This window comes from Trichocoleus sp. AS-A1, from assembly GCF_039962015.1.
Taxonomy (GTDB): domain Bacteria; phylum Cyanobacteriota; class Cyanobacteriia; order Cyanobacteriales; family FACHB-T130; genus FACHB-T130.
Map to the genome: position 1 here is coordinate 1 of NZ_JAMPKG010000018.1, position 57,671 is coordinate 57,671.

A 57,671-nucleotide genomic window follows, 5' to 3' on the forward strand; every position below is an offset into this window, starting at 1 on the left:
TACAGAAGCATTCAATTCAGTCACCATTAAAGACATGATTGGCTGGTTCACTCATTGCTGTTACTACGTTGCTCCTGATACCTCAGAGTGTATTCCTCTCATGTGAGAACCGCTATATGCAACAGGTATTGTAGGTACTCTTGCAAGAAGCTTTTCCCCTCTTCTTTGCTCAACATTTAGTCCACCGTCGAAATACGTAAGTCTTATTGCCGAGGCTTAGAAGAATCTACGTATATTCCTGATGTTGCGCCAGAGATTTTGCGTTAACGTAAGGAGTGAATTAAGGATTTCCTCTACTTACAGAGGGATTTTTCATGAATTTGGGTGCAAGTGACTCTTGCTGCAATGTTAGCGAGAGAAAGCTTACAGGATAATTACCAGTTACTGTTAAGACGATTGTTTCGTCACAGGCTATAGGGAATACTAAGTATGACGCAACGCAAGCGAGCGCTAATTACGGGCATTACGGGACAAGACGGTTCTTACTTGAGCGAATTTTTGCTTGAGCAAGGCTATGAGGTTCACGGGATCATTCGCCGGACTTCTACATTTAATACAGACCGAATCGATTATATGTATGAAGACCCTCACAAAGAGGGGGTGCGGTTGTTTCTGCACTATGGCGATTTAACCGATGGCACAACTCTACGCCGGATTTTAGAACAAGTCCAGCCGGTAGAAATTTATAATTTAGGTGCCCAATCCCACGTCCGCGTTAGTTTTGACTCGCCGGAATACACGGTTGATGCGGTCGGGATGGGGACGCTACGCCTTTTGGAAGCAATTCGAGATTACCAGCAGCGTACCGGCATTGAAGTACGGTTTTATCAGGCGGGTTCTTCTGAGATGTTTGGTAAGGTACAAGAAGTGCCTCAGAAGGAAACCACACCGTTTTATCCTCGCAGTCCTTATGCTTGTGCGAAGCTTTACGCTCACTGGCAAACGGTGAATTACCGAGAATCCTACGGGCTGTTTGCGTGTAACGGGATACTTTTTAACCATGAAAGTCCGCGGCGAGGAGAGACGTTTGTAACGCGCAAGATTACCAGAGCGATCGCTCGCATTGTTGCCGGGAAGCAGAAAAAAATCTACCTGGGCAATCTCGATTCCAAGCGGGATTGGGGCTATGCAAAAGACTATGTAAGAGCAATGTGGCTGATGCTACAGCAACAGGAAGCGGATGATTACGTTGTCGCCACGGGAGAAACTTACTCCATTCGTCAATTCCTAGATATTGCCTTTGAACACGTCAATCTAGATTGGAAAGACTACGTAGAGTTTGACGAACGCTATTTGCGCCCAGCGGAAGTGGATTTACTGATTGGCGATCCCACGAAGGCGCACGAAAAGCTGGGTTGGAAACCATCGGTTACTTTTGAAGAATTAGTTCGCTTGATGGTGGAAGCGGATATGCAAGCTTTGGGCTTGAATTGTCCGAATGGTAATGGTTCGCACTCACCTCTGGATCTTGCTACGATTCGCCAGAATGTAGGTAGTATGCACGATTAAGTCGTTTTGAGTTGTAGGGGCAAGAGCGATCCCCGCACCCTACTGAGTGATGAGTGATGAGTTTTTCATTAACTCATCACTCATCAATTTTTGGAGATATCCTGAATCCAGTGGAGGATGGCAAGAGATATGGCTACTTTAGATTTAAGCGATAAACGGATTCTCGTCACTGGCGGAGCTGGTTTTTTGGGGCGTCAGGTCGTAGATCGGTTGTGTAAAGCCGGAGCCGATCAAAACAAGATTACGATACCGCGATCGCGCGAGTACGATCTCCGCTCCTTAGAACACTGTCAACGCGCCGTTGAGCAGCAGGATGTCGTGATTCACCTCGCCGCTCACGTCGGTGGCATCGGTCTGAATCTGGTAAAACCCGCTGAATTATTCTACGACAACCTGATGATGGGCACTCAACTGATTCATGCTGCCTATCAAGCAGGAGTTCAAAAATTTGTTTGTGTAGGGACTATCTGCGCTTATCCCAAGTTCACGCCAGTACCATTCAAAGAAGATGACCTCTGGAATGGCTATCCGGAAGAAACTAATGCCCCCTATGGCGTTGCGAAGAAAGCTTTACTGGTACAACTCCAATCGTACCGGCAGCAGTACGGCTTTAACGGTATTTACCTGTTGCCAGTGAACTTGTATGGGCCGGAAGATAACTTCGATCCCAAGAGTTCCCACGTGATCCCCGCCTTAATTCGCAAAGTCCACGAAGCTCAAGCTAGAGGCGATAAGCAGCTACCTGTATGGGGCGACGGGAGTCCCACTCGCGAGTTTCTCTACTCTACAGATGCTGCTTTGGGTATCGTCATGGGTACCCAGGACTACAATGGCGCAGAACCCGTCAATTTGGGAACGGGTTATGAAATTTCTATTAAGGATTTGGTAGAACTGATTTGCGAACTGATGGGCTATCAGGGCGAAATTATCTGGGAAACCGATAAGCCGAACGGTCAACCGCGCCGCTGTTTAGATACAGAACGGGCGAAGCAAGAGTTTGGCTTCACTGCCCAAGTAGACTTCAAGCAAGGGCTGAAGAACACAATCGATTGGTATCGGCAACACGCTGAGTAAGCGTGAAAAACTCGCCAGTGTAAAGAACCCGTTTTGCCGAACAAAACGGGTTTCTGCGTTGCCAGGAGCGAAAGTAGCGGTCGCGATCGCAAAATAAGTCCGCAGGATATCGAGTCACGGAATGGACGATAGCCCCCCTCGCCACAAACCTTAAGTTATAAGACTTGTGAACAAAGTCGATCATCAACTGGATAAACAGCAATTGAGGCGATCGCTTCTCAAAACACGGCAATTGATGTCTATGGAGGAATGGAGAGAAAAGAGCGATCGCATCTGTACCCACCTGGAATCTTCCCACCTATTTACCCAATCCAAAACTGTTTTAGCTTATTTCAGTTTTCGCCAAGAACCTGACCTTAGCCCTCTCATTAGCGCTCGTCGCCAATGGGGATTTCCTCGGTGTGTTGGCGATCGTCTTATTTGGCATCTCTGGAAACCTGGAGACTCCCTACAAAAAGGTGCCTATGGTATTCTTGAACCGCACCCAGATAGCCCTGTTTTACACTCAACAGAGGTAGATTTAATTCTTGTGCCATCTGTAGCTTGTGATGTGCGGGGATATCGTTTAGGTTATGGGGGTGGTTATTACGATCGCTTGCTCAATTCATCTGAATGGGCAACCAAATTAACTATCGGCATTGTCTTTGACTTTGCTTTTTCCCTAGAGTTGCCAATTGATAGCTGGGATAAATCTTTGCAGGGCATCTGTACAGAAACGGGGTTGAGGATGATGCGATGAAATCTCAATTTCTCAATTTTTATTTTTTAATTTCCGCGCAGAGGACAATGTCATCTGCGCTCCAACCACCTACTTAAAACAAGCATTTGGTTAGACCAATACACTTACTATAATATGACTTAATTAGATTAAAAGCAAGATTTTTTCTAAAAACAAACATCATAAATTATTAATAATAATAGAAATAATTATTTATTTTTTATTGACTGATTCCAATTAAAGAAAACAGCTATTGTCGCCCAATGATAAATTCCAAAACTCAAAAAACAAACGTGATATATCGCCTTTTTACAACTCAAAACTCAAAAGTTAAAACTTTTTGGATGTATGGGTTCCTGGGAGCGATCGCGCTAGTGATGCTTTTTCCTCTACTTTGGCTCATCAGTACTTCCTTAAAATCTCCCACTGAAAATATCTTTCAGTTCCCACCCCAGATAGTGCCACAAGAGCCGACATTCCAGAACTTCATCACCGTTTGGCAAACCAATCCCTTTGGTCAGTATTTGTTCAACAGTACCCTGGTGGCAGTGCTGACAGTGGGCTTAAATCTGCTATTCTGCTCGCTTGCCGCTTACCCCTTGGCACGGCTGGATTTTCGGGGACGAGACATGGTTTTTGCGGCTGTTGTCTCCACGATTATGATTCCGTTCCAAATTGTGATGATTCCCCTGTACATCTTGACCGTACAGCTAGGTTTGAGAAATACCTATTTGGGTGTTATTTTGCCAAGCATCGCCTCTGCCTTCGGGATTTTCCTACTGCGGCAAGCATTTCAGGGCGTTCCCAAAGAACTGGAAGAAGCTGCTCGGATGGATGGCTGCTCGGAGCTAGGCTTGTGGTGGCACGTTATGCTTCCGGCAATTCGCCCAGCACTGGTGACGCTGGCAATCTTTGTGTTTATCGGTTCTTGGAGTGACTTCCTGTGGCCCTTAATTGTCCTTGACCGACCCGAATATTACACCCTCCCCCTAGGCGTCGCCACCCTTGCCGGGGCATTGTCCCTGGATTGGCGACTGGTTGCAGCGGGTTCTGTCATTTCAATTACGCCAGTGTTGCTTGTCTTCCTCTTTTTGCAGCGATATATTGTGCCGACAGATGCAGGTAGCGGCGTCAAAGGTTAATGGCGCTTCAGATTAAGGCGATCGCGCAAAGATTTATCAAAGCACCCTATCCAACCAGAAATTTCCCTTAGAAACAGAGCGGTGCCACTGTTAGCTTTATTTTCAGTTCCAAGAGTCCTGAATTCGACCCGAAAGCGATCGCGCACGAGAGATTTAAGTGGATTCACCTCGATTTAAGTCATGCAATCAGGTGATGGAAACTCACCCAATCGGGTGAACTTTGTGGGAACAACCTGGCTGTTTGCGAAATTTCAATGACTCAGATGGATGTTTCAGAAGTACCTAATTTAAATTCTTGCAGCGATTTCCTTCAGGAGCAGTCACTCTCTATGATTCACCACATTTCTCTCCCCGCTGAAAATCCCCTTCACGTCGCCAATGTCTTTGCAGAGATATGGAATGGGAAGGTTGCCCCATTCCCACCAAATCCAGGCAGTTATATCGTTATTGCTGGCGATGAGTACGGGACGATGATTGAGATTTATCCGGTTGGTACCGAAATGATACCTGGTGAAGGTTACGAGCAGGCAGCATTCATTCAAAACGTTTTGTACTCACCGTTTACAGCTACCCATGCTGCCATATCTGTACCGACGAGCCAAGAACAGATTGAGAAAATTGCCACCCGTGAAGGCTGGCGCGTGCTGCGCTGTAGCCGGGACTCGTTTTTTGATGTAATCGAGTTGTGGATTGAGAACAAGCTATTGATTGAACTGCTACCCCCAGAGATTGCCCCTCAATACGTAGCATTTATGCAGCCACAAAACTTAGAGAAGTTGTTCTTTGCCACTGCTACAGCAGCGTGAAGCCTGGATTAGACAGGCTGGGCGTTTCCTACTCTGCCTAATTAGACAAAGTTGATTCGCTCGTTAATCTTTCAAATTCCGATCGGAAGAACAACTGAAGACGTAGAGGTATAGAAATTAGTTTTCTTCCGGATATAGCTACGTTGTCTATGTAAAACAAAGATTAGTTAGATGCACCCTGATGTTTACCCCTGGAGACAAGCCAGGGGTTTTTCTTTTTAAGGGGTTATTTTGACCGATTGATATTTTCCGGAGTGGGGATGCAATTCCTTGAGGCTAGCTAGAACAGATTTCTGATAACGTTTGGGGGAGTTTGATTGAGCGTGCGTCAATGGTTTTTGTCTAACTGGCGTCGTGTTTTTCTGCTCCTGTTGTTGGGAAGTGCCGCGATCGCTCCAGCGACGATTTACTATGTGAGTGCAGTTACCAGAAGCGATCGCTATACCGATCCTGCCCAAGTTCCGGCTGAGCGTGTCGCCATTGTTCTTGGTGCAGGCGTATTGCCCGACGGTAGCCCCACACCGATGCTAGCCGATCGGGTGGAAGCGGCTGTGCAACTTTATCAGATGGGTCGCGTTAAAAAACTCTTAATGACGGGCGATAATAGCCGCACCGACTACGATGAAGTGAGCGTGATGCAGCGCTACGCAAGCGATCGCGGTGTACCGGCTGCTGATATTGCTCTGGATTATGCTGGTTTCAGCACTTATGAAAGTTGCTATCGCGCACGAGAGATTTTTGGGGTGACACAGGCGGTTGTCATCACGCAGCAGTTCCACTTGTCACGCGCCGTGTATACTTGCCGTCAATTAGGTGTGAATGCGAGCGGCTTGGGTACACCCGATTGGGGACGGTATGGAGATGGGGTGATGAAATCTTATACAACGCGGGAAGCACTCGCGACGGTGAAAGCCGTTTTAGAGGTTAATCTTATCCGTCCTCAACCAACTTTTTTGGGGCAATTTGAGGGAATAAAGTAGGGACAGGCAAATATCTGTAAAGATAGTAGACTTCTTGCACGGAGTTTTTTATAAAACCGCAGAGGCAAGAAGTCTATTTGTTTTACGATTTGATTGCTGCAATGCGATCGCTTTGCAAGCTGGAGAATAAGCTTTCCCAGTCGGGATTTTGGCTATCTTCTGCCTCTTTTACCTCAAAGGTAAGATTACACGCTTTCGGTTCTTCTAGCGATCGCACGCACAATTCGGCAATATCTTCCCGGCTGACTTTGCCCCGAATATTGTCACCTTGCTCGAAAATTAACGCCTTGCCTCCCGGTTCTTCAGTCAACGCACAAGGTCTAATAATTGTGTAAGGAATTCCACTTTCACGGATACTTTCTTCACCGCGCAATTTCCAAGTAAGAATTCCTCCTAGTTGGTCGTTCATTCTCACTGCTGGCGGTTCTTCCTCTAAATTGATTCCAGGACGGCCGGGACGAGTTACACCTGCCGAACTGACCATGATAAATTGAGGCATCGCGCCGCCATAAGCTTTGATAGATTCCACCTGCAAAGCAAAGCCTCCCGGTGAAAATTTTGGATTTAGTTCTCCATCGTATTCAAACTTGCTCAGCATCAACTGGAACGAGCAAATTTTGCTAGGGTTAATTGCTTCGCCATCTTGCAAAGTTTTGGCGCGAAACACAGGAGTTAAGTCAGCGAAGGGAACGCGAACATCGATCCAGGTATTTGCTACGGTATCAAAAGAATAAGAATAAGCAACGCCATCCCATCTGGATTCGGTGCGGATAAAAAATTTGTAGCGTTTTCCATCGCCTCTGACACGCAATTCCACACCCTCGTATCCTGCCAAATCAATTGGAGTGTCGAAGTTGCGGGTGCGGACGGAAGCAAAACCACCAGAGTTGTCGGTTGACACGTTGCCAGCAAACAGGGCTGTGCCTTCCACCAGTTGTATCCCACTCTGGCTTACGCCACCCATAACGACATCATCCACCGCACCCCAAGTATTTTTGATGTCATCTGAAAGGTTGCTAAAATCAAATACTACTTTTTCAGCTCCCCCCTTCGTCTGAGGGCTAAAGTAGTTGGCAGCAACTTGCACTAAGTTCTGGATGCCTTGATAGTCCACGATTTCCGGGCTGTCAACGACTTCGGGCATATAAAACTTGATACCCTGATAATACTTCGCCCGATCTGGTGTATCGCCCTCGACTGGTTGCACCCGAACCCCAGTGCAACAAATTACAGCACTAACGTTCGACATCATTTCCGGAGTCAATGTTTCTGGGATGGTGATGTCTCCCTCAAAGAGTTCTACGTTGTCGCCAAGCATTTCCCGCGCTTTCTGAGTATTTCTGACGAGGGCACGCACTGGATAACCCCGTTCAACCAGTCGCCGCACGACTCGTTTACCGACACCACCCGTCGCCCCAGCAACCAGTATCACTCCCACGCGCTTTCCTCCAGTAGGTTTGTCTTGATTATCCTTGGTGCGACCTTGCAGTAACCGCTGAAGGCAGTTGAAGAAAGGAATCACCTCGAAATAGGTCAGCGTTTGCAAAAATCTGCCGAAATCCCATTTAGATCGGTTATTTTGATTCGTCATTTTCTTGTAAGATTCCACGTTCTTAGCTGACTTTTCCCCTTATCTTTGTTTAATAGCCAACTGACTTGAAAACAACTCTCTAATGGAGCAAGATCGTTCATCTGTCAATGCTGAGACTAACTTACTCATCCTCGATCTTGATGGCACCGTGCGATCGCCACTTTCAGATCACAAGTTTATCCAGCGTCCCGGCGATCAGCAGATTATTAAAGGCGCTGAGGGAGCGATCGCTTACTTCGCCGCGTCTGGCTGGAAAATTGTCGGCGTAACCAATCAAGGGGGTGTCGCCAGTGGTAAAAAATCTCTGCAAAGTTGCATTAAAGAGCAGCAATACACTTTGGGATTATTACCAGAGATAGAAGAAATTTATTTCTGTCCTGACTTTGAAGGAAAAAAGTGTTTTTGCGTAACCCCCAGCGATATGGTTAACTACAGCCAGCACTCTGAATCTGGAAAGTTTCGCAAACCGAATCCAGGAATGTTGAATTTGGCAATACAAAAGCACTTGCCAGAGAAGGTTTTAATGGTAGGCGACCGCTCGGATGACAGAAATGCTGCAAAAGCCGCAGGTATCAAATTTCAGCAAGCAGAAAGCTGGAGACAAACTTATGGCGATACTGACGTTTGAACAAATGGGGATGAGGATGCGATCGCCGACTCACTCTTTCCAATCCCGATCCGTTGGGTGAGGTAACAATTACTGTGCCAGCATCAGCGATTGATGCTTACGCAACTGTAATTGCCATAGATTTTGCTCCAGCAAATGCAGATTCATCGGTTACTATTTCCTTTAGTCCAAAATTGGCTGTCTTTTAACGCAAAGAGCGCAAAGGTAAGCGCAAAAGTACGCAAAATTAAAGATGTAAGCTTAAGGTTTGTTAGCGCCTATGCTTCAGTTTCAACCGCCTGGTTTTGAGCAAAAAGTCATAGAAACCTCCCTCGGTTCGATGGTTTACTATACCGCAGTAGAGGACTCGTGGTTAGGGCAACGACAAGCTGAATTGCCACCGTTAATCTTCCTGCATGGCTTTGGTGGCGGAGCTTCTGCCTACGAGTGGTCGAAGGTGTACCCGGCTTTTGCAACGACTCACCGCATATTCGCACCAGATTTAATTGGTTGGGGAGAGTCAGCTCATCCAGTCCGAGATTATCAAATTGCAGACTATTTGAAGACGCTGACGGAGTTTATTGAGAAAATTGTGATTTCTGGAGGAGAGCAAAGCTTTACCCCGGTAAAAGTTGTGGCATCTTTGCTGACGGCGGGTTTCACAATCCGTCTGGCAACTGAACGTCCGGAGTTATTCCAAACGCTATTTTTAGTCTGTCCATCTGGTTTTGCCGATTTTGGGCAAGATGCTGGGCGCAGATTACCGCTTCAAGTAATTGGGACGCCGCTGTTAGATAAGCTAATTTATACGCTTGGGGCGACAAACGAAGTGGCGGTGCAGAGTTTTCTAGAACGCTTCCTATTTACTAAGCAAGAACGATTGTCTAAAGAGATAGTAGAGGCTTATTTGGCGTCAGCGCAGCAGCCAAATGGGGAATACGCAGCGCTGGCATTTTTGCGGGGCGATCTTTATTTTGACCTCGCCCTGTATATCCAGCAATTGACGGTGCCGACTTTTATCTTGTGGGGTGAGGAGGCACAATTTATCAGTGTGAATCTAGGGAAACGTTTGGCTGCACTCAATCCAAAAGCAATTCGCCGGTTTCAGCCAATTGTAGGAACGGGAGTGCTACCTCATTTAGAGCAACCAGAAGTCGTAATTGGACTGCTTCAAGGTTATTTCTCAGCAGCGAATTGCTAATTGTGTTTTTCTCAGCCTGCGAAGTAGAGCGCAGCTACGCGAATCCTCTTCTATTAAACGGATGCTTTACATCCTTTGTCTGAGCTAACCGTAAATTTGGGATAAGCAATGCGTTGGTGATTATATTGTTGCCAGACTTGGACGAAAACTTCCGCAATGCGGGATAGTTCTTCTCGCGTTAACCCAGACTCAGCTAACTGGCTGTCTTGCCAACGGGCGCGGAGAATTTTGTTAATCATGGAGAGGGCTTGTTCTGGAGTCGCATCTTTAAGCGATCGCAATGCTGCCTCACAGGAATCTGCCAACATCATTATCCCCGTTTCTCGCGACTGAGGAATCGGCCCATCATAGCGGAAATCTTCCTCCCGCACAATTTTCGTCGGGTCTTTCTCGGCTATCTGCTGCGCTTGGTGATAAAAATAGGCAATCAACATTGTTCCCTGGTGTTCCGGGATAAACCCCTGAATTGCCTTGGGCAAACGGCATCGCCGCGCCATTACCATGCCCTCAGTCACGTGTTTTTTGATAATCTCAGCACTCTTCCAGGGGTCATTAATTTCATCATGCTTGTTGGGACCGCCCATCTGATTTTCAATAAATCCTAATGGATCGTGCATTTTCCCAATATCGTGGTATAAAGTACCAGCCCGAACAAGTTCTACATTGCAGCCCAGTTCCCGCGCTGCGGCTTCTGCCAGGGTGGAAACGAACAGCGTATGTTGAAAAGTTCCCGGAGCTTGAGCGGCTAAACGTTTCAATAAGGGACGGTTGGGGTTCGCGAGTTCCGCCAGACGAATCGGTGTCACCAAGTCAAAGACGTGTTCTAGATAGGGACTCAGACCCAGCGCCACAATACTCCACGCTAAACCGGAAAAACCGCATAAGGCAGCTTCTTGGAGTACGGTGTACCAAATTGAACCTGTTGCGGCACCGAGAATCAAATTCACAATCAGGTAGACAGTGCCTTGAGTTAATCCGACGCCAAAGCCAAGGAAAGCGAGTTCTTCGCGCGATCGCATTTTCCCTGCCAGTAAGCTCATCATAATTCCACCCGCCGCACCCGCCAGCAAATAATCCCAAGTAATTGGCAGGCTAACCGATAACACTCCACCCAGCAGTCCTACAACGGTGACACCCAACGCAGAACCGTAAAAACTGCCCACTAATAAACCCACCGCTGGCAAATTCGTATAGCGAACGCCCAAACTCACTAACACTGGCGTACTCAAAGTCAGCAGCAATATCAGCAAGTGATCTCGTTGCCGGATTTGGGGATTAAATCGCCGTTCCACCCGCCAGAACGTACACACGCCACCCGTGACCAGAATTCCAAAACCAATCAATCCAGACCAGCTAAGGCTCCGGCGGCTTAATTGAAAATACTCTAACAGCACAAAATCTGCCTGGGAGATGGTTTCACCGGCGCGGACAATCACCTCATCCTGCCGAACTGCGATCGTTTGCAGTGCCACCGCTTTTGCTGCCTGTTCTGCCAGTTGTTTCGTTTGTTCTGGATCTTCTATTAAGTTAGGGCGCAGTCCCCAGAGCAACATTTGGGTTGCCACCGGCTCAGCTTCCGGGGGAACGAGCAAATTCATTTGCACTCTCAACGCTTGCTGTAAGATACTGTCAGGCAAGCCTGGGGGAATCCCTTGGGTGAGCATCCGTTCGGCAACCTGGGGGATGCCGGTTTTTGTTTGCTGCCAAGCTTCATTTGACAAGTCAAGCAGGGAGGCATCGTAGCGCCTTTCTGGATTGCCATCTGAGAAGGCGGCGACAGCTTTGGCGTATTGCGCGCGGGCTTGGTTAATCGTGCTTATTAGGGCTAAAAAATCTTGAGGACTTGCGGCCTGATGGTAAGCTTGGAGTTCGGCGACAGCAGGTGTTGCGGAAATATTCGATTGACCGTTGGCATCTGGCAATAACCCTGACTGGGGTTGATTCACTTTCATGTCAGTGTCCACCGCTGCCAATATAGAGCGCCACTCCCACTCCGCGCACTTGCGGAGGTCAATCTGAGTGGCAGCAGACAGTATGGCAGTCGGAACCATTGGAAAAGAACCGGCTAGTTGTCGGAGGTCGTCGGCGGTACGAAGCGATCGCTCCAAATCATCGTAAACTTGTTCGGTTACGTCTTGCTGGATCGTCAAGACGGGCACGGCACCTGTGCGGGCTGCCTTCCGTTTTTCTTCTGTGGTGAAAGTATCTACGACATTAGCGTCAAAGGTTGCCCGAATCGTCTGCGGTGCTATCTTGCCGACGGCGAGCTTTGGCGCATTGTAGTAGCGCTGCCCCATTGTTCCGGTGAGGGACACCACTGCCAGCAGCCAAACAATCCGAGGACGGTTTCTGCGGTTTTGGAGAGTAGCGCCAAGACCTAATCCTAGACCTTGCCCTGGTATAGCGGCAGGCGAATCAAAAAGTCGGGATGGTAAAAGACTGCGAAGGGGCTGGTACGTCCGCCGCCATTGATCAAGCTGGTGCGTCAATGACTGAAGCGTCTTCATGTTTATAGTATGGCTGTCGTTTTAGGCGACAGGAGTGATGGTAGCGAAAAGTAGATTGGCATTCATAAAAGGCACCTTACAGCAATCTTTACCCTTAATGGCACCCCTTTGTTGGCTTCATCCTACCTTACAAAACACTGCCTAAATTGCCTATCCCCCTTGGGGGATTTATCCGATTAAATTTAATTTTCTTTGACCAGCTTAGCTTGCATGGAGTAGCGATCGCTGGTATTAAAAAAAATTAACGCCGTTGAATTACATGGGGCGCTGCTACAGCGCTGATTTGCTGGACTGGCTTTGCTGTTGAGGCATCATAAACACCAGACCAAACAGCAAGGAGATTGTCTGCTAGTTGAAACAACTGAGCATCTGAGGTGATTCCCCACTTAGGTTGATTCCAAGCTAGCCGCCATCTCGCAGGAATGCCCACTGTACCGTTATATGCTCCTGACAAAGCACCCGCGATCGCGCAGGTAATCGGGGGTTGGTAGCCGCTACGGGCAGCACGGGCGACACTCAGGCGAAAATCTTCTAGAGTACTGAGGAAGCAGTAAAAACCCAGAGCGATGGGGGTACTCTGAGGCTGGGCATTCCGACATAGTTGAGCGATCGCTATTTCTAAGCTCGCATTTTCTGCTAATAAAATTTGGACTTGCTCTAATTGTTGCACCAGAGGCGTCTGGGAATCAGCTAGGAAGGCAAGGGTTTTGGGAATCAAAGTGGCCCGATTGAGTTTTTCTCGAAGGCATTGAGCGATCGCGTATCCCACTGCTAACGCCCCATCTCTTAACTCCGGCTCATCTTGCCAGATGCTGACAACTTGTTCTAAATTTTGCCGCAGTTTGGCTTTATATTCATGGGAGAACAGCACAATCGGCAGTGTGGCAATAATCGCTCCTGGCGTAGGCGCGTTAGCACTGTTCGCCTCTATCTCCACAAATTTTTCCGTGAGGTGACGCCAATCTGCGAAATCGAATTTACCCCGCTCAATTAAGCTTTCTGCACCCCAAACCGCCATTTTGCCCCAGCTAGTAGGCTGCTGAGACTGTTTTTTGCTCAAAGGGGTGAAATCCCCGAATGCAGCGCCCAACAAGGTGCCGCGAAACCGACTTAACAGAGAGTAGCGCATGATTTCTATCGTAGAGGCGATCGCGACTTAGACAGCGTTCTCTCAACATCTGCCGTGCTATAGTCTACCGTCTCCCCAGTAGAATCGCATCTTCACTGAAAATTTTCTCTTGTAATGACTTCTCCTGTTTGGATATTTTTCAAAAAAGGAATGCCTATCCAAACTTCTATCGAGAAATTATAAGATGAATTGTAGTCATCAACGATATAACATCCATTAAAACTGCGAGTTTTCTTCAGGGAAATATTCCAACTCGGCGGAGAAATACTCCAATATTTAGCTTTTTCACTAGATTCGTTTTGTAAATTTGTTTTACTAATTTTATAAGGAACTTCAATAATATCGATTAAATCATAAGCATATTCATACTTGTCCAAAATACTTAGAATATCTTCCCAACTTTGAACTTTTATTTTTTTGTCAAAAATTCGTGAATTCAGCCAAGAATTACCAATTTCAACCAGTTGTTTCGCGATTAATTCTACCCGATGCTTGTCTTGCTTGAGAAACTCTAAATCTTCGGGAAGTAATACCCTGTTGGGTAGAATAGTCCAAACTTCAAAGGAAGTCTCTGTCTCTGTATCAAATGAGAAAGTAGATTTTTTTATACCTGGTATGTCTTCAAAAACTTGCACAGCACTAATGGGTGCTAGGGAGTCTAAGTATTTAGATTTAGTAGAACCTATTTCAACTTCTGGTAAATCTTTTGGGTAATTCTCAGCTAAATGATAATCTGGAGCCTTACATAGCTCTTCTGGAAGATAGGATTTTGTTGAAGTGTGCACTGCGCTTCTCCATTAAAATAATTTTTGTTTCAACAGAGTAGCAGAGCGAGTAAGACTATTCAGTGTTGCAGTTTACTAAAAATAAAGAGTTTTAATTATCAAGTATTTTCATCCGCCTAAAGATAGATAAAAAAATGAATAACGAACACCAAGCGATCGCTCATCAAATTTTATAGACGGAAAACAAGTCAAGTATGGGGAAGAGAAATGCAACAACTGAAACTTAGAGTAAGATTCCCTATCTATAGTAAGAATTCAGATGCCAAATGCGCGAATTATGCTAAATTTGGTCGTCCTTCGGAATGGATATGAAAATTCTTTTTCATCGTTGCACTGGGCAGCAAGGCTCACAGCGACTCCAGATTTTGATTGTCATTACCAGCATTTTCTTCATTACCATTCCATCTGGGCTTGCCCAGGAGGCTACCTCGCCAAAATCCACACCCGTAAGGATTTCAACTGAAGAACAATATTTTGCTGATGTTGTTGTCAGAGGACGCCCAGTTTTTCAAGTAGGTAGTTTATCGGGAATCAGCGCTCAAGAGCGATCGCAAATTATCAATCGGCGGATTGCCAGTATACTGCTGCAATCAGAGGCTTTGGGGCAAGTCACCGTTAAACCGGACAATCCACGGAAGATAGCCACCTTACAACTCAATAACCGAGTCTTAATGTCAGTAACTCAACAGGACGCCCGCGACTTTGGGGTGTCTGTAGAGGTGCTTGGCGAGAAATGGGCGAATCAATTAAATCAAGCTTTCAAAAAACCGCCCCTAGCCATTGATGTTGGACAGCGACTTTATCTTACCGTGCGCGATCTGGTACGGGACGCCATCAGCAGCTTGCCCTTAATTTTAGGGGCATTGGTAGTTGTTGGCATCACCTGGGTAGGTGCTAGAGGCGTGCGTTACATTGCTTTAAAATGGGCGCAGAAAGAGACAGAAGGCGATCGCAGCACTGAAATTCTGATGGGGCGAGTGGGATACGGTGGAGTCTGGGTTATTGGCTCTGTCATCGCTCTAGGCGTCTTGGGGCTTGACATTGGGGCCTTGCTGGGGGCATTGGGACTTACCAGCGTCGCGATTGGTTTCGCCCTCAAAGAGGTTTTCAGTAACTATATTTCCGGGATGATTTTACTTGCCGCCCGACCTTTTCGGTTAGGCGATCAAGTGACGATCAAGGAATTTGAGGGAACCGTTACCCAAATTCAACTGCGGGCAACTACTCTAAATACCTATGATGGGCGGAAGGTGTATATCCCGAATCAAGAAGTTTTCCTTGCCAGCATTATTAATAACACAGCTTTCAAGCACCGCCGCAGTTCGGTTACGGTTGGCATTGCCTATGGTGCCAATATCTCTACTGCTAAACAAGTGATTACTGATGCCGTTCTTAAAGTCAAAGGCGTGCAGCCAAAACCAGTGCCAGAAGTCCTTGTCCGGGAACTGGATTCTGGAAAGGTGAATTTGGAAATCCGCTTTTGGGTGAATTCTCGGCGTTTGGAGTTTTTAGAAACAACTTCTAAAGCAAATGAGGCAATTAAAGAAGCCTTGCACAAAGCGGAGATTGAAATACCCACTGAAATTTATACATTGTTAGTACGCAAATCGCAGACTGAGGCTGATGTCTATCCCAGCGACTGGGATTCCCAGAAGCGGCTTCCGAACGGCAAGTAAGCTGTTCTAGGCTCCCAGTCTGTTAGCTCCGAATTGTTAGCTCCGAATAAAGCACGATCGCTTTTTTACGGCACCTGTGGCACCGATGGGGGTGCAGAACTGACACCGCTTCCCTTGCCTCGGTTGTATTTCAAATAAAACCCTGCCACTACTAACAAGATAATTGCGAGGGTGCCAATACCGAGGGGACTGGGAAGCCAGAATACCGCCTCAACATGGTTCACTTCACCGGGTTTGAGCGTCCAAACTAACAGATGTCCTTTCTCTGAGATAACTGGGTTGAGTGCATTCTCCGCCTTCTCAACACTCCGTGCCCCCCAAGGAGTTCTCAAGCTAAAGTCTAGATCGAACAGCGAACCGGGACTAACGATAACGTTACCGTTAGTAGAAAGAACGCCGAGCGATCGCAAATCCAAATCGTAGCTTAAGTGATTCCGTATCCAGAACAGGAAATTCCCCTGTCTCAGACTCAGGTGGGAATTAATCTTTGGTAAATCTGTATCTGTCGCCGCCTGAGAACCTTTCTTTGCAGGGGGATTAAAAAACTGGTTAAACTTCTCCTCCAGTTCCGCACCGCTAGCAAACGGAATTGTCACCACAACTTCCTGGTTTGAGATGCGCTTCGTTTTCCCTTGCAATTGTCGCGCCCGACGCTGAAGGCTATCTAACCATTCCTGTGCCTGCTCGCTGCTCAATGCCGTCAGTTGTTCGCCCAACTTGATATGCTGGACAATCTCGCCACGGTTCGGATTCTCGAACCTCACCCCAGCATCATACTGAACGCAGCCCGACAGCAACACGACCGCTAACAGCATCGCCCAAAGAACCCGCATTTTCGGCAATACTTTACCGAAAGCACCCCTTGCACTCCGACTCAACACAGCTAACTTCACGCCTTTCTCTCCTCCTTACTTCTCTGGTTGCCTTTTCTAGTGCCGGAAGTCGTTCGTTACCCTTGCCTCGCCGCCACACCCAACTGCTGGAATAACAAACTCGGCAAGAAGCTACCCCCGCCTACCCATTCCGGCTTATCGCCCAAATCCACCAGATTTTTAAACGCCTCAAAAATACTACCAGCCACCATCGTATTCTTGACTCGACCGACAATCTGACCTTTTTCTACCTTGTAGCCTAAATCCAGATTGACAGAAAACTCTCCCGCCATTTGATTCGACTGTCCAGCACCGAGAACCTGATCCACAATCACCCCCTCATCCATGCTGGCAATTAAATCCGCTGTCGATGTCCTCCCAGGCGCAAAGCAGAGATTTACCAACTCCGGGTTAGGACGAGACAAACCACCCCGAAAGCCGTTTCCTGTAGACTCACAACCAGCCCTGGCTGCCCAGCGCCGATCCCAGTAGAATTCTTTGACTGTGCCATTGTCGATAAACACTTTGCGACGGGTAGGCGTCCCTTCATCGTCAAAAGCACAGGCAGATGACCCGATGCTGGGGTCTTCAAATAAATTTAAGCGTTCGTCAAATAGGGTTTCGCCCAGTTTCCCGACGAGAGGAGAGGCTTTTTGGACGATACTTTGACCGGAGAGAACTGTCTTAAATAAGCGTCCGATGGCACTAGCGGCGGCTCTAGGATTAAAGAGAACGGGGAAAGATCCGCTCTTGATGGTCGCTGGCTGCTCTGCTAGAGCGTATTTTCGTAACAAATCTTCCAGGAGACGGTTAAAATCTGGGACGCCTTCACGGGCAATATCAGAGCTATAAACCTGAAGAAAATCTTCACCCCGTACCAAATTCCCCGAAAGGCTGGCACTGACAACCTGGCTGGTGCGCGAGGCGTAGACATCCTCACTGGTTGCAATCTTTACGTTATTTGCCCGGACGTGAAATCCCACATCTACCAGAATATCGGGGTTATAGTCGTGGATTTGGGAAATTAAGCGATCGCCCACTTCCACTAATTCCTGGGTTGCTGGTGGCGTATATTTTTTTTCCGGTTCCGTCACCTGTACATCCGCAGCAAATTCAAACTCAGCCTTATCGCCAATTTCTGAAGTTTGTACGGCAGCATCCACCAAATCTTCCAGCCGCGTCAAGTCAGTGGAACTGGCAAAACCCAGCCTCCCTTCGTGTAGCACCCGCAGCGCTACTCCTTGTAGCGCTTTGGTTTGCAGGGATTTTAAGCGATTGTTTTCAAACTCAACTGGTGTGTCTTGGCTTGATAGATAGTAAACCTCAGCGGAGTCGGTTCGTCCCTTCGCCAATTTCAGAATCTGCTCCAGCGTCGCATCAGTCACCATCTCAGGTTCTCCCGCTTCACCCATACCATCTTAAAGCTACCAGCGGGACTCGTCGCACTACTGCCCTAAATACCGCTGTAAAGACAGACAGGAAGTTTACCGACTGCTGCTAATTGTTCTACGACTTTTAATTGGAGAAAAATCTCCTCAACAACTCAAACAGAAGCTGGATTTGCGATTAGATGAATTTTCCCAACCTAGGAAAGCCCATCCAGTCACGCCATATTGGGCATAAAAAAAGGTTTGCGGGAAGCCAAACAAGAACTCAATCACAGATAAAATTAGCGTTCAAAAATTAAACCAAGCCAATCCACCGAGTGTCAAACCAATGGCAACCAAGGCAACCCAAATAAACAAATTGTCCTTGGTATTTACTTGGCTGAGATCGATGGGTTCCGGTTCTGGACGCTTTTGAGGAGTTTTCGTAGCACCCTGAAGATTGCTCCCCCGGCGAAATTCCGGTTCGCTGTCAGCGAGAGTTGTGAGATCGGGAATCTCTGTCAACCATTCTGGACGCCTGCTGAGTTGCGGGGCTTCCATAATGTAGAGTAAGCGACGGCTTTGCTTGCTAGTTTGTGGATCGGGATGATGTCGCAGCTGTTTGCAGAGGGCGATCGCTTCTGTTGTTTGTCCTGCTGCTTCGTAAGCCGTCACCAGCCAAATCAAGATTTCTCCTCCCAATCGGGAGTTTCGAGTCACCAAGCTACTTGCCTTCTCTAAATGCTGCACTGACTGGCGGTAATTTCCTCGCTCAAATGCTGCTGTGCCAGTCTGGTACTCGGTTCTAATAATTTCCTGGGTTTCTGAATTCACTGTGCCAATCGAATTTAAAGAGAACTTTTTTGTGCTTTGTACGTCATCACCGATAGCCTCTTTAAATTTTAGCGAAGCAGATTATCCTGTAATCAAGACGGCTAAAATCAATTGCCTTTGCCAGGGTTTTCGAGAGCATCCAAAGACAAAAATTGCAAGCTGCCAGCTCGGAAGATTTATCGTCTGTAAGGGGTGGTTTCTGTTTCGTTGTTTCAACATCACCCGTTCAGGTGAATCAACGAGGGGAATTTTCCTCGCCTTGCCAGGGTTTATCTTAAGAAGTCATTTAAACTTTCATACTTAGCACCATCCAAAAGATTAGGATGTAAAACCATGCTCAAAACCCTACCTCTGCCGTTGCATTGTTTTCATCGGTTTTGCCTTGCTACCGGCTTAGCACCCTTGACGCTGGGCATTACGGTACTAACAGGGGCGATTTCCCCAGCCAAGGCACAATTAATCATTCAGCAAGGCGTGCCTACTTATGGATTTCCCCAGCATGGAGTTCCCCAGCCGTCGTCGGGTAGCTTTGTTTATGGCAGTCCGATTCCCAGTCCGATTCCGATAAACCCAACGACGGGGATGAGCGATCGCGGATCGAGTAATTACTATCGAGTCAATCCAAACCCTTATCCGAGTTATCCCGACTACTACCAGGGTTATCCCAACTCTTATCCGAGTTATCCCAACTACTACCAGGGTTATCCCAACTCCTATCCGAGTTATCCCAGCTACCCGGTGGGATCGCACAGGAGAGTCAACAACTCAACACTGATCAACCCCACCTTAATCAATCCCCAGATTCGGGATTCTATCCTGATTAATCCAGTGATTGTGAATCCGCGAGGCAATCGCAGACGCTTCAACCAACCCAGGCAGATTATTATTCGTTAATCGCGCACGCCTAAGTCATAAACCCTAAGTCATAAACTCAGAGGCGATAATCATCGAGCCGATACCGGCGTCGGTGAAAATTTCTAATAGCAGTGCGTGGGGAATACGACCGTCAATAATATGAGTAGCCCGAACGCCTTGAGCAAGCGATCGCACGCAACATTTCACCTTGGGAATCATCCCACCGCCCACGATACCCTTCTCAATTAGACGCCTCGCTTCGGCGATATCCACTTTGGCAATCAGAGTGGAGGGATCTTTATAATCCTGCAAGATCCCTGCTGTATCTGTGAGCAAAATCAACTTTTCTGCCCCCAAAGCTGCCGCAAGTTCCCCAGCTACGGTATCCGCATTGATGTTATAGGCTTGTCCACTGTCATCGGTTGCCACGCTAGACACTACAGGGATATATCCGCTACTGACCAGTGACTGCAAAAGCTTGATATCAATACTGTTCACTTCTCCCACAAAACCAATGCCCTCTACCCCTTCTGGTCGGGCTTTGATCAAGTTGCCGTCTGTGCCGCAAAGTCCAACAGCGGAACCGCCAGCACGGTTAATTAAGGAGACAATTTCTTTATTGACCCGACCCACTAAAACCATTTCCACCACCTCCATTGTGGCGGCATCGGTCACGCGCAGGCCATTTTTAAATTGGGGTTCGATTCCCAGTTTGCCCAGCCAAGAGTTTATTTCTGGACCACCGCCATGTACCACGACGGGACGCAAGCCTACACAGGATAAGAATACAATGTCGCGCATTACCTTATCTTTGAGCGAAGCGTCTTTCATCGCCGCGCCGCCGTATTTAACGACAACGGTGCGACCGGCAAATTGCTGGATGTAGGGTAGTGCTTCGCTTAGCACTCGAACGCGAGTCGCTTCAGCTTTCTTGAGGTATTCGCTATCGTTAAGCATTGCTTAGCAGGATGATGCCAGTAATCGTTTTCTAGAAGTTTAGTGCATACTGGCGTCTGCGGCACGATTAGAGGCGGCTGTTTCCAGTTTTACTGACCGTTATTGTCTGGCTTTGGCTTAAGAACTGCGGGAATTGCTTCAATTACTTGCGTCGCAATTTGTTCGGGAGTTTGCCCCTCGCCAACGGTGATGTGCAGGTCGGCTTGGGCGTACAGCGGTTTTCGTTGCTCAAACCGCTTTGGGAATTCGGTCGCGATGTCAGCGTTTTTTAACAGAGGTCGGGTGGTATCGTTTTGCAAACGGGCGACTAAAAGTTCCACAGGGACATCCAGCCATACGACGAGACCGTGTTGGAGATAGCTCCAATTTTCTCGCTTCAGGATAATACCGCCGCCAGTAGCGATCGCTAACTTCGTATAAGCCGACAATTCGGACAGCACTTGGCTTTCCAGCTTCCGAAAGCTTTCTTCGCCGTCACTGGCAAAAATCTCATTAATCGATTTTTTCGCAACTTGCTCAATTACAGCGTCGGTATCGAAAAAGCGATAATCCAGATGCTGTGCCAATAAGCGTCCTACGCTTGTCTTCCCAGCACCCATCATGCCAATCAGATAGACATTGATGCCCTTGAGCCGGTCGCGTAGGTTCTGATTGCTATTTTCCATATTTACAATTGCCAGAGCGATCGCTGTCCTAGTGTAACCATCAACGGAAGAAATTAACTCTTTTACCTACATATCAAATTTCCCGGTAGCTATCTTTATCCAAGTCTTCCAGCGACGATTGCCACTTTTCTACCAATCCTCCACGCACGCTGCTTCTCACCCAAGGATGCAGATCGTAGCGGGGATTGCCTAGCTCATCTTGTACGTCTTCAATCAAATACCATCGTCTCAGATCCGCCAGTGCCGCATCCAACTCTGAATCCAACAATTCCCCAACTTGAGACAACTCGGCTCTGCTAACCGTTACATCTACCCCGCCCATATAACGCAGTACACTTTTTGCTGCCACATTGATTCGCTGCCACGCTGCCTCCAGACAGAAGCGGTAGAAGGTCTCAACTTGTCGGCTGGCAAGCTTTAATTCCGACAAGATTGGCTCAAGTGCTTGATCGTGGAATACTCGCCCAGCCAGGAAATGCAGTGCTAAGGGTGCGCCACAAGACAATTGATGCATTTGATAAAGCTGTTCGTTGCTTGCCTGCTTGATTACCGAAATGTTGTTGTATTTTGCCTCATCCTCCAACAATTTAGACGACCATCTTTCTTCGAGTCCTGGGATTTCAATTAATCTTACATAGGGAGGTTTAGTTCGGTGTCGGCTGGTAATCAGTGCCCGACTGGGGTTGAGCATTTTGATAAGGTTCGCCAGAATATCTTCAACTTGTGCGGTCTCCGCATTATCCAAGACGACAAGCAATTTCTCTGCTCTCAAACGCTGGTGAACTCGCTCAGGGGGACAATCCAGTTGATACGCGATTTCATTTAAAAATTTCTTCCACGTCAGCGCCTCAAACTGCTTTTCCTGGCTGATGTAACCATCCACCCACTCGCTTTGCCTCGCTGTCACCCACACCACATCCGCGAACAGATTTCTGTCGAGTGCTTCTTTCGCAATTTGGCTGGCAGCTTCAGATTTGCCATACCCTGGACTGCCGCTGAGGGAAAAAATAGAGAGTTCTGTGGGATCGTCCAAGCGGTTCAATACTTCTTGAATGAAGCTTTCTCGCCCCCACACCATCCGACATCGCGGATTAGGGATAAACAAGCCCCACTGGCGTTTTTTGCCCCGAGCTAGTGGCGCTTCGGTTGGGGCGTTGACGGTTTGATTTTCCTCCCAGCATCTTATACCAGGAGTGGTAGATAAGGAGTCTTGAGAACCGACCTCTTCCCCGATTGGACAGGATAGCAAGCTCTGAGAATTGTCGGGAGCATTCTGAGAAAACTCGCTCCATTCATCATAGGAACAGTTCAATAACAGATGACATAAGCCATTGGCAATCCGATACTCGCAGGTTTGGCGGCTCTCCGAGTTCAAAATTGCTTGTAAAGCTTGGCGGGAGGGTTCAAGTGTATTGAGTTGTTTCCGCCACGCACTCAAAAATTCTTGCATTAAGGCACGCTTGCCTTCAGGCTTGTACTTTCTGTTGAATTCTTCGTGTAGCTTTTTCTTTAAGCTTGCGGACAAAAAAACGTTACTGTTATCTCTTCTGAGGTCAAATCCACCAGCCATATAGATACCGATAGACCTTTTTGCGTATTTCTGACAAAATTTGGAGCTTTGTGTCAACAAAATCCTGCAAACTATTAACTTGAGCAACCAACTTGGCTTTGAATTACTTTGAAATTACCCTATAATTGCTTTGTTTCAATTTCAGTAATGTTACGGTTGCCTAATAAGGTTAAATTGTGAAGCACGGTAATCTCACTTAGGATCATCAAAGTTGGGTGTTCTACCATGAAAAATAACCTCAGCAATATCCGCGAAGTCGTCCAACACGCTTTGAGTACAGGCTACTTAACTGTTGCAGCCGAAGAACAGCTGCGGAGACTTTTAACAACTAAGTATGGATTAGAAGACTTCAACGCTTTTATGCAGTTGCAGCAAGCTGCAATGCTGGGTCAAGTGAGGCAAGAGTCCCGCGAACTCGCCCTTTCTCAGCGACTTTCCTGTGGGAGATGCTAGCGGCTAAGCCAAGCATTGGCGAAAAATCCTCCTTTCCAGCCCTTTGTTAACCCGGTAATGTTAACCCGGTAAGGTTAGACGACGGTTGGTTTCGTATCTCCCAGATGGAGCGTTAATTAGCCCCAAGCTTAATAAAAGAGCCACATCTTTAGTCGTCATTTCTTCACAAATCTGCTCAACTAATTTGTCAGCGAGATACGCCCTGACAACAGGTGGCAAGGTGAAATTATTCGAGGTTTTTTCAATCAGCGATCGCCGTCGCAAAGATTCCATTGCTTCTAGCTGCTGCCGTTTCGATACTCCCGGCACCACCTCGTCTCGCAAGGAACGTATAGGAATTAACTTGTGACGAATTGCCAGCCAGTACATTACTTTTTTTTCTAAGTCCGAGAGGCGATTGAACTGCCGATCTAATAGATCTCGGATATCCCCAAAGACAACCAACCCTTCTGCTAAAAAGTCGGTGATATTCCCGTCAAAGACATCTTGAATCGTCGTTGCTACAATTTTCAGGACTAGCGGATTTCCCGCATAGCGGTTGATCAGGACTCTACATTCTTCGGTTGAGCCAACTAAACCTTTGAGTTGCAGTAACTCTTGTCCATCGGATGCTGACAACCCCCTTAGTTCTAAGGAACGAATGGGTAAGTTTTCCCCTTCTAAGGATGCAATTTCTTTCGGTTTCTCCCGACTGGTGAGAACCAGACAGCTAGGATGGCGTTCTTCTCCCAGGCGTCGGAACAGTTCCCCATATCCCTCATATTCGGGACGATAGTATCCAGCGTGTTGGATAGGAGATAAAACTTCCTCAGCTCGATCGAGGACGATCAGACAGCGGTGCGATCGCAGATAAGCCATCAGTAGGGAAATTCCCTCGTCTGCGGTTGCGTCACCGATGATTTCCTGTCCTTGAGATAGAAATTGAACCAAGTTTGCCACCAAATCTTGAACTGATGGAGCATGACGTAGCGATCGCCAAATGACAAACTCAAAATCTTGCTGAATCTGTTCTGCTAGCTTTACAGCAAGAGCAGTTTTCCCGATTCCCCCTATCCCCAACAATGCCACTAAGCGGCAGCTGTCGTGGACAATCCACTGCTCTAAGGTTGCCAGTTCTTCCTCGCAACCGTAGTAAGCTGCTACATCAATCACTTCTTCCCAATCCTGGGAAGCGATCGCCGTCCCGATGGCAGATGTCTCAGCTTGACCGTGTTCGGATACGTTAGCGGAATCTATTTTATATCCAGCTTTTGAGAGCAAGTTGGTGACGCGGCTCCAGTTCTTGATTTTTATAACGTCACCCGTCTGGCGAATCAGGAGTTCTTGAATGTATTTGTACAGCCCATTCGATAAGTAAACTCTAACGGCACTGCTAGTGCGACTTTTGTAGACAGTGTCTGCTATTTCTGCTGGACTATAACCACACAACAATCCTCTTAAGAATTTCTTCTCAACTGGCGTCAAACTCCTTCCTTTGGCAGATGCTAAATCTAGATAAAGCTTCTCCAAATGCCAATTATTTGCTGCTTCTGTAAACTCGTCGTCCTGCCGCTCAACAGTTGATACCATTCTCTCGCGTTGCTAACCTCAATAAAGGCTGTCAACGCCTGATTCTAACGGATTAATTATGAAATCCTAACGAAGTTACGATGAAGTTCTAACGAATTTAATAACGATTGTTAGATGAAGTTTCTTTAATATTTTGGCTATCCTTAAATTTTAGGGAGACTTTATCTAACTTTCATCTAAAGTTCATTAAAATTTCACAGTCTTTGAGAGGGAGAAAAGAGGTGAAGCGATGGTTTTCCTAGGTTTTAACGGCATTACCTTACCCTGCGGCTCAATTATATTGCCCTGCCTCAGAAAAGGCATCCGTAAATTAACTGAAGTGAATTCCCTATTTCAAAACCTAATGGTTTCTCCTGGTATTGATTGAGTTGGTGAAAAATTATGATGCTCATCCGCGAACTTGTCGAACAAGCACTGACTATTGGATATTTAACCGTTGAAGCTGAAGATCAACTGCGACAGTTATTAAGAAAAAAGTATGACAATGAGGATTTTAATGCCTTCATGACCTTGCAGAAAGCCGCAATGACAGGTCTTGTCAAGCAGCAATCGCGCGAACTGATGCGGTTATAAGTAGTAGTTTAGAGTTAATTCTTGGGGTTAATGACTTGAGCATTCAGGAGTCAAAATAATAAAGCGTGTGAATGCTTCCCCGGAGAGGGGTTGAGGGAAACCCTCGCAAAAAAAAGTCACCCTCTAGGCTTATCGGTTCTTCCAATCAGTGTCAAACTCGTCGTCCTCGTCTTCAAATCCCCAGTCGTCCTCATCCGGATTGGTTTTCCGTACAGGTTCAGGTTCCTGATAGGGCGGGGTAATTACCCGGTAACTGGCATCATAAACGGCTTCAGTTTTTCCCACCCCAGAATTGCGCGGTTCCCGGTAACTGTAAGAATAGACGGAACCCGATCGAGAGGCGCTTTTCGGTTCTTGCTGACGCTCGTAAGTTGTACGTTCTTCTACAGATTCTTTTGCAAACGGTTGTCGGCTTGGAGTGCGATCGCGCGGTTCCTCTGATTCATCCCCCCAATCATCATCCTCCGCAACCTCCTCTTCCCAGTCATCTCCATCCGCATCGGTATTCGTTGGCTCTGGCGGAGGGGGAGGGGTGTAACTGGTTTGTTGAGTGGTAGAGGTTTGTTGAGTGGTATAGGTAGATTGGGCAGTTTCACGCCGCGACTGGTTGGAACGAGGGGGTTCTGTGGCTTCTAGTTTGCGGATGCGTGCTTGTAAGGGACGCCGTTGCAGATAGCTCAACAATTGCAGGAAACTGCCAGCCAGGGCACCCGTTGCGATCGCTGCCAAAATCCAAACCCCTACAGGTAGCGCTTGCGTTTTAGCACCCAAAAATACCAGCGCTAGCACCGGCGACAAATTTTGTAAAGCAAGTAGTGCTACGGACCCTAGCACCAACATCAGCAGTAAAATCCGAATCGCAGGCATAATCTATTAAAAATTAAAAATTAAAGCTTAAAAATGCAGAATTTCTTCTTGTATTTTCAATTTTACATTTTTAATTTTTCATTTTCCTTCCCATCGGTTAATCGGGATACAGTCAATATCTAGCTGATCTAAGGCACGCGCCACCACAAAGTCTACTAAGTCTTCAATTGTTTGGGGATTGTGATACCAAGCAGGAATTGCTGGGACAATTCGGGCACCTGCTTCTGCCAAAGCCGTCAGGTTACGCAGGTGAATCAAGCTAAAGGGCGTTTCGCGGGGCACAAGAACCAGTTTCCGCCCTTCCTTGAGTTGGACATCTGCTGCTCGCTCCAAAAGGTCGGAACTTAAGCCAGCTGCCAGTTTCGCCACCGTACTCATACTACACGGCATAATCACCATCCCTAGGGTGCGGAAGGAACCACTGGCAATATTGGCTCCCACATCGCCCCAAGGATGGCAGTAAAGTTTACCCTGCGTTTCGACTCCAGCTTGCTGTCGCCAAAATATTTCCTGTGCCACTGCTTCTACAGGCATCCGGATATTTTGCTCTGCCTGCCAAACCATATAAGTAGATTTGGAGGCAACCAGTTCAACGCTGTACTCAGCTTGGAGCAGAAATTTTAAGGCACGCACGGCATAAATTAAGCCAGAGGCACCCGTGATGCCGAGGATAAGGGGTTTGGTCATTGGTAATGGGTAATAAGGAATTAGCTAAACAGTTAATGGCTCATGGTTGTTGAACACACCATGAGCCATTAACGATTAGCTATTCATCGAATTCAGGATCGACAGAAGAATCTGCTTCTATATCCTCATTGCTGGCTTCGCTACCGCCGCCGACAATGACCAAGTCAATTTGCTGACGATAGTAATCAACGCTCTTAACTTGGACTTCCACGCGATCGCCTAGACGATAAGAAACGCGGCTTTTCCGTCCAACCAGGCAAGCATGACGCGAGCGAAACTCGTACCAGTCATCTTTAAGAGAGCTGACGTGTACCAGTCCTTCCACTAGCAAGTCTTCAATTTCCACAAAGAACCCGTAAGACTGGACGCCGGTAATTAAGCCCTGGAAGACCTCTCCCGTGCGCTCCTTCATTAGCTCGGCTTTTTTGAGTCCTTCCAGATCCGCTTGTGCATCTGAAGTCAGCTTTTCACGCTCGTTGAGATGCACAACGATACCCTGTAGCTGGCTTTCTAAATCTTCTTGCACGTCTGGTGGCAAGACATTCCAGTTGATATTGCCCTGGGCGGAACTATGACGCAGATTCACGCTTTCTTTGGCGCGAGTGGTTCGGCGATCGCGTCCTTTCTCAAAGACGGCAAGCAATACCCGTGACATCAGTAAATCTGCGTAGCGTCGCAGCGGTGAGAGACAGTGGGTGTAGGGGCTTTCGTCCTCGCCTATTCCTAAAGCCAAACCAAAGTGAGAGCCGGGAGCTGTACTGTAACCACAGGGTCTCAGGGTGGACTGCAACAGATACATCAAGACTCGCTCTGACTGGGATTGAGCGAACATTTGAGTAAAACGTTGATAATCCCGTGATGTCACCGCTTCTTCCTGCTCTAGGCGCAGTTCCATGCCCAGATTACTCGCCAACTTCATCAATTCCTGCACATCCTCCGGGTCTGGAGAAGGCTGAATGCGATACGTTGCAGGCAGAAAGAGTGCTTGCAAATGGGTTGCGATCGCTTGATTTGCCAGGAGCATCAACTCTACGACTAGAGAACGCACTCCTCCCGAAAATACAATCGCTCCTAGGATGCCTTCATCGTTGTAGGGCAATTGAGTACCGGGCAGATTCAGTTCAAATCCTCCCCTCCCTAGGCGCTGTGCTTTCACTGCCGGACTCAGCTCGTAAAACAACTGACTGAGCATTTCAAACACTGGCGCTTCGGCATCTTGATGACGCTCTAAAATTGCTGTCGCTTCGTCATAACTCAGTTGGCGATCTACTTGAATCACCGTGGGTTGAATCTCATATTCCACCATTTGTCCGGTGGCGGAATCGAGAGTTAACAGTACCGAAATCGCTAAGCGAGCTTCGCCGGGTACCAAGGAGCAGCGACTGGCAACAGCATCCGGTAGCATTGGCAGCACCATGTCTCCCAGATAGACGGTGTTTCCCCGCTTGCGAGCTTCCCGATCCAGCGCTTCTTGTGGCTCGATGTAGTGGGCAACATCCGTGATGTGGACGCCCAACTGCCACAGTCCAGCCTCTGTTTTGTTAAGAGTCAGAGCGTTTTCTGTGACGTGCTGAGCCGTTTCGTTCTCACTTCTCGCTCCTGAAGGTTCAGGAATAAAGGCAAGAGTTAACAAATTCCGCAAATCCAGCCGGTGCTTGAAATCTTTTTGACTCGGCTGTTTGGGCAATTCCTCTGCGGCTCTCAGCACCTCAGCCGGAAAGTTGCGAGGTAAGTCGTGCTTGCAACAGACGATATCAGTGTCTGCGGCGGCTTCTGCATTGCTGCCGAGAATGCGAGCGACTTTGCCAATCGGCGGCTGCGATGCCAGGGGATAGCGTAAAACTTCGACGTGAACCAGGTAATCGACGGCTTCCGCCAAGTTTTGACCGTTCGGATGCAGATTCAGTTCAAATAGCAGCCGATCGTCTAGAGGGACGGCTCTAAAGCCGGTTTCGACTTGCTTGACTCGTGCCAAGACCGAGGGATTGGCCCGTTCTAGAATCAGCCGCACTTCCCCTTCTGGAGAGCGTTTGCGGTTTCCTTCTTTGGTGACTTTGACGAGAACGCGATCGCCATTCCAAGCGGTACTCAGATGGCTCTCTCGGACGTAAATATCCTCCGCTCCTTCTACCTCCTGAATGGCAAAGCAAAATCCTTTACTCGAACAGCGCAGTTTGGCTTCGACGACATCTTCTTCTTGGACGCGCCGATACTTACCGCGATCTTTGACCAAAATGCCAATTTTTTCTAAGGCATCCAAGGCAATTTGTAGTTTAGTTAAGCTCTCTTCATCCTGGCAACGCAGTTTTTTTTCCAGAACCTTAGGAGCGACTAATTTGTCATCTGTGAAATTAGAAAGTAGTGTAGCGATTGAAAATTCCATGCAGCTATGAGTTTGCCTCCACCATAAAAACAATTCTGTTTGTCTACATTTGTCAGCTGATAGAGACGAGCTAACCTTATCTCTACAACAGTTACTTCTTTCTTCTTGCCGACTACTGACTGTTGACCGCTGACGATTGAAAGCGATTTTTCTCCTTGTTATCCTGACGCCATGCTTGGAAAGCATGGGTATTTTTACCCTGATGTGGCAGCGCCAAATTCGCCGCGTTTTTAACAGATGTCTCGCTGCTACTTGGGTGGCCCGGTTCTCACCCTACAGTAAGCGAAACATTGTCATCGTCATCGAACGCGATGCTCTAGCCTTCTTAGCGCTACACGAGGAGATGCATATCGCGATATACGCTATGCGAGGAGTCGCAGATAATCGCGGCATACACTACGCGAGCGGAAGATTTTGGACTATCGATTTTAGACTTTGTAAACAAACAAAATTTTGTCTTTTTACAGATTTTGGACAACAGACAGCTGCGTTTGGTAGTCTCTAGTCCAGGGTTGGTCGTCTTTAATCTACAGTCCACAGTTGAGCGTCAAGGGAACATCGTCAGGCAACCATCCCTCCTTCAGCCCGCCTTTGCGAATATCAAGCAGATGTCCCGAACAAGAACTCCGGATGCAACCAGCGACTGGCAGCAACCAGTGCTTTCTCTATTCAGGTGCTTGACGACAAAAGCGACGACAAGCACTTTGTCTGACTGCCTTTTCTCAAGCCAACCACTGTGAAACGGACTCGGTCACTTGCGAGCGTAGCGGGCAGTAGGGAATGGTTTTATACCATACCGATGAACAGTCTCTAATTATTTTAGTTTCTTGCGGTACCTTCTCTAAAATCGTTTTTCAGGGGGCGTACTATACTTAACGTTGATGGGAGCCAAAAAACCCGACTAGGTTTGGGTGGCGTGGAGTATTATGTTTTCTCAATTCCGAGTTCGTTATCCCTTAGGCAGCCTGACCACTGAGTTACTGACCATTCATGAAGGAAAGTACGTGGTCAAAGCCGCTGTTCAAGTCGAAGGTGTAATCCTAGCGACAGGTTTGGCAGCAGCCGGTGAGATTGAGCTGGCAGAAGACAAGGCAACAGCCAGAGCGTTGAACTGTTTGGGAATTCCTGATGGAAGTTCTAGCCACAACACTCCAGTTACGCAGTCTGATGCTCAGATTACGCAAACTGTAGCGGTTGAGGTGCCAGTGGGGGTGATCGCAAACCCCAGACGCGAAACGGTCATTCCGTCAGAAAGCCCCTCGCAGCCAAGCCCAAATCGGCTGTATTCCGATCCAGTCAGCTTCAATGATATGGCTGGAATGTCCTTCTCAGATCGGGGACAAAAAGAAGCTGCTTCACCACCTCCCGTCGTGCTATCGAATCAGGATGTCCCGTTTGCAGAAGAGTATTCCCCTGCCCATACTGAGCTTTATGGGGATGATGCTGCGATCGAGACACCCGAAGAAATATCGGGAGGCTTGTTTAGCAACCAGCATAATCAGTCAATGCCTGCATCGCCTGGTTATCACGCTAGCGAAGAGATCATTCAGCCAAGTCCGATGGATATGACTATCGGTAGCACAAGTTCTGCTGCTGAGGAGATGGACTTATCCGAAGCGATGGCTAGAACGACCGTAGAAATTAAGCGTTTGCGCTGGACTGCTGAGCAAGGAAAAGATTATCTGAAGCGAACCTACGGTAAGCGAGGTCGTTCGGAGCTGAATCAGGAACAATTGCTGGATTTCCTGCGCTATCTTGAATCTCTCCCAACACCGGAAAAGTAACTGAGCAACATTGGCAATAAAAAATGGAGCTTCCCCCATTTTTTATTGCCGGGATGTGTAATTTTCTGTATTTCTCCCTCAATCGATCGGGAGCTAAGGATCGTGGATTGATTAACCTCCTATTTTTGCGTAGTAGGGGCATGGCATTGCCATGTCCCTACAAAACGTGAACGAGCGTAAGTTATTTAATCTATGTTCCTGAGGGGATCTCACAGCATTTGCTTGACTCGATCCTCCCAAGCCCCGCTCGATGGAGGGGCTAACCAGAAATTGCACGTCCGTTAACTTTTAATTCTCTATACCGCTGCAACGGCTGTGCGGGTAGCAGAGGGACTGCGTTTAATCACCTGATCGATCAAACCGTAGTCCTTGGCTTCCTCTGCGGACATAAAGAAATCGCGTTCGGTATCTTCCTCAATCCGCTCGATGGGCTGACCTGTGTGTTTAGCCAGATATTCGTTCAGCTGTCTTTTGTGGTACAGGATTTCCTTGGCTTGAATCTCAATATCGGTGGCTTGACCTTGAGCGCCGCCGAGAGGCTGGTGGATCATGATCCGGGAATGAGGCAGACTCATCCGCTTGCCTTTAGCACCCGCGCTGAGGAGGAAAGCGCCCATACTAGCGGCTAATCCGAGGCAGATGGTGCAAACATCCGGGCGGATTTGATTCATCGTGTCAAAAATGCCCATACCTGCGGTGACGGAACCACCGGGAGAGTTGATATACAGGTAAACGTCTTTCTCTGGATCTTCAGCGTCTAGAAACAGCAGCTGAGCCACGATTAAGTTGGCAAGGTCGGAATCAACCTGTTGTCCCAGGAAGATGATGCGTTCCCGGAGGAGCCGGGAGTAGATATCAAAGGCACGTTCGCCACGACCTGATTGTTCGATAACGGTAGGAATCATGGAGTCTGCTTTTTCGGGTGATTTTTCTTAATTTTAGCGATTGTAGGAGAAAGTACCGGGTGCTGGAAATACTACCGATACAACCCTAGCGAGAAGGTGCGCTTGCAGCAGGTGGATTGGGCTTGTCGGCTGGAATGTAGAACATCAGGGAAAACCCGTCGGTAGCACTGAAAGGGTAGGCGTGTTTTGTCGTTGTGTCCTCTGGGGTTCGGTTTTTCAACAGCGATCGCATCTTGCTGGTTGTCTTCGTCAGGAAACAATCGCCCAACTGGGTGAATCAATGGGACGAAGTGCGATCGCTATAGCAAATCGTACTGTTAGAACTATTCGGGGATGGAGGGAACCGAGTCATGCCTAAAAGACTTCTGCAAGCCGCCACGATCACCTTGTTGCTCAATGTAATCGCAGCACTAAGCGTCCCAACCACAATTCAGACACCGCGAGCGCTCTCAACTGCTCAACCCAACGCTAATGGGGAGTTGACTGGATCGACTTCTGTACAGATGCGTCCTTATTAACAAAGGAGTTGCTCGATATGACCGTGCAATTTAAAGATTTAGAAGCGATCGCTCAACAGAAGATTGACTTAACGCCAACAGCAGCACTGGCTGCACAGACACGGCAATATCAGGATGTACCTTTAGAAGAAATCTACGATTTACTCGAAAGTGTCACAGAACCTTTTACCGTGTTAGCGGATTCTCTTCCTACACCACTCCAACAAAGTGCCCGACAAGAAATTGAGTTTTTTGTCTGTTTGTACCAACAGCGCCTCGATCGCCCCCTCCATCAATCAAGCCAGAGATAGGATGCTTTAATTGATGGAAGTTCTTGGTAGACGCGGTAGCGAAGCGGTGTTGCTCTTAGCACGCTCCTAGCACCCCTGTCCTAGCGCTCTAGTTGCTCGCTTGGATAGGGGCGGCATCTATAATCTACACAAGCTATACCGGCTGGGGCGCTTTTCTTTTTCTCATCCCTGTGCTTCCCGCGAACCAGGCAATCTTATTCAAACCCAAAGACATAAAGAACGCTAAGAAAGGAAAGAAACTAATTTTGTTATAAACAAGGATAAAATCTCTATATATCAATATCAAACTTTGTTACGAAAATAAGTTGACTTGAACATGAAAAAAAGCATTTTTCTATTTTTGTTATTAGCCTTGGGTTCTTTTTCAGTAGTTTATTATTACTGGAAACAGGCGACCCAACTTCCTGAGTGGTACGTCACCAAAGAAAAAACTACAAATCCTCAAGTTAGACAAGTTGACTTTAGAAATGAAGCTGAACTCCAAACAGTCAAAGCAAGATTGCAAAGAAATGTTGATGCCAAAATAGAAAATAGCATTGGAGCTAGCCAAGGATTGCAAACAGAACTAAGCAGACGGGATGGAAGTGATAAAAAACCTGCTATTGATAAAAATACTCAAAATACTCAGGCGGAATTAGATAGTCAAGATATAGAAATTGACTTGAGTGAAAATGAAGTGAATGATTTGGTAATTTCAACAATTGCTAAAGATAAAAACACCAGTAAGTTACTGGCATCTACCAAGGGTCTCAATACAACCATCAAGAATGGTCAGGTAGAAAGCGGGGTTGTATTCAATGTCTCAGAAGTTCCCAAAGAAGAACTGAATCAACAAGAGAAAGAATTGTTGGAAAAAGTCATAAAAACATTCCCTTTTTTAGAAGAGAAGGAAGTTTATATTGGGGTAGAAGGTAAGCCAAGGGTAGAAAATGGGCAGTTAAAACTTGAAGAACAAACAAAAATAAAAGTAGGAAATTTGAGTTTTACGACAGCAGAACTTTCCCAGCGGCTGGGAATTCCTCAAGAGAAAATTGAACAAAGATTGAAACTGGAACTGGAATTGGGACGTTTAAAAATAAACGATATCGAAATTAAAGAAAATAACGCTTCGCTCAAAGGTTCGGTTAACTAATGTACTCACCCAGCCACGATTGACCAGAATCTAGCGTGGGATGGAGCGATCGCTCCATTCATCACGCTAAACTGCTAGGGGTGAAAACGTACTCATATCGAGTTCTGCTATTAGCCCCATGACCAATCGCCTCAATCAAGCTGAAAGTCTGTACCTCCGCAAACACGCTGAAAATCCCATCGACTGGTGGCCTTGGAGTGAAGAAGCCCTAGAAGCTGCCAAGCGGGACAATAAGCCAATTTTCCTATCGATTGGCTACTCCAGCTGCCACTGGTGTACGGTGATGGAAGGAGAAGCGTTTTCCGACCAGGCGATCGCAGACTATATGAATGCCAACTTTATCCCGATCAAGGTAGACCGGGAAGAACGACCTGACATTGATAGTATTTATATGCAGGCGTTACAGATGATGGTAGGTCAAGGCGGTTGGCCCTTGAATGTCTTTCTCTCTCCTGAGGATCGGGTGCCGTTTTATGGCGGTACATATTTTCCGGTAGAACCGCGCTACGGGCGTCCCGGATTTTTACAAGTGCTACAAGCGATTCGTGGTTACTACGATACAGACAAAGCGAAGTTGCACGCGGTAAAAGAAGAACTTCTGGGTCATCTCCAGCAAGCAGCCATTCTGCGACCAAGTATGGGGACGGGTTTAAAACCTGCCTTGACCAACAAGGATTTGCTACAGCAGGGGTTAGAAACGAATACCGGGATAGTGGCTTCTAGCGAACATGGCGCTAGTTTCCCAATGATGCCCTATGCCGAGTTGGCGCTGCGAGCAATTCGATTTAATTTTGAATCCAAATACGACGCCAAGCAGGCGTGTACCCAGCGCGGTTTAGATTTAGCACTGGGCGGGATTTACGACCATGTAGGCGGCGGTTTTCACCGCTACACGGTCGATCCGACTTGGACGGTACCGCATTTTGAAAAAATGCTCTATGACAATGGTCAGATCGTGGAGTATCTGGCTGATTTGTGGAGTGCTGGGATACAAGAACCGGCATTTGAAAGAGCGATCGCAGGTACATTTCAATGGCTAAAGCGAGAAATGACGGCACCGCAGGGGTACTTCTATGCTGCCCAAGACGCGGATAATTTTACCCATCCAGAGGAAGCAGAACCAGAGGAAGGGGCATTTTATGTCTGGACGTACCCTGAAGTAGTCGAGTTGCTGACTCCAGAGGAGTTAGAGGAAATTCAACTGCAATTTACCGTGACGCCAGGAGGCAACTTTGAAGGTCTCAATGTCTTGCAGCGCCGCCATCCGGGTATTTTGAGCGAAACAGTGGAAAGGGCACTCGCAAAGCTATTTGAAGCACGTTACGGTACGCCACCCGCCGCCCTAGAAACCTTTCCTCCTGCCCGCAATAACCACGAGGCAAAAACTGGCAGTTGGTCGGGTCGAATTCCGCCAGTGACGGATACTAAAATGATTGTGGCTTGGAATAGCCTGATGATTTCAGGTTTAGCCAGAGCTTACGGGGTATTTGGGAAGGAAGAATATCTGTCCTTAGCTGGAAAAGCGGCTAATTTCATTTTGGATTGTCAGTGGGTAGAAGGACGCTTCCACCGTCTCAACTACGACGGAAAACCTTCGGTACTAGCGCAGTCGGAAGATTACGCTTTGTTTATTAAAGCGCTGCTTGATTTGCACCAAGTAACTCACGCTAGTTTCTGGATGGAGAAAGCGATCGCCCTTCAAGAAGAATTTGACGAATTCCTCTGGAGTGTGGAACTGGGTGGATACTATAACACCGCCAGCGATGCCAGTAGCGATCTATTAGTGCGGGAACGCAGCTATGTAGATAATGCCACCCCGGCTGCGAATGGAATTGCGATCGCTAACTTAGTGCGTCTGGCTTTACTCACTGAAAATCTTACCTATCTCGACCGCAGCGAACAAGCTTTGCAAGCTTTCAGCAGTGTGATGCATCAGTCCCCTCAAGCTTGTCCCAGTTTGTTTACCGCCCTGGATTGGTATCACCACTGTACGCTGGTTCGCACTACTATTGACCACCTAACTCCTTTAGTTGCTCAATATCTGCCTACAACGGTATCGACGGCGGAGTCGAATCTGCCATTGGGTGCGGTCGGGTTAGTTTGCCAAGGACTAACTTGTCTGGAACCGTCCCAAAGTCGCGACCAAATGTGGGAACAAGTGCAGCGAAGTCAAATTCGCAATTAAAAGTACCAAGTTAGAAATTAAAGAGGTAAGATTTAATTCTTCTTTTTTAATTTCACCTTCGGAATTGGCTTTAGCGATTAGCCGCAATTTATTTTAGGATGGTGCTTCACAAATCATTTAGGGCTGCGATAGCAATCCTATTTTAATTGTGAGATGCTAGATTTCCGAATCCCCGACTTCTCTCAGCCGTCGGGGATCTTGCCTTTACATACAATTATTGAGGGCTACAATATAGACTTTTTATTTTATTTTTGTTAAAATAAAATCGATAAGGAAGAACTAGCTTTTAATATTTAAATCAGACATATTTCTATTATTTAAGGATACCTTGGGCAGCCTAATTAAGAAAGTCATATTAAATAAGAATTTTGCGCGATCGCCTGCAAGCCGTTATCCCCACTCGTAATTAAAAATGTAAGGGTCAGCAGATTTGTACAACTAATCTAACGGTTGGTTGCGATTAGTTATTAGCTCTGAATTATCACCAATAACTAATGGCAGCTTCAACATAGGTTTCTTTACGCTCTCCTACTTAATTTTTAATTTCAGAAGGCGGAATTTTCTCAAGGCTAATTAAGGCTTCCATCACTGATTTCACTACAGGTGCGGCTACGGTGGAACCATAGACCTTGCCCTTCGGTTCATCGACAACAGCTAGAACCACATAGCGGGGAGCATCAACCGGAAAAATGCCCACAAAGCTAGTGATTCTGGCAGAGCTAGAATATCCCCCAGTAGCGCTGGCTTTCTGGGAAGTGCCTGTTTTCCCTCCTATTCGATAGCCTGGGATTTGCGCCGCTTTCCCGGTTCCCTTCGTGACGACCGCTTCCATCATTTCTAACACCGTCTGAGTCGTCGATGGGGAAAAGACGGGGCGCGGCGTGGGTAGCGTTGGCTGCCAGTACATCTGCCCTTGGGAGTCGATGAGTCCCCGGACGAGATGAGGAGTTACCAGTTTGCCGCCATTGGCGAGAGCAGCGTGCAACTGAGCCAGATGGATGGGGGTGAGAGAAAAGCCCTGACCAAAGGAGGTGGTAGCGGGTTCAATTCGAGATGACGTAAACTGCTCTTGGCTTTTCATTTGTCCGGGTGATTCAAAGGGCAGGTCGATACCAACCGCTTGCCCCAGCCCCAGCCGTTCCAGCCAACCGTAGTAGATACTCGGCTTGAGTTGTTGGATGACTTGCACCATGCCGACGTTGCTCGACTGTTGCAGAATCTGAGAAATCGACAGGGCACCGTGACTGCCCTCTTCAGCATTTTTGATCTGCCAGCCAGCTACCTGAATCTGACCTCGATCGTAGAATACAGTGTCGGGTTTGATGGCTCCCGCTTCTAGCGCGATCGCTATATTGAGCGGCTTAAACGTCGAACCCGGTTCATAAAGGTCTGCCAGCGCCCAGTTCTTAAACAAACCCACGTCAGATGTAGAATACTCATTCGGGTTGTACGTCGGCTCTGCAACCAGCGACAGCACCGCACCATCCCGCGCATCCATCACGATGATAGTGCCCCGTTTGGCACTAAACAATTCCATTTGTTGCTTGAGGGCAGAACGAGCAGCACGTTGCAGGCGATTATCTATTGTCAGTTGGAGTTGCAGCTCATCAAAATGCAGCAATCCTTCGGGCAGGTGATCCGGCATCAACGTTCCGTTACCAGCGCGGCTAAGCCGAACAGTGCGAACAGCCCGGGTGAGTAAATTTTCCTGGCTATACTCCACACCCGCCTGACCGCGATGATCCACATCCACATAGCCCACCACGTCTGCGGCTAGATCCTGCTGGGGATAGAGGCGGGCGTAATGTTGAATCAGCTCTAAGCCATCGGTTCGCAAATGGGAAATACCGTCAGCTTCTTCTTCTGTCAGGGCGTAGGCAACCCGAATTCCACTTTCCTGCTTGTTGAACTGCTTAAGCAAATTGTCAGCAGAAACTCCCAAAATCACCGCCAATTTCGTCGCAATTGCCTGTTTAGATTGTTTAAACAGCTTTGGGTGGGCGTACAGCGTATAGGCGGGACGGTCAGTTGCCAAAACGTTACCACTGCGATCCACAATCGAGCGTCGGGGAACAAAGGGGCGCAGATAGACCATCTGCTGCTGTCGCGCTTTTTGCAACAGGCTCGGTGCCTGCACCACTTGTAGGCGATACAAATTGATCGCCAGCCCTAGCCCGCTCAGAGACATGATTAGCCAAACAAGCAGCAACCGTAAGGATGAAGTACCCAGCAACAAGGACGGAGAACGCAATAGGCTCCAATCAAAAGACTTCTGAGGTAAAGACTGCTGTGGTGATATCTTCTCCTGTTGCCGATTTTCGCCGCCTTGCTTTGGTTCTGATGACTGACGACTTTTTCCGTTTTGAGTGGGTTTTCGAGGCAGTTTTTTCACTGACTCTGGCATTCCACTTCCATTCTGGTTCAACTCGCTCGTCCCTTTAGCAGTTCCAGAAACCTTTTGCGTAGGCAGCGACCTACGATTGCTGACTCCTGACTTTTCCATACCTCGTTAATAGCCTAGTGGCGTAGTTGGGGATGTTTCTGAGTTAGGAGCTGCCGCTGGCTTGGGCCGTGACTGGCGCTGGGGTGCTGGCGGCAGAAAGATGGTGTTAGCTGGATTGGGAGCAACCAAACCCGTACCCGGACGCTCAGCTTCTTGAGCCAACTGATTTTTTAGGGCTTCATTTGCCGCTGTCATTTGCCGCTCGTTGCGTTGCAGATTTTCCAACTTGCGGTACTCCTGGCTCCACATCTGCTGAGTATAGACCGTCCAGGCATAAACTCCCAGGGTGCTAGCAATCAAGAAGAAACATACCAGGTTGGAGGTGCGCTGCAATGTCACCAGCGATCGCAGCCATGCGGGTGTCTGTGCCTGAAAGTCCCGCTGTTGGGAGCTTCTGCTACGGGTTCTAGACGATGAACCGCTTTCGGAACGCAGGGGTATTGCCTTTCCTCTAGGTTGCCGCGAGGAAACAGTGCTTCTTCTATCCGGACGGTGACGATCTGGAGTCAGGGAGTGAGGGGCAGCAGCCATAAGTAGTTCTTTTTATTAGTATCAGTTGTCAGAAATGAGTTTTTTCTCTTCTCAAGGTCAGTTTGCTTTGCCTCTGACTGTTGACCACTGACAAAGGACAATAAACCAATCAATTTAAACTCTAGACACAAGAGCTGTCTATAGTCCATATTTTCTCGCATCGAATCCAACATTCCTGTCGAGATGGCTAATCGATAGCGAACGTGTACCTAGTCGCTACCTTCGACGCAACCACAGCTTAACACTCTCCAATTGCTTCTTTTGGCAAGGTCATCGCGATTGCTTTGAGATGAACAGGAGAAGGTTCGCCAGGATGAAGAATGTAAGATTTTGGGATGCTGAGGGAAGCTGCTGGAGAGCTGCTCGCGTTACCCACCGGATAGGATGAGGGATAAATTTCTGCTTCTGAGTTTCTGACTGCTGACTCCTGAATGCTAGCGTCCTTCTCCTCACCCCGCGCTAACAACGGTTGGGGGGAATTAAGGGAATTTCAACAATAAACTCTGCACCTTGACCGACTTGGGAGTGGCATTGTAGCTTGCCTTTGTGTTGGGTAACGATGATCTGATAACTTACTGCTAAGCCCAATCCGCTGCCCTGACCAACGTCTTTCGTAGTAAAGAAGGGGTCAAAGATTTTCGACTGAATTTCTGGGGGAATTCCTGGCCCATTGTCAGCGATCGCAATCCGCACACTAGCGACCCCTTGAGAGCAGTCCGGCACCAATTCGGTACGCAAGGCGATTTTTTTGTCCTCGGAAGACCCCCGATTGAGCGCTTCTATCGCATTCATCAGAATACTCAAGAAAACTTGATTGAGTTGCTTCGGGTAACACTCCACTAAAGGCAAGTCGCTATAGTTTCTCTCTATTTGGATCTCATTGCCCAGCTGACTGTGCAGCAAGAACAGCGTATTTTCCAGCCCGATGTGAATATCTACTGGTTTCAGGGACGCTTGATTATGGCGCGAGAAGTTCTGCAATGATTTAACAATTTCGTGAATTCGCTGGGCACCTGCCTGCATCGAATTCAAAATGCGTGGTAAATCTCTCAGGAGGAAATCTAGCTCTAGTTCCTCAGTGAGCTTTTGTAATTCAGCATCTGGATTGACATAGAAAGTTTGATAGCTCCGCACTAATCGAATCAGGTCATCTACATACTTTTCCACATAAGGAATATTGCCATAGATAAAGTTCACTGGATTATTAATTTCGTGGGCAACGCCAGCTACCATCCGACCCAGACTTGACATTTTTTCACTTTGAATCAACTGGGATTGCGTTAGCCGCAGTTCAATCAGCGTTTGGGCAAGTTGCTTAGCTTGAGCGGCGCTTTCTACTGCCTGCTGCTGAGTTTGGGCGTATAAGTTGGCTTGTCGAATGGAAATCGCCAGCTGATCGGCAACCGCTTGGGCAAGTGTCCGGTCATTTTTCGACCAATACCGAATATGCGAACACTGATTGAGATAAAGAATTGCGTTGAGTGTTCCGTTTGCCTGTACTGGCACGACCAGGGAAGATTTTATCTGGGCTTTTTGATACTCTTCGTTTGCTTCCCCAATTCGGGGGTCTTGCTTGATGTCAGGAATACTCACTTGTTGACGATGCTGGATTGCCCATTGGGTCAGTGGTCCGTGGGTATCAAAGTCATCAATAGTAGAGGGAAAAGGCTCCCGACACACCTCAAAAAGGTATTTCCGCCGAAAAGCGGCACCCTCAGCGGGCAAGGGTTGCAATAAGCAAGTTTTATCTGTTCGCTCCTCGGCTTCTTGCTCCCCGGCTTCAGACGCGATCGCCTTTGTCTCTACAAGCTGCTTCTCGACTCCCCGGCTTCGCTCCTCTTCCAAAGTGTCGCTATGTTCCACCAGATGCACTAGACACCGATCTGCTGACAGCGCCTGCATCAGATGCGCGATCGCTTCAGTCAGAATCGTCTCCAAGTTAAAACTCTGCCGGGTTTGACTGGTAATTTGATTCACCAGTTGCTCTCTTTGAGCTTGTTTCTGGGTTTGCTCGTAAAGCTGAGCTTGACAAATCGCAATTTCTAGCTGCTGGGCGATCGCTTGCAGAAATTCAATTTCGGAGTTTGACCAGGTGCGGGGTTGCTCTGAAATACAGACAATAAAGCCAACCCATCCTTCTTTTCGCTTAACCGGAACGAACAAGTTAGCCCTGTCCCAGGGAGAAGACCCTTGGGAGCGTCCACTGGTGTCGATTTGCTGGTTATCTCGCTTTAGCCAGGAAAGCCATCGATTCATCATCCCCCCTGTCGTCGGGTGAGAACCTGCTGTTTGGCTGTTGATAATTAATTTCCCAGAAGCGATCGCACTCTCCACTGCGCCAAAAGTTTCTAAGGGATGGTACCCCAGTTGAGAATTCTTTTGCTCTCCATTGATCCGCTCGCAGACAACTTGTACCCGCTTGGTATCCTCGAAATACCACAAAAAACAACACCTATCTAGGTGTAGCAACGTGGCAATTTCGTCCACTGCCGTTTGCAGCACCACTTGCAACTCCAACGAGTTGCGGATGCGATCCACAATTTTCTGTAGCAGTGCCCAATGCTTTCGCGGGTACTGAATCCAGGCTGGAAATAATTTGCTGGTATAAGCCACAAGCGGAAACACGCCGCCTCCCTTGAACTCTTCTTGCGCGTCTAGTTTGGTAAAGATTTTAGGCAGCGGTCAATCGTCCTGTTGTCAAATCACTAGCAATTGGTAAGCCATGTTAGTTTATCAGTCACTTTGGTCGTAAATTGTATTCAGAATAACTGATACTGAGTCTCCACATCTCCCTAAAGGTTGATTTCTTAGCTTCATTCCGTTGCTTTGCTGAGAAAACTAAATTCGCTCCCGATGTGGAAATCCTCGAAAATTCGCGGATAGACAAAATTACCACTTGCTGGTAAATTCTGCTCTGTTTTTCCGAGGCTTCTACTAAAAAAGAAATTGAAAAAAACCCAAAGCAATATCACTCTCAGGAGTGAGTGTGAATCCAGCAGTACGAGAGTATTCTTTCCTAAGTACGAAATCCGAAGAATACGGTGGGGCGCACCGGAATTCAAGCTTGGGAGCAAGGAACCTCACTCTTTTGGAATACCCAAAACTGGCTAAGAGGACTGGTGAAACCAAGAATTCCAGATTTCACCTGCGGGAGCGTCTAAGCAAAAACCGCAATATTGTGATTAAATAGCAAACGATTCCTTTGGTTGCAATCTCTTAAAGAGGAGTGTATGAACAAAAAAATAGTGAGTCTGCTTTTAGTTCTCGGCTTGGCTACCACCTTGGGAGCTTGTCAGGAAGGACCGAGTGATAGTAATACTAGCCCTTCTCCTACCACATCTCCAACGACTGGTGGAACGACTGGTGGAACGACTACTAGCCCAGCGCCCACAAAGTCTCCTTAAGGAGCTGGTTTTCGCTCCTTACTTCTCCTGAAAGGGATTCATACCGAATCGACGGGTATGAAAGTTAGTAGTGAGTTCTAAAACATCTGAACCCCGATCTGGTAATTGCTCCTCACACATTCACTGGGTATCTACTACTATCTGAGTCAATATTGACACCCAGGACAACTGTTATGTTGGCAACAACTGACTGACGAAAACAACTGGGGTCACAAGCATTAGTTGGCTCACCTAGAGTCGGAGTAAGGTCTGACTATGTTTATCTGTTGTTGCGGTAGGCGGCTTTGGCATTAAATGCGACTACTGCAATTTAGTACTTCTCACTATTGTCGGAAAGCAAGACTGGGGCTAGGTTATAAGCAAATTGCTTATCAGGTTGAAAATTTAACCCCAGGGCTACATATCCTCAAACTCAAGCCAATCACCGGACTCACGACAGTGCCGGTGCTTTTGTTAGAGGCAGAAGATATGCAGGGAGTCAGCGAAGCCATCCCGTCAGGGACGCGGCAGGAAGTGCAAGCGATCGCTGACTCGACGCAGATTTTACAATTTCTAGATCGCTATCGCCCAGAACCAGCGCTATCGTTACCGGATCGCCAACTACAGACAGAAGCCTTGATGCTGGAAGATTGGCTGGATGAAAGTATCGGCACGGCGACTCGCTTTGTTTACTATGATTTTCGTGCCGGTGCTGGTAAGCAAATCGACCCTTCGCCGTCTAGTCAGCTGGTGATTCAGGTGGTGCGGCGGCAATATGGAATTAATCAGGCGGCGGTGGAACTGGCAGCAAATCGGCTGAAGGTAGCAATGGAAGTCTTGTCCAGTCGCTGGCAGAATAGCCTCTACCTGGTGGGCGATCGCTTAAGCGTTGCAGACATCGCCGCAGCCGCTTTACTCAGTCCTCTAGCGCTGATTCCTCAATACCGAGAAGATTATCCTTGGTTGTTTGAGCGCATTGAGCGGATTCACCTTCTTTGTCGGGAACCACTACCCCCCGGATTGGGAAATTAAAAATTAAAAATTAAAAATACACTGAAAATTAAAAATAGAAATGAAAAAGCCCATTATTTCACTATGGATTTTGCAATTTTCATTTCAACTGCTGGGGGTGATGCCTGCTAGGGGACTGCCACCACCGGAGGATACTCCTGAGGAAGTATTGCGGACGGAGATTATTACGGAAGCGCGATCGCCTATCGACGGCAAGCAACTCACGGCTGCTGAGTATGCCCAATTGCAGAACGCTCTGCAAACCCGTCCTGCTGCAACATCCCAGGTAAATCCCAAACTGCGAGAATTAGTTTTTCTGCTCCGCGTGCGGCGGCTGCTACGTACCTTTGGTATCCCCACGCCCAAATAAATCCCGCATTCTAGCGATTAATTTTTCTGCTTTGCATGCGGTAACTGTTATAAATGTTCGCGTTCCTGGGACAGTGATGGCAACGCGAAAAACGTTTGCCTAAGCAAGTCGCTATCATAAACTGCGTACACCCTACTTAAAAGCTGCCTTTGTTTACTTTACCTACTTGCTTGCTCCGACTCTTAACTCAATACTCAGATGAAGACGTAAATTTCAATAACTCTAAAAACAGCCAGTTTCACGCTAGATGACGATGCACTTTTATTGACATTGTCCTAACTAGAAAAAACAACTGTGTCCTGCTACCGATGACAAAATATACAAAAAACAAAAAATGTATATAAATATTAAAGTGCTGTTAACCAGAGGGAGATGCTCGTTCTTCAACCGCTAGCTGCTATAGCCCTACCTTACGGGAAGACTTTCAGGCTTAGGGCAGACGCTACGCGATCGCCTTAAGCCAACGATACGGGCGATCGCAACACACGTGCGCGTCCAAAAAGCCCTATCGAGAACCCATTCATTCAAGACCTTTAGATAAATAGGTTTATGTCCATGACCATCGCCCCCGAACAGATTGAGCGGATTGTTTGGAATCAACATCAAGACCCATTTGAAATTCTGGGTGCCCATCCCATTCAGCAAAATGGCAAAACCGTCTGGGCAGTGCGAGCCTACCTACCCAATGCCAACGCCGCGTGGGTAGTTTGCCCCCAAGAACGGACAGAATATCCCATGCAAGCAGTGCATCACCCTCATTTTTTTGAATGCACCATTGAGATGCCAGAACTGGCAAACTATCAGCTGCGGATTCAAGAAGGGGAACACGAGCGTGTTATCTACGACCCCTATGCCTTCCGCTCTCCCCACCTGACAGAGTTTGACTTACACCTGTTTGCAGAAGGGAATCATCATCGCATCTACGAGAAACTAGGTGCCCATGCAACGGAAATTGATGGGGTAACAGGAGTTTATTTTGCAGTTTGGGCACCCAATGCCCGCAACGCTTCTGTCTTGGGGGATTTTAATAACTGGGATGGTCGCAAACATCAAATGCGTAAAGGTTCCACCGGCATCTGGGAAATGTTCATCCCAGGTTTGGGCGTTGGGGAACACTATAAATATGAAATCAAAAACGCCGACGGTCACATTTACGAAAAATCCGATCCCTACGGCTTCCAGCATGAAGTGCGTCCTAAAACAGCATCGATTGTCACTGACTTAGATTCCTACCAATGGAATGACCAAGATTGGATGGAAAAGCGCCGCCACACCGACCCGCTCACCCATCCTATCTCTGTCTATGAAGTTCATCTAGGGTCTTGGCTGCACGCTTCCTCTGCTGAACCGCCACGGTTGTCCAATGGAGAGACAGAGCCAGTGGTAGTCGTCTCTGACTACAAACCAGGAGCGCGTTTCCTCACCTACCGGGAACTGGCAGAACGGCTAATTCCTTACGTTAAAGAGCTGGGATTTACTCATATTGAATTATTGCCAGTCGCTGAGCATCCTTATGATGGCTCTTGGGGGTATCAGGTAACAGGGTACTATGCCTGCACTTCCCGTTTTGGGACACCTGAGGACTTCATGTATTTTATTGACCAGTGCCACCAGAACGAGATTGGGGTGCTAGTGGACTGGGTTCCGGGTCACTTCCCCAAAGATGGTCACGGTCTCGCCTTCTTCGATGGCACTCACCTTTACGAACACGCCGACCCCCGCAAAGGCGAACACAAGGAGTGGGGAACTCTAGTCTTTAACTACAACCGCAATGAAGTGCGGAACTTCCTGGTTGCCAACGCCCTGTTCTGGTTTGACAAGTACCACATTGATGGAATTCGTGTGGATGCTGTGGCGTCGATGCTTTACTTAGACTATTGCCGTGAGCCTGGGGAATGGTTGCCTAACCAGTACGGCGGCAGAGAAAACATTGAGGCGGCTGATTTTCTGCGTCAGGCGAATCATGCAATTTTCAGTTATTACCCTGGTACCTTGTCGATTGCAGAAGAGTCAACTTCCTGGCCTATGGTGTCTTGGCCTACTTACGTAGGAGGACTGGGCTTTAATTTGAAGTGGAACATGGGCTGGATGCACGACATGCTGGACTATTTCCACATGGATCCCTGGTTCCGTCAGTTCCACCAGAACAATATTACTTTCAGTATGTGGTACAACCACAGCGAGAACTTCATGTTGGCCCTATCTCATGATGAGATAGTTCACGGCAAGAGTAATATCATTGGTAAGATGCCGGGGGATGAGTGGCAGAAGTTAGCGAATGTCCGCTGCTTATTCGCCTTTATGTTTACTCACCCAGGCAAGAAAACTCTATTTATGAGCATGGAGTTTGGGCAGTGGAGTGAGTGGAATGTCTGGGGTGACTTAGAGTGGCATTTGTTGCAGCATGAGTCGCATCAAAAACTGAAGCGGTTTATGAGTGAACTCAACCATGTCTACCGCAGCGAATCAGCTCTTTTTACTCAGGATTTTGCTCAAGAAGGCTTTGAGTGGATTGATTGCAGCGACAACCGTCATAGCGTGGTCGCGTTTATCCGCAGGGCGAAAGATTCGGAGGAGTTTATTATCACAGTGTGCAATTTTACTCCTCAGCCGCATAGTCACTACCGTGTAGGTGTCCCCGAACCCGGATTCTATACCGAACTGTTTAACAGCGATGCCCGTGAGTACGGGGGAAGTAACATGGGCAATTTAGGCGGTAAGTGGACAGATGAGTGGTCGTTCCACACCCGTCCTTATTCGCTAGACTTGTGTTTGCCGCCACTAGGAGTGCTGGTTTTGAAGCTTGACCGGCAGAAGACAGCAGCCGCGATGCAGTCTTGGCTGTCTCAGGGATAGTAGGATTTCTTGTTCCCAGACAACTGTTCTGGGAACGGAAATCTAGATGCGATCGCATTCCTGATTACCAAGCGAGAATAGCGATCGCATTCACACTTTGCAACCTTTATCTTGCTCTTTTCGCATCGCTCCCAAAAGGGTGGAAACAAATACACAGCGTTTGATTTCCCCACCATTCTTAATGTTCAGCGTTACCCTTGCCAGATATAAGTTCTCTTGCGGATTCATAATTACGCAACCTCTATAGTCAAACCGAACTCGGCGCGGACTACCTAAGGACTGTGAAGCTAAGGTGGTATTAGGAGCGTCTATTTGAATACTTTGCTCAAAATTCTGCCATTGTCCGGGGCTGGGGTTAATACCGGCACGGTGAACTGCCCACTGAACAACTTCATTTTGTTCTTGAAAGCTAGCTTCCCAAGCAACTTTGTCGCGCTTAGCGTTGCTTTGGGCTTCTCGCATCGCTCGGTAAACTTGGTCTTGGGCGACTCTGAGACGTTGGGCATTGAGAAATCCCACCCAACTGGGGGCGGCGATCGCGCTTAAAATCCCTATTATTAAAATTACTACTAAACTCTCTATCAGCGTGAACCCGCCGCTGGAGCAATTAGATAACTTTTTACGCATTAGCTAGATACTAAAAAGACACACCCAATTTCTCAAGTTTCCTTGTTTGATGTGTCTTTTGAGTTCCGTATCTTCGCTGATTTTTACAATTGACTATTAGTTGTAGTCAGTATTTTTTCCAATAGCGATCGCGCCCAATATCCCTATTATTAAAATTACTGCTAAGCTCTCTATCAGCGTAAATCCAGCGGTTGAGAGTTGCAATCTTTTGTGGATTACCTATATGCACAAAATTCGCACCCAACTTCTCAAGTTTCTTCTTTGGGTGCGTGTTTCGGATTCTGTATCTTCGCTGATTTTTAATTAGCTATGTTTCCAGCTATTAACTAAGGGCATTTATCATCTGTCGCGGCTTGGATTGCCCCCAATAAAGTTGCCACCTTGACGCACCGCTTGGGTCCTGTAGGCGCTGTATAACTACTATTGGCTGTAGCCACTGCGATAGTTAAACCTGTGTCGGCATCCTGTGGTAGAGTACCCTGATAATTAAAAGTAATTGTTTTCGCAGTTGTTGGAGCATAACTGACACTGCCAACTTTGTTAGGAGTATTGATGTTGGTGTAAAGTAAAATTTGACCTGGTTTGATGTCTTGATTTTCTCCTAACTTCTTCCACTCATTAGCAGGAATAGTAGCGGCAGAAACATCAGCACGATGAACAACCATCTTCGGAACTTGACCGTCAGTTTTAAAACTGACACTATAATCGCGCTTTGTCCTTTTAGCCTCTCGCTGGGCTTCTCGAAGGGCATTTAAGGCGGCATCGTTAACAGCATTCACTCGTTGACGATTCAGAAAGCCAAGCCAACCTGGCGCTGCAATCGCGCTTAAAATCCCAACTATTATAATTACTACCAGCAACTCGATCATCGTAAAGCCAGAGCTAGAGGCAGTTGGCTTGTCCCTATGCCGAGCTTTCTTTGCTGCTTCTACTAAATGCGATCGCTGTAATCTCTTTGGTATAATTAAGCTTCTCATAATTTCCTCTTTGCCTATTAAAGACCCAGCGAACCGCGGCCTTTTACTTGGACACTTGCAGATGGACAAGATGTACCAGGCTTACTGGCATCGCAAGTAGCATCTGGTTTAAATCGAGCTGTGGCATTTCCTTTGATAAATACTTGTGCTAGCGCTTGGGCTGGATCTACGACACAAGCATAAAAGCCATTTATTCCAATAGGTGTAACTGTCTTTGACTGTCCTGTCGTTGGGTCTATGGTAGGTTGGCAAGTCCCTATAGCGGAATCCGAGTCAATATAATCAACTAGGATGCGTGTGGGGGCCTGATATGCATCAGCGCCTTTTGTCCACTGAGTCATGATGCTTGTGATCCCACCCGAAAGGTTGGCGTCAAACATTTTAAAACCCTTATTTTCAGCCGTTTCAGAACCAATATAGGCTGAGGAATTGCTAGCCAGAGCCACAGTATTTTTGGGATTTTTCACCCTATCTTCAATTTGAAATCGTCCAATCCGAGCTTTATTAGACCACGTAGAGTCAGGAGTTTTAATGAGATAGTAGGCAACTAAAGAATACACTACAGCATCGTCACTCTGGTTTTTAGCTGCCCCTGTAACAGGGACAACACCTTTTTTGACTTCACGCTTCCAGAATACGACGACAGGCGTACAGCTGCTACCAGTAGCACAACCAGGGGTCCCTGCAAGGGGTGGTATTTGGGCTTTAATTGCATTTACCCCATTGGCATCGTAAATATAAACTGCCTCTTGCAAATCTTGGGCGATGTAACCAAGGGCTGATTGGATTTCTTGCTCAGTGTTTGCCTTTGCCTGTTCTTTGCGATCTGTTTCCAAAATATTGAGCATGAATCCTAGCAAAGGCGTTATTACTAGAGCTGCCATAATCATAGCCACCAGCAGTTCAATCAGGGTAAAGCCGCCTGTTTTCCGACCCAGATGAGAGCGCTTTAGCTTTAGCTGAGTATTCAGAATAAATTCGAGTGGACTAATCATGCTGCTGTTTCCCCTTTTACTGACCAATATAGAGCAGTCAAAGAATTTGATAATGGCGCTTTGTTTACTCCAAGCCAGCCTCTACTGACAACCTTTGCTGATACCATCCGGTTTTTTAATGCGAGCGCACAAATCATTCAACGAGGATTGACCTGTCGGGGCAATTTCCGTGGTTGTTTGCACGAGTGGCGCTTCACGTCGAGTAGCATCAATTTGTTTTGTAGCCGTGACTCCACCTGTGAAACTAGATTGGGTTTCACCTCCACCTCCTACCAACGTCGTACCGCTCTTAAAGGCATCTGCCCTGTAAACTCGCACCCCGAGGCTGTAGCCTTTGCTAGCATCAGTTGCAGTTACGTATGAACTTGAGTAGCCAAACCCTTGAACTATCATGTCTTGGAGGCTATCTGTGGTACACGTTCCATTACCGTCACCATCAACGCAGTATAAGTTAGCTGGTGAAGTGCAATAATCTATGTTCTTAGAGCAGGTTAAAGTTCCGGAAGTTGGGGGGGCTACTGTACCTAGCATAGTTGTGCTGGTGATAGGTGGAGAAGCTACCTTGCCAGAGCGGACACCATCAATGTAGGTTGAAGCGGCTTTAGAGGCCAGTTCCACCCGTTTAGCCTGTAGCCTGGTTGCTGTGGACAGAACAATAACTGGTGCGATCGCTGTCATTAAGATAGCAATCACAATAATTGCCAGCAACGACTCAATCAAGGTGAAACCAGTCTCGCTAGACTGGGAGGAAACGTGCTTGTGCTTGCGCTTGCGCTTAATCATGGTCAGCTAAATCCCAATAGGTTCTGGACACGGCTCTATCAGTTGTTATGGAATGGCAGGGCAGTTACTAGGACGCTGGTTTGCATTAATGGCTGCTCCCGCAGCTTTACCTTGAGCATCGGCTGTTGCCGCACACAATAATGTTTCAATCCACGGATCGTCCCGATTTACTTCTCTAAAGTATTCGCTAGGAGGAGTAGTAGGCGGTTGTGTGAATTGTTGCGTAATCAAATCAGGCAACTGAGACAGCAGGCCCACATCATAGCCCCATTGGCGGTTAGGTGGGTAATAGAAGGGCGACATCCCCTCAGTGCTGCTCCCGGTGAGTGGGGTGTTTTTAGTTCTATAAACCTGTCGGTAGTCTGCGCCGAACAGAGTTGTGTCTCCCTTGGGGGTAGAACCAGCTAGTTGAATTGTTTGCCAGGGGGCTGTAGCGTAGGCACTGCGTTTGTACTGGATTAATGAACCACTAATCCGGCTATTAACGTTTTCCCAGTTTTCTAAGAAACGCACAAAGTTTTCCAAACCGCCGTTAGATTCTGTAGGACGTGGAGGTGTGTCACCAGCGATCGCTACTAGATTAGATTTTGTCTCAGTAGCTGTCTGCATCCAGTTTTTGCCCGTATCTGTAGATATACCCTGTGGATTGAGGGTAGCGCTACCGGGGGTACCAGTCGGTGTGTGTATTTGCAGAACGGGTACTAACAGCGGCTGCTCGGTTGTTCCAGCGGTTAATGGTTTGAGGTAGAACAGGGGCTTATTGTTTGCATAAGTACTTCCCGCAGTTGGGTCTGTGGTGCTATTGCTTGTCCTAAACCATAGTGCGTTATTTGCTGTCCTAGGTACCGTTGGGTACGCCAGTCGATTTATTTTCCCTGCACCTGTACCTATGAGACCCAAAGGAACTGCTGGGGTGTTGTTAATTATTGGTGCTCCGTCTGATTTCAGCAACTGGTTACTGCTATTCCGCCAGAAAGCGACTCGACGGGCATAGCGTTGGTATTCTGGAGCCGCAAGTTGAGCCGTCGTTCCTGCCTTATGAATAGCTGGATCGAAATCAGTAGTACCGGGAGTGATTGCTGAGGCTTTTATGCCTGCTGTAGGGGCAGAGTTATCGAAGGGTGCGGGTAGCTTAACCCACCAGTCGTTAGGTGTACAGCTCGAAACAGGCAGTTTCGGACAGACTTCCATCAAATACTCTGAGGAATTTACCCGTCGCTGAATTGGAGTAACAAAGTTGTTGACATAGGAACTGCCCTGAACTCCAGTAGCAGTAGGAGCTATATCAAAGTCTTTAGGAAAGCCATCTGCTGGCTGAAACCAATCGCTACTGGTGAGGAAGTTATTGTCAAAGAAGCCATTTTGGCTGTACGCCGGTGAAGCTATATTTCCTTGATTATTTCTTAGGTCAAAGTCTCCCTCATTCCGGAAACCGAACCTGTAATTATTAGAAAGCAGAGTAACGGCATCTGCTAAAACTGTTGCCGATCGCCACGTATCACCTGTTTGACATTTGTTGTTAGGAAGTCTAGGGTCACCTGTGCGACAGGCGAAGTTGTCGTTTATATTCGCAGCGGTGCGAGCGTAGAAATTGCTCCAATCATCTGCCAACAAGCTGCCACCTTTAAACTCTTCGCCGCTGCTGTGTAAATTAAAGTCCCCCTTTACGTAAGCAGGCAAGTTGCTAGCCAAGATAAACCCTTTTTCTTCAGGTCTGTAAGCCGTCTGGCGGCTTAAATTGCTGCCATTTGTTAACACAATCGCGTTGGGGCGGCGGGTTGAGTCAAGCTGATAGTCAGTTGGACTTACCAGTTTGCTGCTATTGCTTTTATCCAGTAGTGCGTCATCACGAGTGGCATAAATAATGCCGCTGTTTGGTATCAAATATTCTTGTCCGCCAGGGCCACCGGCAATTGTTTTTGTCCGCAGTAGATTTAAATCTAATACTGTAGCCCGAACTTCTAGAGGCTGACGCAATTCAAGGCTGCGATTGTAATCTGTACTAAGTGGGGCTGTGGCAGTCCCAATGGATTTTATCTCTCTAGCGTCAAGGAATGTTGTTTCGTAGATGGCTCCATGAGGGACTGGCGGAGCAGCCATTGGCACTGGGCTAGTAGTTTTTAAAAGCTCTATCGCACAAATCGCTGTATCAATTGCTGAATTTTCAGCTAGCGACAGTGGCTTATTTAGAGTATTTTTTTCCAAAGCATTTCTTAATGGTTCATTAGCAATCCGCCCATCAGGAAATACCAGTCGGGCCTGTCGGGTTAACTCAGGCAAATAGGCAGCAATATTTCTGCCAGGAAAAGCGTAAACGATGCCGTTGTTGGACTTGCCATTCGCCAACCCACCCGGACTTGCGGTTTGATCAGCTGAAGGATTTGTCCAGTTTGTTAGCAGAGCCTGTTCGTTTTGGGCAGTAATCGCATTTGTAGGGTTGTAGTAGCTACTCACACATGCAATTGGTTTCTGAGCGGCTCCCGCTTCTTGCGCGTAGTGATAAACGGCTGTGGCTCTCATGAGCAGGTCGCCCTTTCTTGGCTGTAGAACTCCACTTACATTCACTACACCTGACATAGGCATAGAGTCAGGCCAGACATAGATGTTAGGCAAAGCAGCGTAGTTAGGCGGCGGCGTCGCACCTGTATTAAGGGTAGGATTCGGCAGAAAGGAATTTGCGGTGCGGGGTCTGAGGGCTACTCCATTTGCAACAATCCCATCATCATCAACATAAATTCCTGCACCTGTGACTATACGCAAACCCCCCTGATTATCGAGCGGGTTCGGTTTCGCCTCAGCGGCTTTTTGTTCCATTAAACCGTCCCGCTCCGTAACACCCGCATTTAGACTCGTAAGCTTATCGACGCGGGTGGTGCGGGTGCGAGCCTGAGTAGCAGGGTTGTTACCCACTTCATCCCAGTTGTTCGTAGGTAGAACCTTTTGAGGCGAGTCTTTCCCGATGAACTTTGCTGTTGTGGTGTCATACCAGAGGAAAGGCAGGTTGTTGCCGACCAAAATGCGATCGCCAATCAATTTTTCCCGCCCCTTATAAACCTCCTGCTGTTTTTGCGGTTCTGTCGCCGGTAGTTTATTAAGTTGCAGCGTCAAGCCAGTGTTAGAGGTATTATTATTTGTGAAATCAAACGGATATACCCACTTATCCAAAGGTCTTAAAGAATCGCCGCTACCTAGCAGCACACTCGCTGCCGTTTCAGTACCTACCCCGCTGGCTCCAAAAGCAACTTCCTTAAATGGAACGCGGCGCAGGCGTTTCCCAAAGTAGATTTCCAGTTCTTCTCGGCGTAACTCGACTGGATCTAAAGTGTTGCCAGATGCTGCTTGGCGCTTGACAATATTAGTCTTAACTTCCGATGGATCTGTTGTATCAGCTTTAGCAAACTGTGCATCTACTAATAAGTTCAACCGTTGAGCATAAGCCAGGCTATTATAGGCTGTATCTGTTGCTGTTTCCGCCACAGACTTATTGGTAGCATTGATATTAGCACCAAGAGGATTAGCTCCGGGATTAGCATCTGGGTTAAATAAATCTACCTGAACTCCATTTCCTTCTCCCTCCCCAGTAATGCGACCATTCCCTACGTTGCCACCGACTATAATTTTGCTATTTTCTGCCTCAAAGAAACAAGAATCTGGGCTACTTACTTGATATAGCCTGATAGGATCGAAGACTTTACCAGTTAGCAAGTTAGCATTCGCAAATATACGTCCATTCAGCTTTAAACCAGCGCCTGGTGCAATCTCTAGATCGTCTTCATAGACAACCGCATTGTTAGTGAGGGGGATGCGAGCTTGATCTTGCTGAAACTCCAGCGCCGAAAATCCTTTGGTTTTTGCTGCTTCATATTTACCTGCATTTGTACCCGTATCCAGACCGAGAGCCGCGACATCTGTAATCGGTACAGTAGCAGTAAAAACATAGAAACTTTTCTTCAGCTTCGAGCCTAATTTTTGCCAGTTTGTGTCCCCCACTAAGCTAGCGCTAGTACCTGATGCGGCTGGGCACTGATTGCTGGTTGAACTTTCATCTAAGGGAGGCGTTCTGGCTTCTAAAGGGTTTCGAGGTCGATCAAATTTTCCGCTAGTATCGCGAGTAGGACTCCGAAAGAAAATACCGTATAGCGTAAAACTATCAAACTTGCCATCGTTATCTGTATCAACTGGATATCTCCAAGCAGTTTTTAGGGTTTCTTGCTTTTCCAGCTGACCTGTTTCATTTAACGCACCGCCATTTTTATCTATATCAAAACCCAGCTTCAACGGAACCTCATCACCCAGCGTATAGGCTTTAATACTGCTGGTCATAGCCTCGGAGAGAGGGCTATCCCCAGGCGTTGAGCGCGGCAGTGTGGGGTCAGTAAATAAAGCTGCTATCTTAGCTTTAGCGCGATCAATCGCTGGAGTTCCAGCCGCCAGCACTGCCGTATCTACCCGAATATTGCTGGCATTTTTAGATCGATCGAAAGCTCGGAACATCATGGCGGTGGTGAGCAATATGACCACCAAAATCACCATTGTGACAGTTGGCAGCAAAAATCCTGCCGTACTAAGCTTTGAGCTTCGACCGATAACCATTAAGCTCCGCAAGAGCCAGTTCATGAGCGTTTTGGTAATCACTCTTGCTAGCTGCATCATTTGTCGGAAAAAATTCTGGATAGCTTTAACTAGCTTGTTGCGGGATGACATGGCTGCTTTCCTGTCAAAGGTGAGAGATGGGTGGAATGAAGAGTTTAAAACTTAAAAAATTAAGAACTGGCGTCGAAAGGGTTGAGAAAAGGCTGAATGCCTAAAATTTCGCTTTTTATGAGGTGAGGGGAAGCTTCATCAAAAATTTATAGTTCGACATTTCTCCTCTGTCTTAACAACCCAATTTCTGGCGGGCAACCGGGAAACTACGCACTCAGATGTTTAACGGCTGTTTAATGGCTTGTTAAATTTTTCAGTACCTTTCCGGAGTAGAAATGTCGGTTCCGTATTCTGGAATAAAGGCTAGATGTGCGCTTCCCCCAAGGGATAGATTTAAGAGTCTCTATAAACCATCTTTGCAAACATAGCGTTTAGCTTCAACACAACTTAACAAAAAATCGGGGTAGATTTACTGTAGTTAAGATACCCAGATGTTGTGCAAAACCTATCACCTCTAGTAAAAAAATAAAGAAACTGCCCAACACGCACCATGAAGTGGGGTATCAGGCAGCAAATAAATAACAAAGTGTAGAGACATCGCGGGCAACGTCTCTACTAGAAGCTATAAGCACTCAGGGACTCTCTAGAGGCTGTACTAATAGTGATTCAGGTTAATTCCCGCTTCTTTAGCCATCGTTTGCAGACCCTTTAGCTCTAGAGTCTTGATTGCCTTCGTAGAAAGCCTTAGCTTCACCCAGCGATTCCCTTGAGGCCACCAAACCCGTTTCCATTGCAGATTTGCTTCCTGTAGCTTTTTGGTACGCCGGTGAGAGTGAGAAACTGCATAGGCATTATTCGCCTTTTTGCCGGTCAGCTGACATTTGCGCGACATAGTCTAATCTCCAGATTTTCGGTCGTTATTTAGATATAGCTTTTAGATTGTACCCAAGCTATTGCTTAGGTGGGCACTGCCCACCCATACTCGCCTAGCGTTCTGTCAGACGAGTTAGCACTTGATTCGACCGTTCCACAAAGGATTTCATCCCTTCAGCGTCAAATCCTTTCTGAGCCATTAGCGCCAAATCATAGATATGCTGGCACATCAGATTAGCCAAATCGCCGGTGGGCGATTGACCGTCACCTTGGATAATACTACCTTGGCTCAACTGAACTAGATTTTGAATCAGCGGGTGCGCGGTATTGACCACTAAGGTGTGTTCTTCGGGAAACTCAACGTTTTGCTGCTGCATCAATGCGTTCATCTCCCGCAGACGCCGCAGAACTTCTGGCAAGAGTACCATTGCTGGTGGGGTTCCCTGAGGATCATCTGACTTGAGCGCCTCGGTGCGGATGTTCAGTTTGGGCTTGTTGAGGGCTTTCTGAAATAACTCTTTGATCTGTTCTGAGCGAGTTTTGTTAGTTTTGGGGTCAACAATTTCTCCTGCTTTATCCTGGTCAAGCAGGGTTTGGTCGAGGTCAGAGTCTACGCGGGAGAACTTAACATTCGGATGTTCATGCTCTAGGAAGCTGATGAAGTGAGAGTCTATGAAGGAGTCCATAAACAGGACTTCTAGACCTTGGTTTTTGTGTAGTCCTACGTAGGTCGCCTGGGAGACTTCATCGGTGCAGTAAAAAACTCGATTTTCGTGGCGGTCTTTATTCCGTTCCAGGTACTCTTTGAGGGTGGTGTAGTTAGTGGCGAGGGCTTCGGACTGAGGGCTGAGAGGTGAAGAAGCCGAGGTTTGACTTGGGGTCACTTCTTGCCAGACATCGCCCTCTTGAGATTGCACTTCAACGGCTGGGATATCGGATTGAGCAGTTTCTGGAGCCGCAGGTGTAAGGTTCGCAGTGGTGCGATAAATCAGGATGTCTTCGACTTGTTTTTTGAATTTGTCGTCGTTGAGGGAGCCGAATTTGACGAAAGTGCCTACGTCTTGCCAGCAGCGGATATATTCGCCGCGATTTTCGCGGTAAAGTTCTTTCAAGCGATCGCCTACTTTCTTGGCAATGTAATCGGCAATTCTCCGCACTGTCCGGTCGTTGGTTAAGGAACTGCGGGAGACATTCAAGGGGATGTCAGTGCTATCAATGACGCCTCGCAGCGGCAGCAGGAACTTGGGAATAACTTCTTCGCAATGGTCGCTGACAAATACTTGATTGCAGAACAGCTTAATTTGCCCTTTGGTGGTGTCTACATCCGGCTTGAGCTTCGGGAAGTAAAGAATCCCGTTCAGGATGAAGGGATAGTCGGTGTTAAGATGCACCCACAGCAGCGGCTCTTCTTGGAAAGGGTAGAGGTAGCGGTAGAATTCTAGATAATCTTCTTTGGTCAGATTTTGGGGCGATTCCTTCCAAGGTGCCTTTTGGCGGTTGATTGTCTCTCCGTCCAGTTGGATAGCTACTGGCATGAAGTCGCAGTAAGTTTTTACCAACTGCCGAATCCGCATTGGTTCCAGGTATTCCACTTCCTCATCCTGAAGCGTGAGGGTGATGGTGGTGCCGCGTTCAGTTTTTGGTGAGTCTTCTAACTGAAATACGGGTGAACCATCACAAGACCAGTGGACGGCGGAAGCTCCTTGCTGGTAAGAAAGGGTATCAATCTCGACTTTTTGGGCCACCATGAAGGAGGAGTAGAAGCCAAGACCGAAGTGACCGATAATTTGTTGATCTGCGCTGGCTTTGTACTTTTGGATAAATTCTTCGGCGCTAGAGAAGGCAACTTGGTTGATGTATTTCTTGACCTCCTCTGCCGTCATGCCGATACCGTTATCCGAGATGGAGAGAGTTTTTTTGTCTTTGT

48 protein-coding genes and 1 pseudogene (1 of these 49 running past the window's edge) are annotated in these 57,671 nt (G+C 47.4%); 21 read left to right on the forward strand and 28 right to left on the reverse strand.

The features are described 5' to 3' along the window. Positions 1-429 precede the first annotated feature (429 nt). From gmd to NC994_RS15190, 6 genes are all read left to right on the forward strand, one after another. The gene (gene gmd, locus NC994_RS15165; protein ID WP_190439112.1) at positions 430-1,509 is read left to right on the forward strand and encodes a GDP-mannose 4,6-dehydratase; all 1,080 of its coding nucleotides are present in this window, start codon (positions 430-432) and stop codon (positions 1,507-1,509) included. A 129-nt stretch (positions 1,510-1,638) separates the two neighbouring features. Beyond that, on the forward strand, positions 1,639-2,583 hold the full coding sequence (locus NC994_RS15170) for a GDP-L-fucose synthase (RefSeq protein ID WP_190410679.1): 945 nt from the start codon (positions 1,639-1,641) through the stop codon (positions 2,581-2,583). 166 nt (positions 2,584-2,749) lie between these two features. Further along, complete coding sequence (locus NC994_RS15175) at positions 2,750-3,322, forward strand: 5-formyltetrahydrofolate cyclo-ligase (RefSeq protein WP_347276534.1); 573 nt, start codon at positions 2,750-2,752, stop codon at positions 3,320-3,322. A gap of 323 nt (positions 3,323-3,645) precedes the next feature. After that, positions 3,646-4,443: a carbohydrate ABC transporter permease gene (locus NC994_RS15180; RefSeq protein ID WP_242030340.1), complete on the forward strand. Its 798-nt coding sequence runs from the start codon at positions 3,646-3,648 to the stop codon at positions 4,441-4,443. A 329-nt stretch (positions 4,444-4,772) separates the two neighbouring features. Next, the gene (locus NC994_RS15185; RefSeq protein WP_190439115.1) at positions 4,773-5,249 is read left to right on the forward strand and encodes a hypothetical protein; all 477 of its coding nucleotides are present in this window, start codon (positions 4,773-4,775) and stop codon (positions 5,247-5,249) included. Between the two features lie 362 nt (positions 5,250-5,611). Further along, complete coding sequence (locus tag NC994_RS15190; protein WP_242029194.1) at positions 5,612-6,229, forward strand: ElyC/SanA/YdcF family protein; 618 nt, start codon at positions 5,612-5,614, stop codon at positions 6,227-6,229. A gap of 82 nt (positions 6,230-6,311) precedes the next feature. Here the strand turns inward: NC994_RS15190 and NC994_RS15195 are convergent, their stop codons facing one another. Beyond that, positions 6,312-7,820: a CIA30 family protein gene (locus NC994_RS15195; RefSeq protein WP_190439118.1), complete on the reverse strand. Its 1,509-nt coding sequence runs from the start codon at positions 7,818-7,820 to the stop codon at positions 6,312-6,314. An 82-nt stretch (positions 7,821-7,902) separates the two neighbouring features. Here NC994_RS15195 and NC994_RS15200 point away from each other — a divergent pair, with 82 nt between their 5' ends. After that, a complete protein-coding gene (locus tag NC994_RS15200; RefSeq protein ID WP_190439121.1) occupies positions 7,903-8,448 on the forward strand; it encodes an HAD-IIIA family hydrolase in 546 nt (181 codons plus the stop codon). Between the two features lie 259 nt (positions 8,449-8,707). After that, on the forward strand, positions 8,708-9,628 hold the full coding sequence (locus tag NC994_RS15205) for an alpha/beta hydrolase (protein ID WP_190439126.1): 921 nt from the start codon (positions 8,708-8,710) through the stop codon (positions 9,626-9,628). A gap of 53 nt (positions 9,629-9,681) precedes the next feature. Here the strand turns inward: NC994_RS15205 and NC994_RS15210 are convergent, their stop codons facing one another. From NC994_RS15210 to NC994_RS15220, 3 genes are all read right to left on the reverse strand, one after another. Then, positions 9,682-12,135: an HD family phosphohydrolase gene (locus tag NC994_RS15210; RefSeq protein WP_190439127.1), complete on the reverse strand. Its 2,454-nt coding sequence runs from the start codon at positions 12,133-12,135 to the stop codon at positions 9,682-9,684. A gap of 241 nt (positions 12,136-12,376) precedes the next feature. Further along, positions 12,377-13,264, reverse strand: a complete 888-nt coding sequence (locus NC994_RS15215) for an ADP-ribosylglycohydrolase family protein (protein WP_190439129.1) — start codon at positions 13,262-13,264, stop codon at positions 12,377-12,379. 92 nt (positions 13,265-13,356) lie between these two features. Continuing rightward, positions 13,357-14,049, reverse strand: a complete 693-nt coding sequence (locus NC994_RS15220; protein ID WP_190439132.1) for a hypothetical protein — start codon at positions 14,047-14,049, stop codon at positions 13,357-13,359. Positions 14,050-14,357: 308 nt separating this feature from the next. Between NC994_RS15220 and NC994_RS15225 the strand changes: the two genes are divergently transcribed. Beyond that, positions 14,358-15,725, forward strand: a complete 1,368-nt coding sequence (locus NC994_RS15225) for a mechanosensitive ion channel family protein (protein WP_190428764.1) — start codon at positions 14,358-14,360, stop codon at positions 15,723-15,725. A 65-nt stretch (positions 15,726-15,790) separates the two neighbouring features. Here the strand turns inward: NC994_RS15225 and NC994_RS15230 are convergent, their stop codons facing one another. The 3 genes from NC994_RS15230 to NC994_RS15240 all read right to left on the reverse strand — a co-directional run bounded on the left by NC994_RS15230 (position 15,791) and on the right by NC994_RS15240 (position 18,798). Further along, positions 15,791-16,618: a DUF3153 domain-containing protein gene (locus NC994_RS15230; protein WP_347276212.1), complete on the reverse strand. Its 828-nt coding sequence runs from the start codon at positions 16,616-16,618 to the stop codon at positions 15,791-15,793. A 56-nt stretch (positions 16,619-16,674) separates the two neighbouring features. Continuing rightward, positions 16,675-17,982, reverse strand: coding sequence for a metallopeptidase TldD-related protein (locus NC994_RS15235; RefSeq protein ID WP_190439345.1), 1,308 nt, complete (start codon positions 17,980-17,982; stop codon positions 16,675-16,677). A gap of 291 nt (positions 17,983-18,273) precedes the next feature. Continuing rightward, positions 18,274-18,798, reverse strand: a complete 525-nt coding sequence (locus tag NC994_RS15240) for a tetratricopeptide repeat protein (RefSeq protein WP_190410669.1) — start codon at positions 18,796-18,798, stop codon at positions 18,274-18,276. A gap of 333 nt (positions 18,799-19,131) precedes the next feature. On the opposite strand from NC994_RS15240, the gene NC994_RS15245 reads away from it, so the two are divergent. Continuing rightward, entirely contained in the window at positions 19,132-19,692 is a 561-nt protein-coding gene (locus NC994_RS15245; RefSeq protein WP_190439137.1) for a hypothetical protein, read from the forward strand. 24 nt (positions 19,693-19,716) lie between these two features. Here NC994_RS15245 and argB read toward each other — a convergent pair whose 3' ends face one another. The 3 genes from argB to NC994_RS15260 form a co-directional block, all read right to left on the reverse strand. After that, positions 19,717-20,610, reverse strand: coding sequence for an acetylglutamate kinase (gene argB / locus NC994_RS15250; RefSeq protein WP_190410667.1), 894 nt, complete (start codon positions 20,608-20,610; stop codon positions 19,717-19,719). Positions 20,611-20,699: 89 nt separating this feature from the next. Further along, entirely contained in the window at positions 20,700-21,275 is a 576-nt protein-coding gene (locus tag NC994_RS15255) for a shikimate kinase (protein WP_190439140.1), read from the reverse strand. A gap of 73 nt (positions 21,276-21,348) precedes the next feature. Next, complete coding sequence (locus tag NC994_RS15260) at positions 21,349-22,800, reverse strand: NB-ARC domain-containing protein (protein ID WP_190439143.1); 1,452 nt, start codon at positions 22,798-22,800, stop codon at positions 21,349-21,351. A gap of 270 nt (positions 22,801-23,070) precedes the next feature. Here NC994_RS15260 and NC994_RS15265 point away from each other — a divergent pair, with 270 nt between their 5' ends. Next, positions 23,071-23,298: a hypothetical protein gene (locus tag NC994_RS15265; protein WP_190410665.1), complete on the forward strand. Its 228-nt coding sequence runs from the start codon at positions 23,071-23,073 to the stop codon at positions 23,296-23,298. A 60-nt stretch (positions 23,299-23,358) separates the two neighbouring features. Here the strand turns inward: NC994_RS15265 and NC994_RS15270 are convergent, their stop codons facing one another. Further along, entirely contained in the window at positions 23,359-24,867 is a 1,509-nt protein-coding gene (locus NC994_RS15270) for an NB-ARC domain-containing protein (RefSeq protein WP_190439146.1), read from the reverse strand. A 381-nt stretch (positions 24,868-25,248) separates the two neighbouring features. Between NC994_RS15270 and NC994_RS15275 the strand changes: the two genes are divergently transcribed. Then, positions 25,249-25,440 (forward strand): hypothetical protein, encoded by a 192-nt coding sequence (locus NC994_RS15275; RefSeq protein WP_190410913.1) that lies wholly within the window; start codon positions 25,249-25,251, stop codon positions 25,438-25,440. A gap of 129 nt (positions 25,441-25,569) precedes the next feature. Here the strand turns inward: NC994_RS15275 and NC994_RS15280 are convergent, their stop codons facing one another. The 3 genes from NC994_RS15280 to NC994_RS15290 form a co-directional block, all read right to left on the reverse strand. Continuing rightward, positions 25,570-26,307: a LapA family protein gene (locus NC994_RS15280; RefSeq protein ID WP_190439148.1), complete on the reverse strand. Its 738-nt coding sequence runs from the start codon at positions 26,305-26,307 to the stop codon at positions 25,570-25,572. Between the two features lie 78 nt (positions 26,308-26,385). Continuing rightward, positions 26,386-26,994: a flavin prenyltransferase UbiX gene (locus tag NC994_RS15285; protein ID WP_190439151.1), complete on the reverse strand. Its 609-nt coding sequence runs from the start codon at positions 26,992-26,994 to the stop codon at positions 26,386-26,388. Positions 26,995-27,073: 79 nt separating this feature from the next. Beyond that, the gene (locus NC994_RS15290) at positions 27,074-29,377 is read right to left on the reverse strand and encodes a ribonuclease R family protein (RefSeq protein WP_190439156.1); all 2,304 of its coding nucleotides are present in this window, start codon (positions 29,375-29,377) and stop codon (positions 27,074-27,076) included. A gap of 926 nt (positions 29,378-30,303) precedes the next feature. Between NC994_RS15290 and NC994_RS15295 the strand changes: the two genes are divergently transcribed. After that, positions 30,304-31,161, forward strand: coding sequence for a hypothetical protein (locus NC994_RS15295; RefSeq protein ID WP_190439159.1), 858 nt, complete (start codon positions 30,304-30,306; stop codon positions 31,159-31,161). 296 nt (positions 31,162-31,457) lie between these two features. Here the strand turns inward: NC994_RS15295 and clpP are convergent. Both clpP and NC994_RS15305 read right to left on the reverse strand, forming a co-directional pair. Continuing rightward, a pseudogene (gene clpP, locus NC994_RS15300) lies at positions 31,458-32,069 on the reverse strand (ATP-dependent Clp endopeptidase proteolytic subunit ClpP); the annotation flags it as partial. Between the two features lie 68 nt (positions 32,070-32,137). Beyond that, on the reverse strand, positions 32,138-32,326 hold the full coding sequence (locus NC994_RS15305) for a hypothetical protein (protein ID WP_348225586.1): 189 nt from the start codon (positions 32,324-32,326) through the stop codon (positions 32,138-32,140). Positions 32,327-32,416: 90 nt separating this feature from the next. Here NC994_RS15305 and NC994_RS15310 point away from each other — a divergent pair, with 90 nt between their 5' ends. The 4 genes from NC994_RS15310 (at position 32,417) to NC994_RS15325 (ending at position 36,191) form a co-directional block, all read left to right on the forward strand. Further along, entirely contained in the window at positions 32,417-32,584 is a 168-nt protein-coding gene (locus NC994_RS15310) for a hypothetical protein (RefSeq protein WP_190439163.1), read from the forward strand. Positions 32,585-32,601: 17 nt separating this feature from the next. After that, complete coding sequence (locus NC994_RS15315) at positions 32,602-32,874, forward strand: hypothetical protein (RefSeq protein WP_190410656.1); 273 nt, start codon at positions 32,602-32,604, stop codon at positions 32,872-32,874. A 316-nt stretch (positions 32,875-33,190) separates the two neighbouring features. Next, positions 33,191-34,006: a hypothetical protein gene (locus NC994_RS15320; RefSeq protein WP_190439165.1), complete on the forward strand. Its 816-nt coding sequence runs from the start codon at positions 33,191-33,193 to the stop codon at positions 34,004-34,006. 118 nt (positions 34,007-34,124) lie between these two features. Continuing rightward, positions 34,125-36,191 carry a thioredoxin domain-containing protein gene (locus NC994_RS15325; RefSeq protein ID WP_190439167.1) on the forward strand — a complete coding sequence of 689 codons (2,067 nt, stop codon included), beginning with the start codon at positions 34,125-34,127 and terminating at the stop codon, positions 36,189-36,191. 532 nt (positions 36,192-36,723) lie between these two features. Here NC994_RS15325 and NC994_RS15330 read toward each other — a convergent pair. The 4 genes from NC994_RS15330 to NC994_RS15345 form a co-directional block, all read right to left on the reverse strand. Then, the gene (locus NC994_RS15330) at positions 36,724-38,379 is read right to left on the reverse strand and encodes a penicillin-binding protein 2 (protein ID WP_199302347.1); all 1,656 of its coding nucleotides are present in this window, start codon (positions 38,377-38,379) and stop codon (positions 36,724-36,726) included. A gap of 321 nt (positions 38,380-38,700) precedes the next feature. Then, positions 38,701-39,225 carry a hypothetical protein gene (locus NC994_RS15335; RefSeq protein ID WP_242030337.1) on the reverse strand — a complete coding sequence of 175 codons (525 nt, stop codon included), beginning with the start codon at positions 39,223-39,225 and terminating at the stop codon, positions 38,701-38,703. Between the two features lie 238 nt (positions 39,226-39,463). Further along, positions 39,464-39,691 carry a hypothetical protein gene (locus tag NC994_RS15340; protein WP_190439169.1) on the reverse strand — a complete coding sequence of 76 codons (228 nt, stop codon included), beginning with the start codon at positions 39,689-39,691 and terminating at the stop codon, positions 39,464-39,466. After that, on the reverse strand, positions 39,685-41,850 hold the full coding sequence (locus tag NC994_RS15345) for a GAF domain-containing protein (protein WP_190439182.1): 2,166 nt from the start codon (positions 41,848-41,850) through the stop codon (positions 39,685-39,687). Before NC994_RS15345 ends, NC994_RS15340 begins: the two co-directional genes overlap by 7 nt. A gap of 605 nt (positions 41,851-42,455) precedes the next feature. Here NC994_RS15345 and NC994_RS15350 point away from each other — a divergent pair. The 4 genes from NC994_RS15350 to glgB all read left to right on the forward strand — a co-directional run bounded on the left by NC994_RS15350 (position 42,456) and on the right by glgB (position 46,845). After that, positions 42,456-42,629: a hypothetical protein gene (locus NC994_RS15350; protein ID WP_190439185.1), complete on the forward strand. Its 174-nt coding sequence runs from the start codon at positions 42,456-42,458 to the stop codon at positions 42,627-42,629. Positions 42,630-42,923: 294 nt separating this feature from the next. After that, positions 42,924-43,640, forward strand: coding sequence for a glutathione S-transferase family protein (locus tag NC994_RS15355; RefSeq protein ID WP_190410651.1), 717 nt, complete (start codon positions 42,924-42,926; stop codon positions 43,638-43,640). 40 nt (positions 43,641-43,680) lie between these two features. Next, entirely contained in the window at positions 43,681-43,989 is a 309-nt protein-coding gene (locus tag NC994_RS15360; protein WP_190410650.1) for a hypothetical protein, read from the forward strand. A gap of 549 nt (positions 43,990-44,538) precedes the next feature. Continuing rightward, complete coding sequence (gene glgB, locus NC994_RS15365) at positions 44,539-46,845, forward strand: 1,4-alpha-glucan branching enzyme (RefSeq protein ID WP_190439188.1); 2,307 nt, start codon at positions 44,539-44,541, stop codon at positions 46,843-46,845. A gap of 90 nt (positions 46,846-46,935) precedes the next feature. Here the strand turns inward: glgB and NC994_RS15370 are convergent, their stop codons facing one another. From NC994_RS15370 to htpG, 8 genes are all read right to left on the reverse strand, one after another. After that, on the reverse strand, positions 46,936-47,472 hold the full coding sequence (locus NC994_RS15370) for a type II secretion system protein (protein ID WP_190439191.1): 537 nt from the start codon (positions 47,470-47,472) through the stop codon (positions 46,936-46,938). Positions 47,473-47,568: 96 nt separating this feature from the next. Further along, on the reverse strand, positions 47,569-47,676 hold the full coding sequence (locus NC994_RS15375) for a prepilin-type N-terminal cleavage/methylation domain-containing protein (protein WP_199299756.1): 108 nt from the start codon (positions 47,674-47,676) through the stop codon (positions 47,569-47,571). 122 nt (positions 47,677-47,798) lie between these two features. Next, positions 47,799-48,449 (reverse strand): prepilin-type N-terminal cleavage/methylation domain-containing protein, encoded by a 651-nt coding sequence (locus NC994_RS15380; RefSeq protein WP_190439194.1) that lies wholly within the window; start codon positions 48,447-48,449, stop codon positions 47,799-47,801. A 17-nt stretch (positions 48,450-48,466) separates the two neighbouring features. Next, positions 48,467-49,444 carry a hormogonium polysaccharide secretion pseudopilin HpsC gene (gene hpsC, locus NC994_RS15385; protein ID WP_190439197.1) on the reverse strand — a complete coding sequence of 326 codons (978 nt, stop codon included), beginning with the start codon at positions 49,442-49,444 and terminating at the stop codon, positions 48,467-48,469. Between the two features lie 81 nt (positions 49,445-49,525). Further along, positions 49,526-50,227, reverse strand: coding sequence for a hormogonium polysaccharide secretion pseudopilin HpsB (hpsB, locus tag NC994_RS15390; RefSeq protein ID WP_190439200.1), 702 nt, complete (start codon positions 50,225-50,227; stop codon positions 49,526-49,528). A 45-nt stretch (positions 50,228-50,272) separates the two neighbouring features. Continuing rightward, on the reverse strand, positions 50,273-54,931 hold the full coding sequence (hpsA, locus tag NC994_RS15395; RefSeq protein WP_190439203.1) for a hormogonium polysaccharide biosynthesis protein HpsA: 4,659 nt from the start codon (positions 54,929-54,931) through the stop codon (positions 50,273-50,275). Between the two features lie 595 nt (positions 54,932-55,526). Continuing rightward, positions 55,527-55,763 carry a 50S ribosomal protein L28 gene (gene rpmB, locus NC994_RS15400; RefSeq protein WP_190410643.1) on the reverse strand — a complete coding sequence of 79 codons (237 nt, stop codon included), beginning with the start codon at positions 55,761-55,763 and terminating at the stop codon, positions 55,527-55,529. A gap of 94 nt (positions 55,764-55,857) precedes the next feature. Continuing rightward, positions 55,858-57,671, reverse strand: partial view of a molecular chaperone HtpG gene (htpG, locus tag NC994_RS15405; protein ID WP_190439206.1) — the 3' portion only. Its footprint extends 199 nt past the window's final position; the window shows 1,814 of its 2,013 coding nt (coding positions 200-2,013); the start codon falls outside the window, past its right edge; the stop codon is at positions 55,858-55,860.

Bases quoted from the DNA above. Each gene is read 5' to 3' on its own strand.
- NC994_RS15360 (WP_190410650.1), top strand. From the start codon at position 43,681: ATGAAAAAGCCCATTATTTCACTATGGATTTTGCAATTTTCATTTCAA.
- NC994_RS15370 (WP_190439191.1), bottom strand. From the start codon at position 47,472: ATGCGTAAAAAGTTATCTAATTGCTCCAGCGGCGGGTTCACGCTGATA.
- NC994_RS15185 (WP_190439115.1), top strand. From the start codon at position 4,773: ATGATTCACCACATTTCTCTCCCCGCTGAAAATCCCCTTCACGTCGCC.
- NC994_RS15350 (WP_190439185.1), top strand. From the start codon at position 42,456: ATGAACAAAAAAATAGTGAGTCTGCTTTTAGTTCTCGGCTTGGCTACC.
- NC994_RS15320 (WP_190439165.1), top strand. From the start codon at position 33,191: ATGAAAAAAAGCATTTTTCTATTTTTGTTATTAGCCTTGGGTTCTTTT.
- NC994_RS15255 (WP_190439140.1), bottom strand. From the start codon at position 21,275: ATGGAAAATAGCAATCAGAACCTACGCGACCGGCTCAAGGGCATCAAT.
- NC994_RS15280 (WP_190439148.1), bottom strand. From the start codon at position 26,307: ATGCCTGCGATTCGGATTTTACTGCTGATGTTGGTGCTAGGGTCCGTA.
- NC994_RS15210 (WP_190439127.1), bottom strand. From the start codon at position 12,135: ATGAAGACGCTTCAGTCATTGACGCACCAGCTTGATCAATGGCGGCGG.
- NC994_RS15295 (WP_190439159.1), top strand. From the start codon at position 30,304: ATGTTTTCTCAATTCCGAGTTCGTTATCCCTTAGGCAGCCTGACCACT.
- NC994_RS15170 (WP_190410679.1), top strand. From the start codon at position 1,639: ATGGCTACTTTAGATTTAAGCGATAAACGGATTCTCGTCACTGGCGGA.
- NC994_RS15275 (WP_190410913.1), top strand. From the start codon at position 25,249: ATGATGCTCATCCGCGAACTTGTCGAACAAGCACTGACTATTGGATAT.
- NC994_RS15200 (WP_190439121.1), top strand. From the start codon at position 7,903: ATGGAGCAAGATCGTTCATCTGTCAATGCTGAGACTAACTTACTCATC.
- NC994_RS15215 (WP_190439129.1), bottom strand. From the start codon at position 13,264: ATGCGCTACTCTCTGTTAAGTCGGTTTCGCGGCACCTTGTTGGGCGCT.
- NC994_RS15245 (WP_190439137.1), top strand. From the start codon at position 19,132: ATGCTCAAAACCCTACCTCTGCCGTTGCATTGTTTTCATCGGTTTTGC.
- NC994_RS15380 (WP_190439194.1), bottom strand. From the start codon at position 48,449: ATGAGAAGCTTAATTATACCAAAGAGATTACAGCGATCGCATTTAGTA.
- NC994_RS15290 (WP_190439156.1), bottom strand. From the start codon at position 29,377: ATGGAATTTTCAATCGCTACACTACTTTCTAATTTCACAGATGACAAA.
- NC994_RS15270 (WP_190439146.1), bottom strand. From the start codon at position 24,867: ATGGTATCAACTGTTGAGCGGCAGGACGACGAGTTTACAGAAGCAGCA.
- NC994_RS15315 (WP_190410656.1), top strand. From the start codon at position 32,602: ATGACCGTGCAATTTAAAGATTTAGAAGCGATCGCTCAACAGAAGATT.
- gmd (WP_190439112.1), top strand. From the start codon at position 430: ATGACGCAACGCAAGCGAGCGCTAATTACGGGCATTACGGGACAAGAC.
- NC994_RS15180 (WP_242030340.1), top strand. From the start codon at position 3,646: ATGTATGGGTTCCTGGGAGCGATCGCGCTAGTGATGCTTTTTCCTCTA.
- argB (WP_190410667.1), bottom strand. From the start codon at position 20,610: ATGCTTAACGATAGCGAATACCTCAAGAAAGCTGAAGCGACTCGCGTT.
- NC994_RS15325 (WP_190439167.1), top strand. From the start codon at position 34,125: ATGACCAATCGCCTCAATCAAGCTGAAAGTCTGTACCTCCGCAAACAC.
- rpmB (WP_190410643.1), bottom strand. From the start codon at position 55,763: ATGTCGCGCAAATGTCAGCTGACCGGCAAAAAGGCGAATAATGCCTAT.
- glgB (WP_190439188.1), top strand. From the start codon at position 44,539: ATGTCCATGACCATCGCCCCCGAACAGATTGAGCGGATTGTTTGGAAT.
- NC994_RS15205 (WP_190439126.1), top strand. From the start codon at position 8,708: ATGCTTCAGTTTCAACCGCCTGGTTTTGAGCAAAAAGTCATAGAAACC.
- NC994_RS15335 (WP_242030337.1), bottom strand. From the start codon at position 39,225: ATGGCTGCTGCCCCTCACTCCCTGACTCCAGATCGTCACCGTCCGGAT.
- hpsC (WP_190439197.1), bottom strand. From the start codon at position 49,444: ATGATTAGTCCACTCGAATTTATTCTGAATACTCAGCTAAAGCTAAAG.
- NC994_RS15355 (WP_190410651.1), top strand. From the start codon at position 42,924: ATGCGACTACTGCAATTTAGTACTTCTCACTATTGTCGGAAAGCAAGA.
- hpsA (WP_190439203.1), bottom strand. From the start codon at position 54,931: ATGTCATCCCGCAACAAGCTAGTTAAAGCTATCCAGAATTTTTTCCGA.
- NC994_RS15310 (WP_190439163.1), top strand. From the start codon at position 32,417: ATGCCTAAAAGACTTCTGCAAGCCGCCACGATCACCTTGTTGCTCAAT.
- NC994_RS15195 (WP_190439118.1), bottom strand. From the start codon at position 7,820: ATGACGAATCAAAATAACCGATCTAAATGGGATTTCGGCAGATTTTTG.
- NC994_RS15225 (WP_190428764.1), top strand. From the start codon at position 14,358: ATGAAAATTCTTTTTCATCGTTGCACTGGGCAGCAAGGCTCACAGCGA.
- NC994_RS15330 (WP_199302347.1), bottom strand. From the start codon at position 38,379: ATGTCTCTGAGCGGGCTAGGGCTGGCGATCAATTTGTATCGCCTACAA.
- hpsB (WP_190439200.1), bottom strand. From the start codon at position 50,227: ATGATTAAGCGCAAGCGCAAGCACAAGCACGTTTCCTCCCAGTCTAGC.
- NC994_RS15265 (WP_190410665.1), top strand. From the start codon at position 23,071: ATGAAAAATAACCTCAGCAATATCCGCGAAGTCGTCCAACACGCTTTG.
- NC994_RS15285 (WP_190439151.1), bottom strand. From the start codon at position 26,994: ATGACCAAACCCCTTATCCTCGGCATCACGGGTGCCTCTGGCTTAATT.